Annotated in this window: 48 protein-coding genes, 1 pseudogene and 2 riboswitches (2 of these 51 running past the window's edge); of the genes and pseudogenes, 26 read left to right on the forward strand and 23 right to left on the reverse strand. The window is 68.0% G+C overall.

The window, feature by feature from the left end; translation table 11 throughout:
• Positions 1-777, forward strand: partial view of a dicarboxylate/amino acid:cation symporter gene (locus AC1DER_RS12265; RefSeq protein WP_441817066.1) — the 3' portion only. The gene continues 540 nt to the left of window position 1, outside the view; the window shows 777 of its 1317 coding nt (coding positions 541-1317); its start codon lies off the left edge, out of view; its stop codon occupies positions 775-777.
• 174 nt (positions 778-951) lie between these two features.
• Positions 952-2943 carry a transketolase gene (gene tkt, locus AC1DER_RS12270; RefSeq protein ID WP_441817067.1) on the forward strand — a complete coding sequence of 664 codons (1992 nt, stop codon included), beginning with the start codon at positions 952-954 and terminating at the stop codon, positions 2941-2943.
• A gap of 296 nt (positions 2944-3239) precedes the next feature.
• Here tkt and AC1DER_RS12275 read toward each other — a convergent pair whose 3' ends face one another.
• From AC1DER_RS12275 to AC1DER_RS12305, 7 genes are all read right to left on the reverse strand, one after another.
• A complete protein-coding gene (locus AC1DER_RS12275) occupies positions 3240-5183 on the reverse strand; it encodes an acetyl-CoA hydrolase/transferase C-terminal domain-containing protein (RefSeq protein WP_477247648.1) in 1944 nt (647 codons plus the stop codon).
• A 45-nt stretch (positions 5184-5228) separates the two neighbouring features.
• Complete coding sequence (locus AC1DER_RS12280; RefSeq protein WP_441817069.1) at positions 5229-5381, reverse strand: hypothetical protein; 153 nt, start codon at positions 5379-5381, stop codon at positions 5229-5231.
• Positions 5378-5800 (reverse strand): DUF6691 family protein, encoded by a 423-nt coding sequence (locus AC1DER_RS12285; RefSeq protein WP_477247645.1) that lies wholly within the window; start codon positions 5798-5800, stop codon positions 5378-5380. The genes AC1DER_RS12280 and AC1DER_RS12285 overlap by 4 nt, the downstream gene beginning before the upstream one ends.
• Positions 5797-6222, reverse strand: coding sequence for a YeeE/YedE family protein (locus AC1DER_RS12290; RefSeq protein ID WP_441817071.1), 426 nt, complete (start codon positions 6220-6222; stop codon positions 5797-5799). Before AC1DER_RS12290 ends, AC1DER_RS12285 begins: the two co-directional genes overlap by 4 nt.
• Complete coding sequence (locus AC1DER_RS12295; RefSeq protein WP_441817072.1) at positions 6222-7088, reverse strand: MBL fold metallo-hydrolase; 867 nt, start codon at positions 7086-7088, stop codon at positions 6222-6224. The genes AC1DER_RS12290 and AC1DER_RS12295 overlap by 1 nt, the downstream gene beginning before the upstream one ends.
• 52 nt (positions 7089-7140) lie before the next feature.
• Entirely contained in the window at positions 7141-7959 is an 819-nt protein-coding gene (locus tag AC1DER_RS12300) for a S1/P1 nuclease (protein ID WP_477247643.1), read from the reverse strand.
• Between the two features lie 62 nt (positions 7960-8021).
• On the reverse strand, positions 8022-8645 hold the full coding sequence (locus AC1DER_RS12305) for an OmpW/AlkL family protein (protein ID WP_477247641.1): 624 nt from the start codon (positions 8643-8645) through the stop codon (positions 8022-8024).
• A gap of 189 nt (positions 8646-8834) precedes the next feature.
• On the opposite strand from AC1DER_RS12305, the gene gap reads away from it, so the two are divergent.
• Together gap and AC1DER_RS12315 are read left to right on the forward strand one after the other, a co-directional pair.
• Entirely contained in the window at positions 8835-9839 is a 1005-nt protein-coding gene (gene gap, locus AC1DER_RS12310; protein ID WP_441817075.1) for a type I glyceraldehyde-3-phosphate dehydrogenase, read from the forward strand.
• A gap of 117 nt (positions 9840-9956) precedes the next feature.
• The gene (locus tag AC1DER_RS12315) at positions 9957-10367 is read left to right on the forward strand and encodes a group III truncated hemoglobin (protein WP_477247638.1); all 411 of its coding nucleotides are present in this window, start codon (positions 9957-9959) and stop codon (positions 10365-10367) included.
• On the opposite strand, the gene AC1DER_RS12320 is transcribed toward AC1DER_RS12315, so the two are convergent.
• From AC1DER_RS12320 to AC1DER_RS12340, 5 genes are all read right to left on the reverse strand, one after another.
• A complete protein-coding gene (locus AC1DER_RS12320; protein ID WP_477247636.1) occupies positions 10364-11875 on the reverse strand; it encodes a glycosyltransferase family 39 protein in 1512 nt (503 codons plus the stop codon). The two genes, AC1DER_RS12315 and AC1DER_RS12320, sit on opposite strands and share 4 nt — an antisense overlap.
• Before the next feature lie 108 nt (positions 11876-11983).
• Complete coding sequence (gene metE, locus AC1DER_RS12325) at positions 11984-14260, reverse strand: 5-methyltetrahydropteroyltriglutamate--homocysteine S-methyltransferase (protein ID WP_477358006.1); 2277 nt, start codon at positions 14258-14260, stop codon at positions 11984-11986.
• A 183-nt stretch (positions 14261-14443) separates the two neighbouring features.
• A riboswitch (cobalamin riboswitch) is annotated at positions 14444-14646 on the reverse strand.
• 120 nt (positions 14647-14766) lie between these two features.
• A complete protein-coding gene (locus AC1DER_RS12330; protein WP_441817078.1) occupies positions 14767-15171 on the reverse strand; it encodes an acyl-CoA thioesterase in 405 nt (134 codons plus the stop codon).
• Entirely contained in the window at positions 15158-16168 is a 1011-nt protein-coding gene (locus tag AC1DER_RS12335; protein ID WP_477247631.1) for a ribonucleotide-diphosphate reductase subunit beta, read from the reverse strand. Before AC1DER_RS12335 ends, AC1DER_RS12330 begins: the two co-directional genes overlap by 14 nt.
• A 236-nt stretch (positions 16169-16404) precedes the next feature.
• On the reverse strand, positions 16405-18765 hold the full coding sequence (locus tag AC1DER_RS12340; RefSeq protein WP_477247662.1) for a ribonucleoside-diphosphate reductase subunit alpha: 2361 nt from the start codon (positions 18763-18765) through the stop codon (positions 16405-16407).
• Positions 18766-19133: 368 nt separating this feature from the next.
• Positions 19134-19374, reverse strand: a riboswitch (cobalamin riboswitch).
• A gap of 117 nt (positions 19375-19491) precedes the next feature.
• On the opposite strand from AC1DER_RS12340, the gene AC1DER_RS12345 reads away from it, so the two are divergent.
• From AC1DER_RS12345 to AC1DER_RS12415, 15 genes are all read left to right on the forward strand, one after another.
• Complete coding sequence (locus AC1DER_RS12345) at positions 19492-22152, forward strand: DUF2339 domain-containing protein (protein ID WP_477358009.1); 2661 nt, start codon at positions 19492-19494, stop codon at positions 22150-22152.
• Positions 22149-23570: a DUF3999 domain-containing protein gene (locus AC1DER_RS12350; protein WP_477358012.1), complete on the forward strand. Its 1422-nt coding sequence runs from the start codon at positions 22149-22151 to the stop codon at positions 23568-23570. The genes AC1DER_RS12345 and AC1DER_RS12350 overlap by 4 nt, the downstream gene beginning before the upstream one ends.
• Positions 23571-23673: 103 nt before the next feature.
• Entirely contained in the window at positions 23674-24861 is a 1188-nt protein-coding gene (locus AC1DER_RS12355) for a phosphoglycerate kinase (RefSeq protein ID WP_477358015.1), read from the forward strand.
• A gap of 92 nt (positions 24862-24953) precedes the next feature.
• A complete protein-coding gene (locus tag AC1DER_RS12360) occupies positions 24954-26987 on the forward strand; it encodes a DUF3857 domain-containing transglutaminase family protein (RefSeq protein ID WP_477245892.1) in 2034 nt (677 codons plus the stop codon).
• Positions 26984-29260 (forward strand): tetratricopeptide repeat protein, encoded by a 2277-nt coding sequence (locus tag AC1DER_RS12365; protein ID WP_477245890.1) that lies wholly within the window; start codon positions 26984-26986, stop codon positions 29258-29260. The genes AC1DER_RS12360 and AC1DER_RS12365 overlap by 4 nt, the downstream gene beginning before the upstream one ends.
• Positions 29261-29378: 118 nt before the next feature.
• A complete protein-coding gene (locus AC1DER_RS12370) occupies positions 29379-30017 on the forward strand; it encodes an HAD hydrolase-like protein (protein ID WP_477245887.1) in 639 nt (212 codons plus the stop codon).
• Positions 30018-30206: 189 nt separating this feature from the next.
• Positions 30207-31673 (forward strand): pyruvate kinase, encoded by a 1467-nt coding sequence (pyk, locus tag AC1DER_RS12375; protein ID WP_441817086.1) that lies wholly within the window; start codon positions 30207-30209, stop codon positions 31671-31673.
• Between the two features lie 131 nt (positions 31674-31804).
• Entirely contained in the window at positions 31805-32488 is a 684-nt protein-coding gene (locus tag AC1DER_RS12380; RefSeq protein WP_477245885.1) for a hypothetical protein, read from the forward strand.
• Between the two features lie 163 nt (positions 32489-32651).
• A complete protein-coding gene (locus tag AC1DER_RS12385; protein ID WP_441817088.1) occupies positions 32652-33662 on the forward strand; it encodes a class I fructose-bisphosphate aldolase in 1011 nt (336 codons plus the stop codon).
• A gap of 283 nt (positions 33663-33945) precedes the next feature.
• The gene (gene napE / locus AC1DER_RS12390; protein ID WP_441817089.1) at positions 33946-34107 is read left to right on the forward strand and encodes a periplasmic nitrate reductase, NapE protein; all 162 of its coding nucleotides are present in this window, start codon (positions 33946-33948) and stop codon (positions 34105-34107) included.
• A 1-nt stretch (position 34108) separates the two neighbouring features.
• A complete protein-coding gene (gene napF / locus AC1DER_RS12395) occupies positions 34109-34606 on the forward strand; it encodes a ferredoxin-type protein NapF (RefSeq protein WP_477245882.1) in 498 nt (165 codons plus the stop codon).
• Positions 34603-34911: a chaperone NapD gene (locus AC1DER_RS12400; RefSeq protein ID WP_477245880.1), complete on the forward strand. Its 309-nt coding sequence runs from the start codon at positions 34603-34605 to the stop codon at positions 34909-34911. Before napF ends, AC1DER_RS12400 begins: the two co-directional genes overlap by 4 nt.
• On the forward strand, positions 34908-37400 hold the full coding sequence (gene napA / locus AC1DER_RS12405) for a periplasmic nitrate reductase subunit alpha (RefSeq protein WP_477245878.1): 2493 nt from the start codon (positions 34908-34910) through the stop codon (positions 37398-37400). The genes AC1DER_RS12400 and napA overlap by 4 nt, the downstream gene beginning before the upstream one ends.
• 12 nt (positions 37401-37412) lie before the next feature.
• Positions 37413-38021: a nitrate reductase cytochrome c-type subunit gene (locus AC1DER_RS12410; protein ID WP_477245876.1), complete on the forward strand. Its 609-nt coding sequence runs from the start codon at positions 37413-37415 to the stop codon at positions 38019-38021.
• Entirely contained in the window at positions 38021-38620 is a 600-nt protein-coding gene (locus AC1DER_RS12415) for a NapC/NirT family cytochrome c (protein ID WP_441817094.1), read from the forward strand. The genes AC1DER_RS12410 and AC1DER_RS12415 overlap by 1 nt, the downstream gene beginning before the upstream one ends.
• Positions 38621-38623: 3 nt before the next feature.
• On the opposite strand, the gene AC1DER_RS12420 is transcribed toward AC1DER_RS12415, so the two are convergent.
• Both AC1DER_RS12420 and cysK read right to left on the reverse strand, forming a co-directional pair.
• Positions 38624-39148 carry an O-acetyl-ADP-ribose deacetylase gene (locus AC1DER_RS12420; protein ID WP_477245873.1) on the reverse strand — a complete coding sequence of 175 codons (525 nt, stop codon included), beginning with the start codon at positions 39146-39148 and terminating at the stop codon, positions 38624-38626.
• 36 nt (positions 39149-39184) lie between these two features.
• Positions 39185-40138 carry a cysteine synthase A gene (gene cysK, locus AC1DER_RS12425; protein WP_477245871.1) on the reverse strand — a complete coding sequence of 318 codons (954 nt, stop codon included), beginning with the start codon at positions 40136-40138 and terminating at the stop codon, positions 39185-39187.
• A 283-nt stretch (positions 40139-40421) separates the two neighbouring features.
• Here cysK and AC1DER_RS12430 point away from each other — a divergent pair, with 283 nt between their 5' ends.
• From AC1DER_RS12430 to AC1DER_RS12450, 5 genes and pseudogenes are all read left to right on the forward strand, one after another.
• Positions 40422-41531, forward strand: coding sequence for an efflux RND transporter periplasmic adaptor subunit (locus AC1DER_RS12430; protein WP_441817097.1), 1110 nt, complete (start codon positions 40422-40424; stop codon positions 41529-41531).
• A gap of 3 nt (positions 41532-41534) precedes the next feature.
• Complete coding sequence (locus AC1DER_RS12435; protein WP_477245869.1) at positions 41535-44660, forward strand: efflux RND transporter permease subunit; 3126 nt, start codon at positions 41535-41537, stop codon at positions 44658-44660.
• 56 nt (positions 44661-44716) lie between these two features.
• Positions 44717-44947 (forward strand): annotated as a pseudogene (locus AC1DER_RS12440) (GNAT family N-acetyltransferase); the annotation flags it as partial.
• A 75-nt stretch (positions 44948-45022) separates the two neighbouring features.
• Entirely contained in the window at positions 45023-45961 is a 939-nt protein-coding gene (locus tag AC1DER_RS12445) for a TrmH family RNA methyltransferase (RefSeq protein ID WP_477245867.1), read from the forward strand.
• A gap of 77 nt (positions 45962-46038) precedes the next feature.
• Entirely contained in the window at positions 46039-47148 is a 1110-nt protein-coding gene (locus AC1DER_RS12450) for an alpha/beta fold hydrolase (RefSeq protein WP_477245865.1), read from the forward strand.
• Positions 47149-47157: 9 nt separating this feature from the next.
• Here the strand turns inward: AC1DER_RS12450 and AC1DER_RS12455 are convergent, their stop codons facing one another.
• Positions 47158-48330, reverse strand: coding sequence for a serine hydrolase domain-containing protein (locus AC1DER_RS12455; protein ID WP_477245863.1), 1173 nt, complete (start codon positions 48328-48330; stop codon positions 47158-47160).
• Between the two features lie 199 nt (positions 48331-48529).
• On the opposite strand from AC1DER_RS12455, the gene AC1DER_RS12460 reads away from it, so the two are divergent.
• Complete coding sequence (locus AC1DER_RS12460; RefSeq protein ID WP_477245861.1) at positions 48530-49636, forward strand: NAD(P)-dependent alcohol dehydrogenase; 1107 nt, start codon at positions 48530-48532, stop codon at positions 49634-49636.
• On the opposite strand, the gene pip is transcribed toward AC1DER_RS12460, so the two are convergent.
• The 6 genes from pip to AC1DER_RS12490 form a co-directional block, all read right to left on the reverse strand.
• Complete coding sequence (gene pip / locus AC1DER_RS12465; RefSeq protein WP_441817104.1) at positions 49623-50597, reverse strand: prolyl aminopeptidase; 975 nt, start codon at positions 50595-50597, stop codon at positions 49623-49625. The genes AC1DER_RS12460 and pip overlap by 14 nt on opposite strands.
• A 33-nt stretch (positions 50598-50630) precedes the next feature.
• A complete protein-coding gene (locus AC1DER_RS12470; protein WP_477245859.1) occupies positions 50631-51095 on the reverse strand; it encodes a helix-turn-helix domain-containing protein in 465 nt (154 codons plus the stop codon).
• Positions 51096-51327: 232 nt separating this feature from the next.
• Complete coding sequence (locus AC1DER_RS12475) at positions 51328-52755, reverse strand: M28 family peptidase (RefSeq protein ID WP_477245857.1); 1428 nt, start codon at positions 52753-52755, stop codon at positions 51328-51330.
• A gap of 114 nt (positions 52756-52869) precedes the next feature.
• Positions 52870-53271, reverse strand: a complete 402-nt coding sequence (mscL, locus tag AC1DER_RS12480) for a large conductance mechanosensitive channel protein MscL (protein ID WP_441817107.1) — start codon at positions 53269-53271, stop codon at positions 52870-52872.
• Between the two features lie 57 nt (positions 53272-53328).
• Positions 53329-54066, reverse strand: a complete 738-nt coding sequence (locus tag AC1DER_RS12485; RefSeq protein WP_477245854.1) for a fumarylacetoacetate hydrolase family protein — start codon at positions 54064-54066, stop codon at positions 53329-53331.
• Positions 54067-54083: 17 nt separating this feature from the next.
• Positions 54084-54428, reverse strand: coding sequence for a hypothetical protein (locus AC1DER_RS12490; protein WP_477245852.1), 345 nt, complete (start codon positions 54426-54428; stop codon positions 54084-54086).
• A gap of 111 nt (positions 54429-54539) precedes the next feature.
• Between AC1DER_RS12490 and AC1DER_RS12495 the strand changes: the two genes are divergently transcribed.
• Entirely contained in the window at positions 54540-54887 is a 348-nt protein-coding gene (locus AC1DER_RS12495; RefSeq protein ID WP_477245850.1) for a Rieske (2Fe-2S) protein, read from the forward strand.
• Here the strand turns inward: AC1DER_RS12495 and AC1DER_RS12500 are convergent.
• Both AC1DER_RS12500 and trmB read right to left on the reverse strand, forming a co-directional pair.
• On the reverse strand, positions 54871-56709 hold the full coding sequence (locus tag AC1DER_RS12500) for an SLC13 family permease (protein WP_441817111.1): 1839 nt from the start codon (positions 56707-56709) through the stop codon (positions 54871-54873). The two genes, AC1DER_RS12495 and AC1DER_RS12500, sit on opposite strands and share 17 nt — an antisense overlap.
• Positions 56710-56746: 37 nt before the next feature.
• Positions 56747-56955: the 3' end of a tRNA (guanosine(46)-N7)-methyltransferase TrmB gene (gene trmB, locus AC1DER_RS12505; protein ID WP_477245848.1), read on the reverse strand. It continues 520 nt past the right edge of the window; 209 of the gene's 729 nt are visible here — the last part of the coding sequence; its start codon lies beyond the right edge, outside the window; it ends in the stop codon at positions 56747-56749.

A 56955-nucleotide genomic window follows, 5' to 3' on the forward strand; every position in this document is an offset into this window, starting at 1 on the left:
CTGATGCTCGGCATCGGCCTGGTGCTGACCCGCACCAGGGCCACAGAGACGCTGCAGCGCGCCATCGAGGGCCTGTTCGAGGTGTCGATGACGCTGATCGGCATGGTCATCAAGCTGGCGCCGTACGCGGTGTTCTGCTTCATGTTCAACCTGGCCGTGCTGTTCGGCTGGGAGCTGCTGGGCAGCCTGGGCGCCTACGTCGGCGTGGTCGTGCTGGCGCTGGCGCTGCACATGTTCGTGGTCTATTCGCTGGTGCTGAAGTTCGCCGGCGGCTACTCGCCGAAGAAGTTCTTCAAGGGCGTGCAGGAAGCGATGGTGATGGCGTTCTCCACCGCCTCGTCCAACGCGACCCTGCCGACCGCGTTGCGCGTGGCCGACGAGCAGCTCGGTCTGCCGCGGCGCGTCTCGCGCTTCGTGCTGACCGTGGGCGCCACCGCCAACCAGAACGGCACCGCTCTGTTCGAGGGCGTGACCGTGCTGTTCCTGGCGCAGTTCTTCGGGGTCGAGCTGACCCTGGTGCAACAGGCCACGGTGATGTTCGTCTGCATCCTCGGCGGCATCGGCACGGCCGGCGTGCCGGCCGGCTCGCTGCCGGTGGTGGCGCTGATCTGCGGGATGGTCGGCGTGCCGCCGGAGGGCATCGGCCTGATCCTGGGCGTCGACCGCTTCCTCGACATGTGCCGGACCACCCTGAACGTCACCGGCGACCTGATGCTGGCGACCGTGGTGTCCAAGGGCGAGCCGGCCGAAGTGCCTGCCGAGGCGGCGGCCGCCTAGGCCCGCGGCAGGGGAGCAGGCCCCTTTGCGGCCGCTCCCCGGCCCTGGCTGGCCCGTGGCGGGGCGACAGGGCGGCGTGGCAATGGGACAATGGCGGGCCCGCACGGCCCGGCCTCGACCGCCTGGCCTCTCGCGCGGGCCCCTCCCCGCAGCCGAAGACCCCGCCCCGACGCCATGACGACGCCCAGCCGCCGCGAACTAGCCAACGCCATCCGCTTCCTTGCCATCGATGCAGTGCAGGCCGCAAATTCCGGCCACCCGGGCATGCCGATGGGCATGGCCGACATTGCCGAGGTGCTGTGGAACGACTACCTCAGCCACAACCCGAGCAACCCGAACTGGTTCAACCGCGACCGCTTCGTGTTGTCCAACGGCCACGGTTCGATGCTGCAGTACGCGCTGCTGCACCTGTCCGGCTACGACCTGCCGATCGACGAGCTGAAGAACTTCCGCCAGCTCGATTCGAAGACTCCCGGTCACCCGGAAAACTTCATGACGCCGGGCATCGAGACCACCACCGGTCCGCTCGGCCAGGGCTTCGCCAACGCCGTTGGCATGGCGCTCGCCGAGAAGCTGCTGGCGCAGCGCTTCAACAAGCCCGATCACAAGATCGTCGACAACCGCACCTGGGTGTTCATGGGTGACGGCTGCCTGATGGAAGGCATCTCGCACGAGGCCGCGTCGCTGGCCGGAACCTGGGGCCTGCACAAGCTGGTCGCGTTCTGGGACGACAACAAGATCTCGATCGACGGCAACACCGACGGCTGGTTCACCGACAACACTCCGGCGCGCTTCGAGGCGTACGGCTGGAACGTGGTGCGCGGCGTCAACGGCCAGGACGCCGACGAGATCAAGACGGCGATCGAGACCGCGCTCAAGTCCAACGACAAGCCGACCCTGATCTGCTGCCGCACCACGATTGGTTTTGGCTCGCCGGCAAAGGCAGGCAAGGAGTCCTCCCACGGCGCGCCGCTGGGCAAGGACGAGGTCGCCGCGACCCGCCAGGCGCTGGGCTGGGAGTACGGTGCATTCGAGATTCCCGAGGCGATCTACGACGGTTGGCGCGTGCGCAGCACCGGCGGCCAGCGCGAACAGGAATGGAACCAGTCGTTCGACGCCTACAAGAGCCAGTACCCGGAACTGGCCGCCGAGCTGACGCGTCGCATCAGCGGCGAGCTGCCGGATGGCTTCGTCGAGGCGGCAGACGCCTACATCGCCAAGCTCCAGGCCGAAGGTCCGGTGATCGCCTCGCGCAAGGCGTCGCAGATGGCGATCGAGACCTTCGCGCCGCTGCTGCCGGAACTGATCGGCGGTTCGGCCGACCTCGCCCATTCCAACCTGACCCTGTGGAAGGGCAGCAAGTCGGTCGCGACCGACGACCCCAACGCCAACTACGTCTATTACGGCGTGCGCGAGTTCGCGATGACTGCGATCAGCAACGGCCTGGGCCTGCACGAGTGCTTCATTCCGTACGACGCCACCTTCCTGGTGTTCAGCGACTACGCACGCAACGCCGTGCGCATGAGCGCGCTGATGGGTGCGCACGCGATCCACGTCTATACCCATGATTCGATCGGCCTGGGCGAAGATGGCCCGACCCACCAGCCGATCGAGCACGTTGCATCGCTGCGCTACATCCCCAACAACGATCTGTGGCGTCCGTGCGACGCGGTCGAGTCGGCGGCGTGCTGGAAGGCGGCAATCGTCCGCAACGACGGTCCGAGCTGCCTGGTCTTCTCGCGCCAGAACCTGGCCCATCAGCAGCGCAGTGAGCAGCAGGTGGCCGACATCGCCCGCGGCGGTTATGTGCTGAAGGATTCCAACGGTGCGCCGGAGATCATCCTGATCGCGACCGGTTCGGAAGTCGGTCTGGCGATGGATGCGGCGGCCCAGCTCGGCGACAAGGTGCGCGTGGTGTCGATGCCCTCGACCAACGTGTTCGATCGCCAGGATGCGGAGTACCGCGAGTCGGTGCTGCCGCGTGACTGCCGCAAGCGTGTGGCGATCGAGGCTGGCGTCACCGGCTTCTGGTACAAGTACGTCGGCCTGGACGGTGCGGTGATCGGAATCGACGAGTTCGGCGCGTCGGCGCCGGCAGAGAAGCTGTTCCCGGTGTTCGGGTTCACCGTTGAGAAGGTGGTCGAGGCGGCGCGCGCGCTGGGTTGATCGCTGGTGTCGTTTGGCTGAAATGAAAGAGCTGCCTTGGGGTGGCTCTTTCTTTTTGGGCGCGGTGATGTCTGCGGTGATGTCTTCGGAGGGGTGCCGTCCGCCGGGCCGGGGATCGCTGCGCCCGGCAGACGACATCCTGTCTTTATGCCGGGCGTGGGCCATCCATGGCCCACTGCTCCGCAATCCCCGSCCCGGCGGACGACAGTCAGACGGTTCGTTGCACGGTCTTCGGTCCGCAACAAACCGTCATCCCCGCGAAGGCGGGGACCCATCGCCGTTGCTTCTCTGATGCTTCAGCAGTCGCCGGCCTGCACAAGCGCGAGATTCAACAGGTGCGCCTCGATGCGCGCGCCGAACGTTGAAGGTGCCGCAAGGTCCATGCGTTGCAGCGCCTCGGCATCCGTCGCGCGCGCGGACAGGGCTTGGAACAGCACGCGCAGCTTGCCGCCGCGGGTCGCGGTGCTCGCCTTCAACCAGCCCAGCGCCTTCACCAGGCGCTGTTCGACGGCGGTGAAATCGCTGCCAAGCGGGTAGTCGGGCAGGGCGCCATTGCGCCGGAAGGGTTGCAGCGCGTCGCGCAGCGACGGCGGGGTGTTGGCTGCAGCCCGCGCCGGAAGGACGAAGTCGCCGCGCAGCTTGCCGGCATTGCGGGCAGTGTCGAGCAGTTGCTGCTGGAAGCGTGCATCGGTGATCGCGGCCATTGCCATGATGCAGTCTTCGTCGCTGCGGCCACGTATGTCGGCGATGCCGTACTCGCTGATGTAGATGTCGCGCAGGTGGCGGGGAATGGTGGTGTGGCCGTAGTTCCAGACGATGTTGGAGGTGGTCTTGCCGCCCGACTCGCGGCTGGCGCGCAGCAGCAGCACCGAGCGCGCGTCCGGCAGGGCATGCGCCATCGCCACGAAGTTGTACTGGCCGCCCACTCCGGACACCACGCGTCCGTCATCGAGTGCATCCGACACCGCCGCGCCCAGCGCGGTCGCCATCATGCAGGTGTTGAAGAAACGGGCGTCACGACGCTGGATGCGTTCGAGCGCCTCGTCACCGCCGTACAGTTCGTTGACCTCGCCCACGCGCTTCATGCCGATGCCGCGGCGTGCTTCGTCGGGCAGGTCGCGCAGCCACTGGTAGAAGTCCGGCGAGCCGAGATAGAAGGCGCCGTGCAGGAATTCGCCTTCACGCTCCACGCGTGACCGGTCGGCGTCGCTGGCATCGCCGTCGGCGATGCGCTGCATCAGTTCACGGTCGTCCACGACCTTGCGCGCGATCACGCCGACTTCGACCAGGCGGCGGAAACCTTCGTTGATCATCTCGCTGCAGCCGTACAGGCCCTGCGAGAACGGCGCCAGCGCGAGGTCGTCGGCGTGTGGCGAGGCGAGCGCGCGCAGCACGGCGTGGTAGGCAGGATTGTCGGTGTGGCGCAGCACCAGCGCATGGCACAGGGCGTCGGCGAGTGCGCCGATGCCGATCTGCAGCGTGCCGCCGTCGCGCACGAGGGTGCTGGCGTGGAAGCCGATCGCATAGTCGACATCGGCCACCGGTTGCCGCGGCAGGCCAAAGAGTTTCGGGAACGGGCCGGGCGGCTGCACGATGGCATCGAAGAAACCGGCGTCCACTTCGGCGCCGCCGCCGAGCCAGGGCAGCTCGGGGTCGACCTCGGCGATCAGCAGCGGCCGCGGCAGGCCGCGCGCGACGATCGCGTCGATGGCGTCGAAGGTGAGGTCGGTGTTGCACGACAGCGACACACGCGAGCCGTCGGCCGAGCGCGCGACCTTCTGCACGATGGCATTGACGCCGCGGTCGGCCAGGGCGCGGGCGACGTGGGTGTAGTTGAGGCTGGCGTAGCGCCGTTGCACCTGGGTCGAACCGAGCATCGCGCCGGACTGCAGGTAGAACTCCTCGACCTCCATGTGCGCCGGCAGCGCATTGCGCTTGAGCGCCTGCACATAGGCCAGGCGCGGGAAGTCGCCGCCGAAGTGGCGCTGCGCGAATGGCTTGATGAAACGCGCCTCCAGGCCCTTGCCGCCTCCGGGGGGATCGAGCGAAAGCGCGGTGTACAGATGCAGGGGCCGGGACGGATCGCGTTCAATGCGCGCGTACAGCGCGTTGAGCAGGCGGTGCGGCTTTCCCAGTCCGAGCGGGGCGCCGACGTGCAGCGGGCCGCTGCGCTGGCTGAGCAGGTACTCGACGGCGGCGTCGAGCGAGTCGAGCAGGACGGGGGCGGGGCGTTCATTCATGGCGACAGCCTAGGCGCTGCATGTGTAGGCATCGCCAAGAAGCGTTCAAGGTGCGTCGACGACCCGGATCGAATCGACCTGGCGGACCCAGCGTGCGGGACGCGATTCGCCCGGTGCGACCAGTCGCCACGGGCCGTCTTCGCCGGCATGCGCGGCCGCAACCGCGGCCAGCAGTACGCAAGACAGGAACAGCTTCATGCGCGCGATCTCCCGGCGGCCATTCGGGCCAGCTGCGAGCCTGCCAGCATGACGATGATGAACACAACCGGCTCCAGCGAGCCGTGGGCGAGGTTGGCCAGTGCCGGGCCGGGGCAGTAGCCGGCGATGCCCCAGCCGATGCCGAACAGGCCGCTGCCAATCAGCAGCCGGCGATCGATCGTCGGCGCCGGTGGTGCCGGCAGCGGGGCGCCCGACAACGTGCGACCGCGGCGCCGCGTCCAGGCGAAACCAGGCAGCGCGACAGCGAGTGCGCCGCCCATCACCAGCGCCAGCGACGGGTCCCAGTGCCCGGCCACATCGAGGAAGTTGAGCACCTTGTCCGGGTTCGTCATGCCCGATACCGCCAGGCCCAGGCCGAACAGCGCGCCGGCGATGGCGCCGTGCACGATCGCCTTCATGCGATGCCGCCGATCAGATGGCGCACGACATACACGGTGGCGAACCCGGTGCCCATGAATACCAGCACGGCGAGCAGCGAACGCGTGGACAGTCGCGCCAGTCCGCAGATGCCGTGGCCGCTGGTGCAGCCGTTGCCCAGGCGTGTGCCGAAACCGACCAGCAGGCCGCCGGCAATCAGCCAAGGCAGGGGGAAATCGTGGCGGCCCGGCGTGCCCGACCAGGCGAACCACGCGCCCGCGGCGACCACCAGCGCGATGAGAAACGCCCACCGCCAGTCGCGTCCCGGGTCGCCAGCGACCGCGCTGTTGACGATGCCGCTGATGCCGGCGATGCGGCCGAGCGAAAGCAGCAGCCAGGTGGCGGCGAGGCCGATCAGCGCACCGCCGATCAGGGAGGAAACCGGGGTGAACTGCGTGGGCATCAGAACTGGTCCAGGGGAATCTTGAGGTAGCGCACGCCGTTGTCTTCCGGCGCCGGCAGCGCGCCGGCGCGGATGTTGGCCTGCACCGCGGGCAGGATCAGCGCGGGCATCGCCAGCGTCGCGTCGCGTGCCTCGCGCAGGGCGACGAACGCATCCTCCTGCGTGCCATCGCGAACATGGATGTTGTCGCGCTTCTGCGCGCCGATGGTGGTTTCGCAGGCCACCTCGCGGCCACCCGGGCCATAGTCGTGGCAGACGAACACGCGGGTGTCGTCGGGCAGGGTGTGGAACAGATGCCGGATCGAACGGAACAGCGTGCGCGCATCGCCGCCGGGAAAATCGCATCGCGCCGTGCCGGCATCGGGCATGAACAGCGAATCACCGGTGAACAGCGCATCGCCGATGAGATAGGCATTGCTGTCGCAGGTATGGCCGGGCACCGCGGTCACGCGCGCCTCGAGCGCGCCGACGCCGAACAGCTCGCCATCGACGAACAGATGGTCGAACTGCGAGCCGTCGACCGGGAAATGCTCGCCCAGGTTGAAGATCGGGCGGAAGGTTTCCTGCACGGTGCAGATGCCTTCGCCGATCGCCAGCCGTGCCTGCGGCCACTGCGACTTGAGCCAGTGGCCGCTGCTGAGGTGGTCGGCGTGCGCGTGCGTCTCCAGGATCCACTGCACCTGCAGGTCGTGTTCGCGCACGTAGTCGAGCAGCTGTTGCGCCGCGGTGGTGGCGGTGCGCCCGGATTTGGCGTCGAAGTCCAGGACCGGGTCGATCATCGCCGCGGCACCGCCGGCGGGCTCGTGCACCACGTAGCTCCAGGTGTTGCTGTCGGCGTGGAAGAACGGCCGGACGTGCGGATTCATGGCCTGCCTCGCCTGCCTTGGACCGAGGCGGCAGTGTAGGCCGGCGCCGCTCCTAGCGCTTGCCCAGCGCTGCGTTCAGCGTCACCGCCAGTTCCGCGCCGGCCAGGCGAAGTTGCGCCTCGGCGACCGGGCGCCAGGCCTGCAGGTAGTCCGGGCCCAGCTTCGCGTTGGCCGGATAGAAGCCGGGGCGCCGGACGATCGCGCAGGACGCCTCCGCCCAGGCCACCGATTGCGGCGGCAACGCCTTGCCGGGCGCGAGCGTGGCCGCGGGCATCGCGCGCAGGCGCTGCAGGTAGGCCGGTTCGTCCAGGCCGGTGGCCTTCAACATGCCGCTGTCCCACAGTGAATGCAGGTTGCTGCCACCGCCGGTCGGCGTGGCCTGGTCGAGGTTCAGCTGGAAATCGTTGCCACCCTTGTCGTGGCCGTAGCCGGCGTGCAGCGGCTGGTGGACGTCGCCGACGAAATGGACGACGAACTTCAGCGCCTGCAGACGTTCGGCATGCGGCCGCTTGCGGTCGGCGAGGATCCCTGCCTGTACGCGGATCGCCTCGATCACGCAATCGCCGTTGCGGCAGTGACGCTCGGGCTGGTAGACGCAGCCGTCCTCGGCCATGTTGACGTAGTGCCACTTGCTGGTGCGCTTGCCCAGTTCGGGATCGTGGTCGCGCAGCTCGTCGGCCCAGCTGGCGATGCCGGCCAGGGTCGGTTCGGGCTCGTCGGCCAGCAACTGCGCGACGGCCGCGCGCGAGGCCGGGGTCAGGTCGTCCCAGGCCAGGTCGGCAACCAGGCGATGGCCCAGGCGCCCCCATGCGGCGGCGGGGGCGGGAAGGAGGCCAAGAACAAGCAGGCAGGCAATGAGGGTTCTGATCATGGCGCGCACTTTAGCCGACCGGCGATGACAGTCCTTTGCGCGGCCGGGTGTTCTTGGAGCCTTCAGAACTTCACGACGTAGGCCGCGCCGTAAACCAGCGGGTCGATCGCCACAGTCCCCAGGCTGGCGCCACTGAGTGAGGCATCCGTGTCGATGTCGATCCAGCGCGCATCGATGCGGATCGCGCCGCGCTGCCCGACCGCGAAGTCGACGCCGGCATGCGCGGCAAGGCCCCAGGAGTCGTCGAGCTTGAGCTTGCCGCCGGCGAGCGCGCCCTGCGTGTCCTCGCTGAAGAACGTCGTGTAGTTGATGCCTGCGCCGACGAACGGCGAGACGCGGCCCTGGCCGTTGAAGTGGTACTGCAGCGAGACCGTCGGCGGCAGCTGCCTGGTGCTGCCGACCTTGCCCAGCCCGGCGATGTTGATGTCGTGCTCGAACGGCAATGCGGCCAGGACCTCGATGCCGAGGTTGTCGCGCACAAAGTACTCGAAGGTCACGGACGGCTTGACGTCACTGTCGACCGACACGTCGAGCGTGCCACCGGCGAGGCGACCGTTGTAGGACCTGGGGTCGACGGCGTGGACGCCGAAGCCGAGGGTCCAGTCGCCGGCGGACTGGGCAAGGGCGGGCAGGGCGGCGGCGCCAAGGGCAACCGCCAGGGCGCAGGACAGCAGGGGCTTTTGCATGGGGGGAGAGCCTCGTGGGATGAGGTCTCCAGTGTCGGAAGGGTCCGCCGGACGCGCTTGATCATGATCAAACCAGCGGGCCGGGCGACCGTTGCCTCCCCTTCATCCCGGCCCGAAGTGGCTGCCTGTTAGAATGGGCGTTCCCCGTCCATCTGCCGCGCCGGGCGCGGCCGCAGGAGTTTGCTAGCTATGACCATCAAGGTTGGTATCAACGGCTTCGGCCGCATCGGGCGCAACGTGCTTCGCTCGGCCGTGCAGAACTTCAATGGCGAGATCGAGATCGTCGCCATCAACGACCTGCTGGAGCCGGACTACCTGGCCTACATGCTCAGCTACGACTCCGTGCACGGCCGCTTCAAGGGCGACGTGAAGGTCGAGGGCAACACCCTGCTGGTCAACGGCAAGAAGATCCGCCTGACCCAGGAGCGCGATCCGGCGAACCTGAAGTGGGACGAAGTCGGCGCCGACGTCGTCATCGAATCCACCGGCCTGTTCCTCGACAAGACCACCGCGCAGAAGCATCTCGATGCCGGCGCGAAGAAGGTCGTGCTGTCGGCCCCGTCGAAGGACGACACGCCGATGTTCGTCTACGGCGTGAACCACACCAAGTACAACGGCGAAGCGATCGTCTCCAACGCTTCGTGCACGACCAACTGCCTGGCGCCGATCGCCAAGGTGATCAACGACAAGTGGGGCATCAAGCGCGGCCTGATGACCACCGTGCACGCCGCCACCGCGACGCAGAAGACCGTCGACGGTCCGTCCAACAAGGACTGGCGCGGTGGCCGCGGCATCCTCGAGAACATCATTCCGTCCAGCACCGGCGCGGCCAAGGCCGTGGGCGTGGTGATCCCGGAGCTCAACAAGAAGCTCACCGGCATGGCCTTCCGCGTGCCGACCTCGGACGTGTCGGTCGTCGACCTGACGGTCGAGCTCGACAAGCCGGCAACCTACGCCGAGATCTGCGCGGAAATGAAGGCGCAGTCGGAAGGCGCGCTCAAGGGCATCCTGGGCTACACCGAAGACAAGGTCGTCGCCACCGATTTCCGCGGCGACACGCGCACTTCGATCTTCGATGCCGAGGCCGGCATCGCGCTGGACAGCACGTTCGTCAAGCTGGTCAGCTGGTACGACAACGAGTGGGGCTACTCGAACAAGTGCCTCGAGATGGTCAAGGTTGTCGCCGGCAAGTAAGCCGCGTACCTGGGCATCACGGAAGAGGCCGGCACTTGCCGGCCTTTTTCGTGGCCGCCGGCGGGCAATGTCGAAACGACCTTGATTTCAGCCGCCAGGCCCCCAACTCGAAGACCAATGAATGATCTTCCACCGCTTGATGAGCAGCAGCTGGCGACCCTGGTGGACCGCTTCTACGAGCAGGTCCGGCAACACCCGCAGCTGGGTCCGGTGTTCAACGCTGCCATCGACGACTGGCCCGAGCACAAGCGCCTGCTGACCGCGTTCTGGTCGTCGGTGCTGCTGGGCACCCGCAGCTACCGCGGCCAGCCGATGGCTGCGCATCGACCGCATCCCATACGTCCCGAGCATTTCGACCTGTGGCTGGCGCTGTGGCGCCAGACCGCCGAAGCCGTGCTTGCTCCCGGTCACGCTGCCGTTGCCTGCGAACACGCCGAGAAGATCGGCTACAGCCTTCGCTACGGCCTCGGCCTGCAGGAACGCAAGGGCGCGATCGCGCTCGGCGTACCGATTGCCGGAAACGACTAACCGAACTTCTGCATCTTCGGCCACGCCTGCGCCCACGGAACGCGCAGGTTGCGACAGACGAAGATGTCCGGATGCTCTTCGGTCTCTTCGTTCGGCACGCCGTAACTATTGCGGACACGACCGGCCAGCACGCAATCGGCCGGCGTGTCTGCGATGTCTTCCGGCGAGTCGCCGAGCACGATCACGGTCGTCGGCGGCGTCGACCCGTAACCCTTGTACCAGTAGGAATTGACCGGGCTGATCGCCACCGGCAGGCCCCACTTCGGCCCGTACAGATTGATCGCGCCGGCCTCGCCGTAATTGTTGGTGAACACCGCCGTGTGCGCGCGCTCGGCCGCCGGCAATGCGTTGTAGATGCGCGCGACTTCGACGACCAGCTCCGGCCAGCCGATCTGCTCGGCGAAGTTGTCGTGTGCGGCGCGACTGATGCGCCAACCCATCGAGTTCACCGGGGAAAACTGCAAGCCAATCAGCCCGCTGGCCATCGCCATCAGCACCACCCACACGGTCAGGAGCGCGGTTCCCGTGAAGGCGTAGCCGGCACGCAGGGGGCCTTGCCGGTGCAGGAACTGTTCGATGGCGACGCAGCCTGCCGCCAGCAGCATCGGATAGGCCGGTGCCAGGTAGTAAGCGCGGCCTTGGACGAGCGCGAACAGCAGCAGGGGCACCGCGTACATCCACGCGACCACCGCGTAGCGCCGGCCGGCCTTCGACAGGATCAACCAGGCCAGGCCCGCCAGCCAGACCGGCAGCGCCATCAGGCCGGCGTTGCCGTATAGCTGTTCGATCAGGAAGTCGCGGGTGCGGCCGATGCGCACGTCGCGGGCATGGATGCTCTGCAGGAAGTCCAGCGAGATGAAACCGTGCTGCCATTGCCACAGCGCATTGGGCAGGAACAGCAACAGCGACACTGCCGCGCCGATCCACAACCAGCGGCTGCGCAGGTGCGCGCGCAACGGCGTCGCCACCGTCGCGACCACGATGCCGGCGACGAAGAACACCATCGTGTACTTGGTCAGCATGCCTAGACCGATGACGGCGCCGATCGCGAGCCACCAGCGCGGATTGCCGCTGTTGACCAGGCGCAGCACCAGCCAGGCCAGCAGTACCCACCACAGATAGTCGATGCTGACGTACTGCATCAGGCCGCCGGCGACCATCGAGAACGGCGTCAGTGCGGTGAACAGTGCCGCCACGATCTGCGTGGCGCGCGTGCCGCCCATCTCGCGCGCGATCAGGCCGGCAAGAACGGCGGCGATGCTGTGCGCCAGCGCCGCGAACATGCGGAAGCCAGTCAGGGAATCGCCGAACAGCTCCAGCGATATCCGTGCAAGCGCCGGCGTCAGCGGCGGGTAGGCGACGTAGCCCCAGGCCAGGCTGCGCGCGTCGTCGAGCAATGCCAGCTCGTCACGATGGAAGCCGTAGTGCTGGTTGCTGTAGAGCCGCAGGACGAACAGCGCGATCGCGATCAGGGCCAGCCAGAGGACGTGGCTGCGGGGCAGACGCATGGGCATGGCAGGGCGATTCCCGTCAGGATGACGGCTATTTAGTCCTGCGCCCGGCCAGGATGCAACGGAGGCCGCCCGCCCGGTGTTGCCGGACGGGCGGCTCCGCCGTCAGGCCGCGGCGAGGGCCAGGCGCAACTCCCGTGTGGCCTGCACCATCGCGCTCAGCGCCCGGCGTACCTCCGGCCAGCCGCGCGTCTTCAGGCCGCAGTCCGGATTGACCCAGAGCTGGGCGGCGGGGATCACCGCCAGGGCCTTGTCCAGCAGTTCGCCGATCTCCTGCGGCGACGGCACGCGTGGGGCATGGATGTCGTAGACGCCCGGGTCGATGCCGTTGGGATAGCGGAAGCGCGCGAAGGCATCGAGCAGTTCCATCCGCGAACGCGAGGTCTCGATCGAGATCACGTCGGCATCGAGCGCGGCGACCGCGTCGATGATGTCGTTGAACTCGGCGTAGCACATGTGGGTGTGGATCTGCGTGGTGTCGGCGACGCCGCCGGCAGCGAGCCGGAACGCATCCACCGCCCATTCCAGGTAGTGCGGCCAGTCCTGGCGACGCAGCGGCAGGCCTTCGCGCAGGGCCGGCTCGTCGACCTGGATGATCGCGATGCCCGCCGCTTCCAGGTCATGGACTTCGTCGCGCAGGGCCAGGGCGATCTGCCGGCAGGTTTCGGCGCGCGGCTGGTCGTCGCGAACGAACGACCACTGCAGGATGGTCACCGGCCCGGTCAGCATGCCCTTGACCGGAAACTGCGTGCGCGACTGGGCATAGGCGGTCCACTCCACCGTCATCGCGCGCGGCCGGCTGACATCGCCGAACAGCACCGGCGGTTTCACGCAGCGCGATCCGTAGCTCTGCACCCAGCCGTGCGAGGTGAAGGCGAAGCCATCGAGCTGCTCGCCGAAGTACTCGACCATGTCGTTGCGTTCGAACTCGCCGTGCACCAGCACGTCCAGGCCGATGGCCTCCTGCTCGCGCAGGCAGTTGTCGATCTCGCGCTCGAGGAACTGGCGGTAGCCGGCGCTGTCGAGCTGGCCCGACTTATGGTCGGCGCGGGCTTTGCGCACCAGCGACAGTTGCGGGAACGAACCGATCGTCGTGGTCGGCAGCTGCGGCAGCGACAGGCGCTGCTGCTGAAGCTGCGCGCGTTGCGGGTAGGGCGAGGCGCGCCGGCTCATTGCGGGATCGAGCGCGGTCATGCGGGCGCGGACACCGGCATCGCGCAGTTGCGGTTCGCTGCGATGCGCGGTGCGCGCTGCCTGTGCCGTTGCAATGGCGGTCGCTGCGTCCGTGTGGCCGGCAAGGGCGTCGGCGACCAGGCGCAGTTCTTCCAGTTTCTGCCGGGCGAAGGCCATGCCACCGCGCAGCAACGGTGGCAGCTTGCGCTCGAGCTGCAGATCGATCGGCACGTGCAACAGCGAGCACGATGGCGCCAGCCAGCGCACGCGTGCACCGCCGCTCCGTGCCTGCGCCGATGCCGCATCCAGATCGGCGCGCCACACATTGCGGCCGTCGACCACGCCCAGGCTGAGCGCGATTTGCTCCGGCAATGCGGCCAGTGCGCGTTCGAGCTGCGCGGGCGCGCGGACCAGATCGAGATGCAGCGCCTGCACCGGCAGCGAGGCGACCAGCGGCAGGTTGTCGCCGAGGTCGCCGAAGTAGGTGGCGAGCAGGATCTGCGGCACGTCGGCTGCGGCCAGCGCTGCAAAGGCGCGACGGTAGGCTTCCCGGTCGGCCTCGCCCAGGTCCAGCACCAGGCAGGGCTCATCGATCTGCACCCACGATGCCCCGGCTGCCTTCAACTGCTGCAGCAGCTGCACGTAGGCAGGCAGCAACGCATCGAGCAGGTCCAGCGGGCAGCCGCCATCGACGCGCTTGCCGAGCTTGAGGAACGACACCGGGCCGAGCAGGACGGGACGCGCCTGCAGCCCGAGGGCCTGGGCTTCGCGCAGCTCGGCCAGTGGCTTGTCGCTGCGGAGGCGGAACGCCTGATCCGCTTCGAACTGCGGCACCAGGTAGTGATAGTTGCTGTCGAACCACTTGGTCATCTCCAGCGCGTGGAGATCGTGATTGCCGTCCTGCAGGCCGCGGGCGAGGGCGAAGTAGCCGGCCAGCGGGTCGGCCTCGAACACGCCGCGGTGCGAGGCCGGTATCGCATCGAACGCAATGGCCGTGTCGAGTACGTGGTCGTACAGGGAGAAGTCGTTGCACGGCACGACGTCTACGCCGGCCTCGCGCGCCAGTTGCCAGTGGCGGGCACGCAGATCGCGTGCGGTTTCGTGGAGGCTGCTGGCGGGCGTCTGGCCTTTCCAGAACGTTTCGAGGGCTTGCTTGAGCTCGCGTCGCGCGCCGATGCGCGGGAAGCCGAGATGGGTTACCTGGATCATGGTGATGTACCTGCGATGCGTTATGCATGACGCAGGGCAACGAAGGAGGGCACGGCCGCGCGCCGACGCCACGGACGGCGCCGGAAGAGACCTGCCTTCGACCTTCGCCCCCGCGGGCGAACCGGCCACGCGGCATGTGCCGTGTGGTCCGGGGTCGGACGGAGGGCGGACCCTCCGGTCATGGCAGGTCTTCGGGCTCGTGGGCGCGAGGACGGGACCACCGCGCCAGTGCATCGACGCATCCGCCTCACCTACTGGCCATCGCTTCCCGGGCAGGGCCCAGTGCATGGATGGCGGTCGTTCCCATATACCGCTGCGGGGCAGCTCCGGAATTGGACTGGGTCCGTACCGGATTCCCTCTGGCGCCGCCGGTTGCCCGGCGGTACTTGTCACATCGCTCCATCTTTATGAAGCGATGATCACCACGACGCCGCTACGTTAGCCCTGCGCGGTGCGGGCGTCAACGCGTGCGGTGATGGCGTCATGCGGTCATGCGTTCATGCGGTTCATGCCGCCAGCGCCGGCACCGGCGTCGGCTGGCCATGCGCATCCAGCGCGACCATGGTGAAGCGCCCGCGCGTGGCCAGCCGGGTATCTCCGGTCATCAGGTCTTCGCGGTACATGTCGACCTCGACCTGCAGTGAACTGCGGCCGGTGCCGACCACGCGCGCGACCAGCTCGACCAGCGCGCCCTTGGGCACCGCGACGTGGAAATCGATCTGCTCCGAGCGCGCGGTGACTACGGTGCTGCGCGCATAGCGCGAAGCTGCGACGAAGGCGGCCTTGTCCATCCATGCCAGCGCCTGGCCGCCAAACAGCGTGCCGAGGTGATTGGTGTGGTCGGGGAACACTATTTCGGTCATGCGCGCTTCGATCGGCGGCGAGGCGACGGTGCCATCAGAACGCGGCATCGAAGGCGACCTCGCCCTGCACGCCAACCTGGTACGCCGAGACGCGGCGCTCGAAGAAGTTGGTCACTTCCTGCACGTCCTGCAGGTCCATGAAGGCGAACGGATTGGTCGCGCCGAAATGGCGCGGCATGCCCAGCTGCGCCAGGCGCTGGTCGGCGCAGTACTGCAGGTACTGGCGCATGTCCTTCGGCGACAGGCCGGCGACGCCACCGGACAGCACGTCCTGGGCGAACTGCATCTCGCACTCCACCGCCTCTTCCAGCATCTGCACGACCTGGCGCTGCAGTGCGTCGTCGAAGAGTTCCGGCTGCTCGCTGCGTGCGGTGCGGATCACCTCGAAGGCGAACGCCATGTGGCAGCTTTCGTCACGGAACACCCAGTTGGTGCCCGCGGCCAGGCCATGCAGCAGGCCGCGCGAGCGCAGGTAGTAGACGTAGGCAAAGGCGGCAAAGAAGAACAGGCCCTCGATGCAGCAGGCGAAGCAGATCAGGTTGAGCAGGAACTGGCGGCGCTGCTGCGTCGTCTCGATGCGGCGGATGTCCTGGATCGAATCGATCCACTTGAAGCAGAACTCGGCCTTGGCGCGGATCGAGGGGATGTTCTGCACCGCGTCGAAGGCTTTCGCGCGTGCGACCGGGTCGGGCAGGTAGGTGTCGAGCAGGGTCAGGTAGAACTGCACGTGCAGTGCTTCCTCGTAAAGCTGCCGCGACAGGTACATGCGCGCCTCGGGCGCGTTGATGTGCTGGTAGAGGTTCAGCACCAGGTTGTTGGCGACGATGCTGTCGCCGGTGGCGAAGAACGCCACCAGCCGCTCGATCAGGTGGCGTTCGGCCGGCCCCAGCTTGTGCTTGAGGTCGTTGACGTCGAGCGAGAAGTCGACCTCCTCGACGGTCCAGGTGTTGCGGATCGCGTCGCGGTACATCTCGTAGAACTGCGGGTAGCGCATCGGCCGCAGGGTGAGGTCGAAGCCGGGGTCGAGCAGGCGCGTGTCGGACATGGTGTTGCCTCGGTGGACCTTGCCCTTCAGGGGCGGGCGACGCTGCGTTCCGCGGGGGAGGGAGGCAGTTCGCGCGTCGCACGCCGGCTGAAGGGAAGGTGTTCTGCTGGGCAGCGGCGAATTGCCGCCACCCGAAGTTCGTCATCCCCGCGAAGGCGGGGACCCAGTGACTCGCCGCCGGTGCAGCAGAGCGACGTCGATGGGTTCCCGCCTTCGCGGGAATGACGAGTCATGGGCTACTGGCAGGCTTCGCAGCTCTCGGGGTTCTCGAGCGAGCACGCCACCGCTTCGACTGCCGTGTACTCGGGCTTGGCCACTTCGGCGACGCCGCTGACGGTGGCCTTGGCGATCTTCGTCGCCGGCCGCGAACGCAGGTAATAGGTGGTCTTGAGCCCTTTCTTCCATGCGTACATGTACATCGACGACAGCTGGCCGATGTTCGGGCTCTCGATGAACAGGTTCAGCGACTGGCTCTGGTCGATGAAGGCGCCGCGATCGGCCGCCATGTCGATCAGCGAGCGCATCGGCAGTTCCCACGCGGTGCGGTAGACCGCACGCAGCGACTCGGGAATCTCCTTGATGCCCTGGATCGAACCTTCGGCCATCTTGATGCGGTCGCGCAGCTCCGGCGTCCACAGGCCGAGCGTCTTCAGCTCCTCGGCCAGGTAGCGGTTGACAACGAGGAAGTCGCCCGACAGCGTCTCGCGCTTGAACAGGTTCGATATCTGCGGCTCGATGCACTCGTAGCAACCGGCGATCGAGGCGATGGTGGCGGTCGGCGCGATCGCGATCAGCAGCGAGTTGCGCAGGCCGTGCTCGGCGATGCGTGCGCGCAGGCCGTCCCAGCCGTGGGCGTCGGACGGCGCCACGCCCCAGGCCTCGAACTGCAGCTCGCCCTGCGAAGCGCGGGTGTCGGCGAACGACGGGTGGCGGCCACGTTCCATCGCCAGTTCGTTGGAGGCCGACAGTGCGTGGAAGTAGACCGCCTCGGCGATCTGTTTCGACAGCGCCCGCGCCTGGTCCGAATCGAACGGCATGCGCAGCTTGAAGAACACGTCCTGCAGGCCCATCACGCCAAGGCCCACCGGACGCCACTTCAGGTTGGCGCGGCGCGCGGTTTCGATCGGGTAGAAGTTCAGGTCGATGACGCGGTCGAGCTGGCGTACAGCGAGCCGCACCGTCTCGGCCAGCTTGTCGAAATCGAAGCGGCCGTCTTCGCCGTGCACCGGTCCTTCGGCGAAGAGCTCGACATGGTGCGAGAGGTTGATCGAGCCCAGGTTGCAGACCGCGGTCTCGTCCTGCGAGGTGACTTCCAGGATTTCGGTGCACAGGTTCGACAGGTGCACCACGTTGCCTTCGCGCAGGGTCTGGTTGCAGGCGCGGTTGGACTTGTCCTTGAAGTTCATCCAGCCGTTGCCGGTCTGCGCCAGCGTCCGCACCATGCGGCTGTAGAGCTCGCGCGCCTTGACCTGGCGCGTCGCCAGGCCGGCGACTTCGGCGGCGTGGTAGGCGCGATCGAACGTCTCGCCCCACAGGTCGGTCAGCTGCGGCACCTTGGCCGGATCGAACAGCGACCAGTCGCCATCGGCCTCCACGCGGCGCATGAACTCGTCCGGGATCCAGTTGGCCAGGTTGAGGTTGTGCGTGCGCCGGGCTTCGTCGCCGGTGTTGTCGCGCAGCTCGAGGAACTCCTCGACGTCGGCGTGCCACGGCTCCAGGTATACGCAGGCCGCGCCCTTGCGCTTGCCGCCCTGATTGACGGCGGCGACCGAGGCATCGAGCGTCTTCAGCCACGGCACGATGCCGTTGCTCAGGCCATTGGTGGAACGGATCAGCGAACCGCGCGAACGGATGCGGGTGTAGCTCAGGCCGATGCCGCCACTGAACTTGCTCAGTTTGGCCACGTCCATGTAGCGCTTGTAGATGCTCTCCAGCGAGTCTTCCGGCGAGTCGAGCAGGAAGCAGCTCGACAGCTGCTCGTGCGTCGTGCCCGAGTTGAACAGCGTCGGCGAACTCGGGATGTAGTCCAGCTGTGCCATGCGCCGGTACAACGCCAGCGCGTCGCTGACATTCTCGCTGAGCGCGCAGGCAATGCGCAGGAAGAACTGCTGCGGAGTCTCGATGACGGTCCGCGCCGTCGGGTGGCGCAGCAGGTAGCGGTCGTACAGCGTGCGCAGGCCGAAGTAGTCGAAGCGCTGGTTCAGCGCCGGGTCGATGGCGTCATTGAGCTTGCGCGCGTTGGCCTGGACGAAGGTCAGCAGGCGCTCGTTGATCAGGCCCAGCTCATGGCCGCGGTGCACCGACTGCGAGAACGCATGGATCTCGATGCCGGCGACTTCCTTCTCGATCACACCGGCGAGCAGGCGCGCGGCGAGGCGGCCGTACTCGGGTTCCTCGGCGGTCAGCAGCGCGGCGGTGCGGATCGACAGCTCGTCCAGTTCGCGCGTGGTTGCACCGTCGTACAGGCCGGAGATGGTGCGGGTGGCCACGCGCATTGGATCGACCGAGAACAGGCCGTCGCAGTTGCGCGTCACCGCGCGCACGATCTTGTTGAGGTCGACCGGATCGCGGCGGCCGTTGCGCTTGGTCACCGTCATGGTGAGGTTCGCGGCCGGCGGGGTCAGGGCGAAGCCGGCGGACTCGCCCTGCGCGGTCGTGGCGGAGGCGGTCGTGGCGGCCGCGGTCGTGACGAGCGTGGCCTTCGGCTGGGCGGCAGCCTTGCTGGCGGCGGGCGCGTCGGTGGTGGTGGTCATGCTGTTGGCTCCGGTGCGTGGGCGCACGGCTCGTCGTCCTTCCCTCGAAGGGCGGCGTGGCGCGGGTCGCGGGACTCGGAGATTGCGGTTGCGGCGTCGCGCAGGCCGAGACCGGCCTGGAGTGGCGCATGCGTTCTTCGACAGCAACGGCGCCACCGTGCGACACCGACCGTCTTCCCTCCGAAGACTCGCTGGCCGGTCACCGCGCGGTGTGCAACGCGCGGCTGTCGGCAGGTCTTCGGGCTCTGGACGCGAGGACCGGGCGTTTGCCGCTGGTGACCTCACCTACTGACCGTCGCTTCCCAGGCCTTGGGCCCAGTGCCATGACGGCGTTCGTTTCCACTACCGCTGCGGGGCAGCGCCGGACTTGGCCGCTCGCTGTTCGAGCGTGGCCGCACCGGACTTCCCTTTTAAGCCGACCGCTAGGCCGGCACCGACGGACACAACATAGTGGGGTCGAGCTGGTTGGTCAACACATAATGTTGTGCGCCACGATCCGAACGCAAAAGCTGAACCGCACACCTGCGCTTGCGGTAATGTGAGCCCAGATCCACAACAGGGGGCCCATGGATGGCTGGTGGAATAGGAATTCTCGTGCTGCTGGTGTTGTCGGTGCCGGTCCTGCTGATCGTCGCGCTGACGATGATCGGGACGCTCAAGGCGCGCGTCGCCGTCCTCGAGGCGCAGGTCGCGCAATTGCGCTCGCCGCCGGTCGCCCGCGAACAGGCAGAGGGGCCGACGTTGCAGGAATGGATGCGCGCCCAGGCGCCATCGGCTGCCGCGGCCACACCGCCTCCGCTCGAACGTCCCGCCGCGCCTGCGTCGGCGCCACCGGCGCCGACGCCGCCGCTGCCGGCCGCCGCGCGCGAACGAGCCACGCCGCAGTACGCGCGCGCGCCGCGCGAACCGGCGCGACCGGACATGGTCGACCTGGCCACGCGTGCAGTTCGCAGGTGGTTCACCGAAGGCAACATGCCGGTCAAGGTCGGCGTGCTGGTGTTCTTCGCCGGTATCGCCTCGTTGCTGAAGTACGCCTCCGACCAGGGCTGGATGCGCATGCCGGTCGAACTGCGCCTGGCCGGCATTGCCGCCTCGGCGCTCGCGGCGCTCGTATTCGGTTGGCGCCAGCGCGAGGCCAGGCGCAGCTTCGCGCTGAGCCTGCAGGGCGGCGCGATCGGCGTGCTGTTGCTGGTGATCTTCGCGGCCTTCCGCTTCTACCAGCTGCTACCGGCCGGCGCCGCGTTCGGCCTGAGCGTGGTGCTGGTGGCCGGCGCCGGTGTGCTGGCGGTTCGCCAGAACGCGATCGCGCTCGCGGTGCTCGGCATCCTGGCCGGCTTCCTCGCGCCGATCTGGCTGTCGACCGGCAGCGGCAACCACGTCGCGCTGTTCGGCTACTACGCCATGCTCAACCTGGCCATCTTCGCGATTGCCTGGATGCGTCCGTGGCGCGCGCTGAACCTGCTGGGTTTCGTCTTCACCTTCGGTGTCGGCACGGTCTGGGGCGCGATGAGCTACAAGCCCGAGCACTTCGCGAGCACCGAACCGTTCCTGTTGCTGTTCTTCTTCTGCTACCTGCTCGTGCCGATCCTCTACGCGCAGCAACGGCCTGATGGCAAGCGCGACCGCATCGATGGCTGCCTGGTGTTTGGCACGCCGCTCGTGGCCTTCGCGTTGCAGGCCGCGCTGCTCGAAGGCGAGCGCATGCAGCTGGCCCTGTGCGCGCTGGCGCTGGCGGTGGTGTATGCGGCGCTGTCGTGGTGGCTGCGCCGGCGCGAACGCTTCGTCACGCTGGCGACGTCGCACGCGTTGCTTGCCGTCGGGTTTGCCACGCTGGCCGTGCCGTTGGCACTGTCGGCGCAGGCCACCGCCTGCGTGTTCGCGCTCGAGGGTGCGGCGCTGGTGTGGCTGGGATCGCACCAGCAACGCCGTTTGCCGCAAGTGACAGGGCTGCTGTTGCAGCTGCTCGCCGCGGGCGCCTTCACCATCGGCCTTGCCGACAACCCGGCCGCCGCGACGCCGGTGCTCAACGCGGCCTGCATGGGCGCATTGCTGATCGCGATCGCCGGTTTCGCCAGCGCGTGGAGCTATCGCCGCGTCGCCGCCGACCCGCCGGCGCTGGTCTATTACCTGTGGGGCCTTGGCTGGTGGTTCGGCAACGGGCTGCACGAGATCGACCGCTTCGTCACGACGCAGGAATGGCCCGACGCGATCCTGATGTTCGTGGCGGTGACGGGCTGGATCGTGGCCGAAGTCCATCGGCGCAACCCGGCACGCGCGCTGGCATGGACGGTGGTGGCGAGCATGGCCGCGGCGGTGCTGCTGGCGCTCGCGCAGGACGCCGCGCATGGCCATCCCTTTGCCGGCCTCGGCGGGGTGGCGTGGCTGCTGTTCGCACTGACCGGCTGGCGCAGCCTGCGTTGCCTTCGCGACCATGCCGACGGTAATGGCGAACCCGGCATGGCCCATGCGCTGTGGTTGTGGGCGTGGGCGCTCGCCGCGGGCCTGTGCCTGCACCAGTTGGCCAGCGACGCCGGCTGGGGCGAGGGTTGGCAGATCGCCGCGCTCGGCTTGCCCGGCTGGTGCATTGCCGCGCTGGTGCAGTGGCGTCCGCAGTGGATCGCAATGCCCCTGGCGAGTCACTTCGAACAGTGGCGCAGGCCGTTGCAGTGGACGTTCGTGCTCGCACTGGCGTTCGCCGCCGCAATCGCGCTGACCATCGCCGGCAACAGCGCGCCGTTGCCGTGGGTGCCGCTGCTCAACCCGCTGGACATGGCGCAACTGGCCGAGGTCGGGCTGGTCGCCGCATGGCTCACTTCGCCGCTGGTCTCCGACGAGTTGCGTGAACGTCGCATCCCGCTGCTGGCCGCGGCCGGCTTCGCCCTGATCACGGTGATTACGCTGCGTACGGTTCACCATCTCGGCGGCGTGGCCTGGGACGGCTCGATGTTCTCGACCAGCCTGGTACAGACCAGCCTGACCATCGTGTGGAGCGTGCTCGGCGTGTTCGGCTGGATATTGGGTTCCCGCCGCGGCCAGCGCGACCTGTGGCGGGCCGGCGCGGTGCTGATGGCGGTGGTGCTGGTCAAGCTGATCCTGGTCGACCGTTCGCACCTGGGCACGATGCTCGGGATCGCCTCGTTCATCGCCTACGGCCTGCTGTGCACGCTGGTCGGTTATTTCGCGCCCGCACCGCCGCGTGCGCTGCGCACGGAGTTCGACGTCAGCCCATGAAACTCGCCCGCATTGTCCGCCTGCTGTCTGCCTGCATGGTTTCGGCCAGCCTGTTCCTTGCCGCGCCCGCCGGTGCCAGCGAAGACTTCGCGCAGCAATGGCCGCTCAAGCTGAGCCGCGACGATGGCGGCGCCTATCGCGTGACCCTGGATGCGTCGGTGTATCGGCAGTTGCATAGCGCGGACCTGCGCGACTTCGAAGTGCGCAACCACGAAGGCGCTGCCGTGCCGTCGGCGTTGTTCGCGCCGGAGCAGCCACTGGTGCAGGCACCGGCGCGGATCGCGTTGCCGTGGTTCACGTTGCCGGCCACGCCCGCCAATGGTCCGGCCGGAGGTTGGGAGCTGGTCGGTGCGATCGATGGCGAGGGCCGGCTGCGCGGCGTTGAAGCGCGCGTGACCGGTACCACCGCGGCCGCATTGCCGCAGAACGTGCTGCTGGTCGACGCCAGCCAGGTGCGCGAGGCGATCTCGGCGCTGGAGCTGCACTGGCAGCCGACATCGGCACTCGACCTGGGCTTTCGCGTCGAAGGCAGCGACGACCTCGACCAGTGGCAGCCGTTGCCCACGCGCGGCCGACTGGTCGATCTGCAGCGCGAAGGGCGGCGCCTGTTGCAGCGGCGCATCGAGCTGCCGGCAGGGCGACACGTGCGTTATCTGCGCCTGACGCCAGACCGCGGCGACCAGCCGATCGCGATCACCGCGATCAGCGCCGAGCTGGCTGGCGTTACGGTGGCATCCGCGCCGCAGTGGCAGCAACTGCGTGGACGCCATGTCGAGTCGTCCGGGCGCGACACGTTCGAATTCAATCTCGAAGGCAGATTCCCGGTGCAGCAGGTCGACGTGGCGCTGCCGGGCAATCACGCCGTCGAGTGGCGGCTGGAAAGCCGCGATGACAACGATGGCCCCTGGCGCCTGCGCGCCGGCCCGTGGACGGCCTGGCAGGTCGATTCGGCCGGGCGCGGCAGCCGCTCCGGCGCGCGGGCACTGGATCAGATCGTCCGCGACCGCTATTGGCGCCTGAGCGCGAACACGCCGGTCGGCGGCGAACCGGCGTTGCGCCTGGGCTACCGGCCCGAAGTGGTGGTCTTCCTCGCGCAGGGGGCCGCGCCTTACGCGCTGGTCGCCGGCAGTGCCCGTGCGCGCCGCGCCGATTCGCCGTTGCCGCAACTGGTGGAAGCCATGCGCGGTCAGCGTGGAGAGGGCTGGCAACCGGCGCCGGCCTATCTCGGTGCATCGCAGGTCCTGGCAGGCGACGCGGCGTTCGCGGCCAGGCGCGACTGGACCTCGTGGCTGCTGTGGGCGGTGCTGGTGCTGGGCGCGCTGGTCGTCAGCGCGTTTGCGCTGAGCCTGCTGCGCCAACCCAGGCCGGCGGCCGGGCAGGGCGCGGCTCACGATTCCGAAACTCCGGGCGGGGCCTAGCGGGGCGCGCACCGCGGTGCTTGCCGCGGCGGCGCGGCGGTTTCATTCCGGCACCGGGGCCGCGACAATACGCGGCTACGCAATCACCCGGAGCGCCGCCCCCATGTCCATCGTCCGCATGTCCGACCTCGACCTCGCCGGCAAGCGCGTGCTGATCCGGGAGGATCTCAACGTTCCGATCGAGCATGTCGATGGGATGCCCGCTCGCATCACCTCCGAGCAGCGCATCACCGCGGCGGTGCCGACGATGAAGCTGGCACTGGAGAAGGGCGCGGCGGTGATGGTCACCTCGCACCTGGGCCGGCCGAAGGAAGGCGTGTGGAGCGAGGCCGATTCGCTGGCCCCGGTCGCAAAGCGCCTCTCGGAGCTGCTCGGGATTGAGGTGCCGCTGGTCAAGGACTGGGTCGACGGCGTCGATGTTGCCCCGGGCCAGCTGGTGCTGCTGGAGAACTGCCGCATGAACGTCGGCGAGGGCAAGGACGACGAGGCGCTGTCGAAGAAGTACGCAGCGCTGTGCGACGTCTACGTCATGGACGCCTTCGGCACCGCCCATCGCGCCCAGGCGTCCACGCACGGCGCGATCCGCTTCGCCAGGGTCGCCGCGGGTGGTCCGCTGCTGATGGCCGAACTCGATGCACTGGCCAAGGCGCTCGACAACCCGGCGCGGCCGCTGCTGGCGATCGTCGCCGGCTCCAAGGTCTCGACCAAGCTCGAACTGCTGGCGTCGCTGGTCAGCAAGGTCGACCAGCTCATCGTCGGCGGCGGCATCGCCAACACCTTCATCGCCGCGATGGGCCACGGCGTAGGCAAGTCGCTGGTCGAGAACGACCTGGTCGACACCGCGAAGAAGATCATGGCCGATGCCAGGGCGCGTGGCGCCGACATCCCGGTGCCGACCGACGTCGTGGTCGCACCGGCCTTCGCTGCCGATGCCCCGGCCACGGTCAAGGCGGTCGACGCGGTCGGCGCCGACGACATGATCCTCGACATCGGCCCGGACACCGCCGCGCGCTACGCCGAACTGATCAAGGCCGCCGGCACCGTGGTCTGGAACGGCCCGGTCGGCGTGTTCGAGTTCGACGCCTTCGGCAAGGGCACCGAAACCCTGGCGCGCGCAATCGCCGCCAGCAAGGCGTTCTCGATCGCCGGCGGTGGCGACACCCTGGCCGCGGTCGACAAGTACGGCATCGAGCAGGACGTGTCCTACATCTCCACCGGCGGCGGCGCCTTCCTCGAGTTCCTCGAAGGCAAGGAACTGCCGGCCGTCACCGCGCTCGAGGCGCGGGGCTGACCGCGCGGGCCTGACTGCGCGGGGTTGCCCCCTTCCTCCATCCGCCTCCTGTTCCATTAGTATTCGACGCAGGGGAAAACTGGGGGCGGTGGATGCGTATCGCATGGGTGGTGCTGGCCTGGCTGCTGGCCGGTTCGGTGTGCGCGGGTGAAGTGGAATACCAGCGCGGTGAATACCGCTTCAAGGTGGCCGACGCGCCAGCGTTCGTGCAGCGTCACGACGTGCCGGCGCGCTGGGACGCAGCCGCGCCCGGCGCCAGCGGTGCGCCATGGCGCTTCTGGCTGTACGACGTGCAGATCGACCACCGCAAGGGGCACGACGGGTTCTACGTCGATTACGTCTATGAGGCCAAGGCGGCATCGCTGCTCGGTGAAGCCGGCCGTTTCCAGATCCAGTTCAACCCGGGCTACCAGCAACTGACCATCCATCGCGTCGAACTGCGCCGTGGCGGCAAGTGGCAGCCGCGGCTGGCGCCGGAGCGGATCTCGCTGGCGCGGCGGGAAAGCGAGTTCGAGCAGGACCTGGCCGACGGCGAGGTCACCGCGCTGATCGTGCTCGACGACGTCCGCGTCGACGACGTGGTCCGCATCAACTACACCATCACCGGCAGCAATCCGGTGCTGGCCGGCAACACGGTCGACGCGATGAGTTTCGGCTGGCGCAGTCCGGTGCTTGATGCGCGCCTGCGCGCGGTCTACGACGGCGGCAGCGCACTCAACGTGCACCGCGAGAACAATGCTCCCGAAGGCGTCATCGCCCAGATCGATGGCCGGACCGAGGCGTTGTTCGTGCGGCACGGCATCCCGGCCTATGTCGACGAGGACAACTACCCGATCTGGTACCAGCCCTACCCGGTAGCCTCGGTGGCGCTCAAGCGCAACTGGAGCGACGTGGTGACCTGGGCGCTGCCGCTGTATCCGCGCGCCGTCCTGCCGGCCGACCTGGAAACGAAGATCGCTCAGTGGCGCAAGCTCGGCGATCCCTACGCGCAGGTGAAGGCGGCTTTGCGCACCGTGCAGGAGCAGGTGCGCTACTTCGGAGTCGAGATGGGCGAGAACTCGCACCGTCCGTCGCCGCCGGCCGACACCTGGACGCGCCGTTACGGCGACTGCAAGGACAAGGCCTACCTGCTGGTGACCGTGCTGGAGCGACTGGGCATCGACGCGTCGCCGGCGCTGGTGTCGACCACGCGTGGGCGCCGTATCGCCGACCTCACCCCGGCCGCATCGCTGTTCAATCATGTGATCGTGCGCGCCAGGGTCGGCGCCGACGTGCTCTGGATCGACCCGACCCTGACGGCCCAGGGCGGCGATCCTCGCGACAGCGACCAGAGCCAGTACGGCGTGGCGTTGCCGGTCGCCGCCGGCGTCACCGCGCCGCAGCCGATCGCTGCGCCCGCGAAAGCCGACGTCCAGATCGTGGTCAACGAGCATTTCGTGCCGAGCGTCGACGGTCGCGAAGTCATGCTGGACGTCGAGACCACCTACCAGGGTCGCACCGCCAACAATGCCCGTCGCCAGTTCGCCGGCCAGCGCATCGAGGAGGTGTCGCGACGCTATTCCGACTATTACCGCCAGCGCTTCGGCGAACTCACGGTGACCTCGCCGGCCGTGGTCCGCGATGATCTCGATCGCAACCGGATCACACTGGTGGAACGCTACCGCCTGGCTAATCCGTTCGACAACGAGGGCGGCGGCAAGGCGCTGAATGTCTATGCCGAGACGTTGTCGGCGCAGAGCGCGCTACCGCCGTCGATGTCGCGCAACGGCCCCTTGTACTTTGGCCAGCCGGTGCGGCTGCGCCATGAGATGCATGTCGACGTGCCCAAGGGCTGGAAGCCGTCGTTCCAGAACGAGGCCGCCAGTTATGCCTCGCCGGGGTTTGCCTATCGACGCGACATCAAGATCGACGATGGGCACGTCAACCTGACGTACGACATGAACGTGCTCACCAACGACATCAGCGCCGAGCAGGTCCCCGCGCACGTCGCCGAGTTGCGCAAGCTGCGCGACGACCTGTCGGCGCGCCTGCGCTTCCAGTTGCCGCTGGCGCAGCAGGCCGAGGATCGCGACCTGCGCCTGAAGTCCCTGCTCAAGTCCGTGATCGAGGAGACGCAGACGCCATGACCCGCCGACTTTCCCTGCACGTCACCTTGCAGCTTGCGCTTCTCGCGCTGGCTGCGCCCGCCGCCGCGGCTGGACCGGCGACGCCTGACTTCGACGCGGCCCAGGCCTGGCAGCAGTTCCTCGCCCGCGGCGAGTTCGAGCCGGCGACGAAGGCGTTCGACCTGATGGACACCGTTTCCTACGACGGTGAACACGTGGACGCGGCCGCCTGCACGCAACACCGCGACGTGGTCGCCAGTTCCGTCGCCGCCGCGCCGATCAGCATCGTAGTGCGGCGCATCGCTTACATGTGCGCGCAGGCCACCGGTGACGATGCTGCCGCCGAGCGCGAGATGACGGCATTGGCTGCGCTGTCGCGGTACGCCCTGGGCCAGGCGGGCGACCCCGGCACCAGCAAGCCGATCCGCGTGCTGGGAGCGTCCGATGCCACCGCGCTGGTGATGGCCAGCGGCATGGACGTGCTGTCGGTGACCTACGACTCGCCGCGGCCGGAACGCTATTTCCCGCTGGTGATCGTCGGCTGGGACGCCGAGGCCAAGGTTGAGCGCCACCTGACCTTCGACTACATCGACACCATGTACCAGATCTCCCGCAGCGAACCCGGCTACGGGTTTCCGGTGCTGCGCAACGGGCTGGTCGTCAACATGATCGACGGCGCCAGCAACGAGCCGTCCGCGCGCGATGTCACCGCCGTGCGCAAGTCGCGCGAGACCGACGACATCGATGAAAAACTGGAGGTCCTGCGCCCGGCCGCACGCGACGGTGGCCTGCGCTCGGCCTTCGAATGGGCCCAGGTGTGCGGCACCGCACCCACGACGGCGTGCGGCGAAGGCTTTGTCGATGCGCTGCTGCCGCGCGCCGAGCAGAAGCAGGCGCTGTCGATGGTGTTGCTCGCCTATGCGCACCTGCAGGGCCTGGGCGTGGCGCGCGACGAGGCCACGGCGTGGACGCTGCTGGATGCGGCCGATCGTCGCTGGCCCAACTACGGCGCCACCGCCGAGTTCACCCGCTTGTGGCTGCGGATGCACGAGGATCCCATTCCCGACGACGCCATGCCGCCTGCGCTGCAGAAGCGGCTGGATCGCGCCGCCGCGGAGGGCAACCGCTTCGCCCGTCGCGAGGCGCTGCGGCGCAAGGTGCTGTCGAAGGCCAAGCCGAAGCTGGACGCGGACGAGCTGGCGTTCCTCGCCGAACCGGCCGAGAACGGCAACGGCGCCGGCTTCGCGCTGCTCGCCGACTACTACGACCGCGAAGGCCAGCCGCAGCTGGAGCGGCAGTGGCAGGAGAAGTCGGCCGACGCCGGTACTGCGATGGCGCAGGCGACGTACGGTTCGGCCCTGATCTTTGGCGACGGCGCGCGCGACGCAGTGCGTGGCGAGCAGTACGTGGTGCTGGCTGCGCACGGCGGCGTGGTCTGGGCCATGCGCCACCGCGCCGAGCTCAGTCTTCGCGAAGGACAGTGGGCGCAGGCGGAAAAGTGGCTGTTGCCGGCTGCCTACATGGGCGACTTCGATGCCTTGTTCGATATCGCCGACCTGTATGCCCGGGACGAGCCGGGCCTCCAGGGCAATGCGGCCGATGCGGTGCGGATCCTCAAGGCGCTGGCCGACGGCAGCCAGGCCGGACGGGCGCGGGCGAGCCTGGCCGACATGGCCCTGGCCGGTCGCGGCATGAAGAAGGATCCGCAGCAGGCCCTGCAATGGCTGTTGCCTGTGGCCGAGAAGGGCGACCTGTACGCCCAGGCCCGTCTGGGCATGAGTTACCTGTGGGGCGACTTCGGCAAGGTCGACGAAGCCAAGGCGATGCGCTGGCTGAAAGCGCCGCTGGCCGCCAGGCAGCCGTGGGCCAGCACCTTCTACGGCAGCTGGCTCTTCCACCACAAGGGCAGCGCGCAGACGCGTGCGCAGGCGATCGTCCTGTGGCAGCAGGGCGCCGACGGCGGCATGACCAACGCGTACAACGAACTGGCATGGGCGGCCTGCACGTCGCCGTATCCGGACACGTTCAATCCGGCGATGGGCATGCAGGCCGTGGCGAAAATGGCCGAGCCGACCACCCTCGACCTGCCCGAACTCGACACGGTCGCTGCCTGTCACGCCGCTGCCGGCGATTTCAAGCGCGCGGTCGAGCTGCAGGCGCTGGCGCTGGAGCGCGCCGACGCGATGGCCGTCAAGTTGCCGGACTACAAGGAGATGGCCGACGGCTTCCGCGAGCGCCTGGCGCTGTACCGCGCCGATCGCCACTACGTGCAGGACGAGAAGAAGGCGCTGTAGGAAGCGCGAGTCGCCAAACCCGCGCCTTGTCCGGACCGGGTGCGTCGGGTCCAATGGCGGGCGGGTGGCTGCGGATGGCGCAGTTGCCCGTCCTCTCCCGACGGAAGTACCACGCATCATGGCAACCCTGTTTTTCGACATGGACGGCACGCTGATCGACTCGGCGGTCGGCATCACCCGTTGCGTCGAGTACGCGCTGACCCGCATGGGCCTGGCGGTTCCGCCACAACCGGAACTGCGGCGCTGGATTGGCCCGGCACTGCGCACCAGTTTCGGACCGCTGCTGGACGATCCGCAGCAGGTCGAGCAGGCCGTGCTGCATTACCGCGACCGCTTCGAAAGCCACGGCTGGGCCGAGCATGAGGTCTATGCCGGCATCGGCGAGACCATCGAAGCCCTGCACGCGGCCGGCCATCGCCTGGCCGTGGTCACCGCCAAGAACGAACCGCACGCGCGCAAGATCGCCGCCCACCTGCCGTTCGGCCATCGCTTCGACGACATCGTCGGCGCGACCCTGGATGGCCGCATCAGCCACAAGGACCAGCTGATCGGCGAGGCGCTGCGGCGCTTCGACGTGGCTGCCGGCGAGTGCTGGATGATCGGCGACCGGCGCATGGACATCGAAGGCGCGCGCCACCACGGCATGCGCAATGTCGGCGTGCTGTGGGGCTTTGGTGGCGAGAGCGAGCTGCGCGAGGCGGGGGCGTTGCACCTGGCCGATGCGCCGCGCGACTTGCAGGGGCTGCTGGTGGCCTGAAGGCGGCGGGGAGAGGGTTCGCGTCACCGCTGGTCTGCTTTTGCCCGGGTGATTGCAGACCACTTGGCCACATCCCCCACGGTATGGATGGCCCGCATCGCAATTGCATGCGTATTCAATTCGAATGAACGCACAGCTGTGCTAGCGTCGCCCGAATCAACGGAAACGCACCAGGCGAAGCAGCAATCGATGACGACCACACAGCGCCGCACCAAGATCCTCGCCACCCTCGGCCCGGCCACTGATCCGCCGGGCGTGCTCGATGCACTGCTCACCGCCGGCGTCGACGTGGTCCGGTTGAACTTCTCGCACGGCGATCCGTCCTCGCAGGTGGCCCGCGCCGAAGCCGTTCGCGAAGCCGCCAAGCGGGTCGGCGTCGAAGTGGGCATCCTCGCCGACCTGCCTGGTCCGAAGATCCGCATCGAGCGTTTCGCCGAGGGCAAGGTGCTGCTCAAGGCAGGCGACCGTTTCGACCTGGTGGCCAGCGCCAATCCGCCGCCGGGCAACCTGCGCGAAGTCGGCGTCAGCTACCTTGGCCTGCCCGATGACGTCCGCCCCGGCGACGTGCTGCTGCTCGACGACGGCCTGCTGCAGTTGCGCGTCGGTGCGATCGAGGGCGAGCGCATCATCACCACCGTCCTCAACGACGGTGCGCTGTCCGACCGCAAGGGTCTCAACAAGCAGGGCGGTGGCCTTTCGCTGGGCGCACTGACCGAACGCGACAAGGAGCTGATCCTGGTCGCGGCCGAACTCGGTGCCGACTTCATCGCGGTGTCGTTCTGCCGCAACGCCGAAGACATGAACGAGGCGCGTCGCATCGCCCGCGCCGCCGGCTGCGATGCCGCGCTGGTGTCGAAGATCGAGCGCGCCGAAGCGATCGAGAACCTGTCGGAGATCGTCGACGCCAGCGACGTGGTCATGGTCGCGCGCGGTGACCTGGGCGTGGAGATCGGTGATGCCGAACTGCCGGGCCTGCAGAAGAAGATCATCCGCGAGGCACTGGAGCGCAACCGCGTGGTGATCACCGCCACGCAGATGCTGCAGTCGATGGTCGACAGCCCGATCCCGACCCGCGCCGAAGTGCTCGACGTCGCCAACGCCGTGATCGACGGCACCGACGCGGTGATGCTGTCGCAGGAATCGGCTGCCGGCCGCTACCCGGTCAAGGCGGTCGAGGCGATGGCGCGCATCTGCCTGGGCGCCGAGCGCCAGTTCAATCGCGACACCGATTTCGAAGCCGCGCCGCGCAACCTCGAGCGTGCCGACCAGGCGATCGCCATGGCGACGATGTTCCTGTCCGAGCACATCGGCGTGCGCGCGATCGTGGCCATGACCGAATCCGGCGGCACCGCGCGCTTCCTCTCGCGCTTCCGCTCGCAGGTGCCGATTTTCGCGATGTCGCGCCATGACGGCGCGCGCCGGCGCATGACGATGATGCGCGACGTCGTCGCCTATGACTTCGACAGCCGTGGCCTGACCTCGCGCGATGCCGCCCGCAGCGCGATCAAGGCGCTGTTCAAGCAGGACCGGCTCAGTGTCGGCGACCGCGTCATATTCACCAGTGGCGACCACATGGAGCAGCACGGCGCGACCAACACGCTGCGCCTGTTGCAGGTCGGCGCCGACGGCACCGCCGAGGGCCTGGGCGAGCTCTAGTCCGCGTTCGTTGCAGGCGCCGGCTCGTCGGCGCCTGCCAGCTGGGAGACGGTGGCGCGAAGGCGGCGTGATGGCCGCCGATTCATGGCCGGCGCGTTGGCGATAGCAATCCCTCCCCACAGGGAAGTGCCGTGCCAACAGCCAGAGCCGGGCTTGCCACGATGGCATTGTTTGCCGCCTGCATGGCGTTGTCTGCCTGCACCACCGTCGGCATGCACACGCAGGAGCGCTTCACCACCCGGTACGGTCCGCCGGTGCAGCTGCGCGTGTGCGTGCTGCGCACGGCCGATGTCAGCCAGCAGCGTGTCGACAAGCTCATCGCCGACGTCAACCAGGAATTCGCGCCGTACGGCATCGAGGTGGTGGTGCCCTGGGTGCGGTCGTGGACGCGTGCCGGCTTCGCCCATCGCAGCCTGTTCGATGACGTCATCTCGCACGAACTCGAAGCGCCCTGCGATCGCCTGGTCGCATTCGTCGACCGCAATGCCGGCGATTTCCTCTGGGGCCTGCTGATGCCGGAAGTGCTGGGGAGCGTCGACGACCCGACCCACACCCGCGGCTACGTGGTCGCCACCCAGGTGTCGCTCAACCAGGTGTTCACGCCGCCGGGCAAGGCCACCGTGCACGAGTTCTACCACCTGCTCGGGTGCCCGCACGCAGGCGAGCTGACGGCCTGCTATGCGCAGATCGCCGCGCTCAAGCGCAGCATCGATCCGGCCGCGGATTTCTTCCCGGGCGTGGACGAGTACGGCCAGCCGCTGAAGACCCGCGACGCTGCCAATCGCGCCATGCACCAGGCGATCGCCGGGCAGTGATGCGGGTCAGTGATGCCGGTGCAGCCGCGGGCCGCCCAAAGTGGTATTGGATCGGAGGGTGCCGGCGACGCAAGTTATTGATTCGTGGTCGACTTGGCCGGGCGGAGGCGGGCGGCTGCCGCTATAATGCCGGGCTTCCCACCCCGCTCCCGCAGGACGTCCAATGAGCATCGAACAGCTTGCCGAAACCGCCCAGGCCATGGTGGCCCCGGGCAAGGGCATCATCGCCATCGATGAGTCCACCAGCACCATTGCCAAGCGCTTCGCCGGCGTCGGCATCGAGAACACCGAAGAGAACCGCCGCGCCTACCGCGAACTCCTGCTGGCCACGCCCAAGCTGAGCGATTACATCTCCGGTGCGATCCTGTTCGACGAGACCATCCGTCAGTCGACCAGGAGCGGCGTTCCGTTTGCCAAGTACATGTCCGACAACGGCATGATCCCGGGCATCAAGGTCGACAAGGGCACCTACGCGCTGGCCGGTTTCCCGGGCGAAGTGGTGACCGAGGGACTGGACGGTCTGCGTGCGCGCCTGGAGGAGTACTACAAGCTCGGCGCGCGTTTCGCCAAGTGGCGCGCGGTGATCAACATCAGCGACGATTCGCCGTCGGGCACCTGCATCGACACCAATGCGCACGCGCTGGCGCGCTATGCGGCGCTGTGCCAGGAGCAGGGCCTGGTGCCGATGGTCGAGCCGGAAGTGATCATGGACGGTTCGCACGACATCGAGACCTGCTTCGAGGTCACCGAGGTCACGCTGCGTTCGCTGTTCGCTTCGCTGTACGAGCACAACGTGATGCTCGAGGGCACCATCCTCAAGGCATCCATGGTCCTGCCGGGCACCACCAGCGGCGAGAAAGCCAGTGTCGAGGACGTCGCCGCGGCCACGCTGCAGTGCCTGAAGTCGACCGTGCCGGCGACGCTGCCGGGCATCGTGTTCCTGTCCGGTGGCCAGGCCGACGAGGACGCGACCGCGCACCTCAACGCGATGAACCAGATGGGCCCCAATCCGTGGCCGCTGTCGTTCTCCTACGGTCGTGCGATGCAGCAGGCAGCGCTGAAGCTGTGGTCGCAGGACCTGGTCAACAACTTCGCCAAGGCCCAGCAGACGGTGTACGAGCGCGCTCGCGACAACGGCCTGGCTGCGCTTGGGCAGTGGAAGCAGGCTGCGTAAGCGTCCTTCCGAATCAGCACAAGAGCCGGCCTTGCGCCGGCTTTTTTGTTTGTGGGCCGAAAACGCCCATCCGGGAACCGCCACGCCGACCACGCCGCCCATCCGAAAGCCGACATTGCGCGCAACGCTTCGTTAACACGACGCGTTAACACCCCGTGGCGTACCACTGACGCCGGCCTTGAGCTGGTGTCGTGCGGTCTGGTTTGAGCTGGATCAAGGTAGCGGTTGGGGTGGGGCGTCATCCTCCCTGCGGACGGAACGGATCTTCGGACGGAGCCAGCCAATGGGCCAGCCAGACGACACGGTCATCAGGCGCCGCGAGCGGATCGCGTTCCTGCTGCTCACTGCGGTCGTATTCCCGCTGCTGACGGTGATGTTCGTCGGTGGCTACGGTTTCGTGGTCTGGATCTGGCAGATGTTCGCCGGTCCGCCGAGCGGTCACTGACGTGTCCGCCGTTCCCGATCGTTCGCGTCGCGCGCTGTTGCTTGGACGGCAGGCCGCACGCACGCCGTTGCGGCCGCCATGGGCCCTGGCCGAATCCGAATTCGTTGATGCCTGTACCGGTTGTGGCGCCTGCGTCGAGCGCTGCCCCGAGCAGGTGCTGGTGCGTGGCGCAGGGGCTTACGCGGTGTTCGATCCGCGCCTGGGCGAGTGCACGTTCTGCGGCGACTGTGTCGATGCGTGTGCGCCGAATGCGCTCGACCGCGACGTCGCCGCCATGCCATGGCACACGCTCGCGGTGGCCGGCGATGCCTGCCTGCCGCGGCATGGCGTGGTCTGTTCGAGTTGTCGCGATGCCTGCCCGGAGCGGGCGATCGCGTTCCCGCTGTCGACTTCCGTGCCGACGCCCGTCGTCGACGCCGCGCGCTGCAATGGCTGCGGGGCGTGCGTGGGTGTATGCCCGGTCGAGGCGATGGCCATCAGCCATCTGGAGCAGGCATGAGCAGCGACAGCGCAGCCAACGACGTGCATATCGCCAGTTTCGTTGTTCAGCATCGCAGCGAAGCCGCGTCGGCGCTGGCCACCTGGATCGCCGCCAGCGACGACATGGAGCTGGCGCGCAGCGAGGGCACGCGCAGCATCGTGCTGTGCGAATGCGCCGACCAGTACGGCCTGCTCGATCGAATCGAGGCGCTGCGCGCCGTGCCAGGCGTGCTCAATGTCCTGCTGGTCTATCACCACGCCGAACCGGGCGAGGCGCTCGATATGCCCATGCCCACGCAACCAGTCACCGGAGCCGCGCCATGACCACCCGCCGCGAGTTCATCCGCAACAGCGCAGTCACCACCGCCGCGGCCGCCGCCGGCATGTCGTTGCCCGGCGGCGCGGCCAACATCGTCACCGAAGGCGACCTGACCGCGCTGAAGTGGGACAAGGCGCCATGCCGCTTCTGCGGCACCGGCTGTGGCGTCAACGTCGCCGTCAAGGGCGGTCGCGTGGTCGCCACCCACGGCGATGTCCATGCCGAGGTCAACCGCGGCATCAACTGCATCAAGGGCTATTTCCTGTCGAAGATCATGTACGGCAGCGATCGCCTGACCAAGCCGCTGCTGCGCAAGAAGGACGGCGTCTACGCGAAGGAAGGCGACTTCGTCGAAGTCGAATGGGACGAGGCCTTCGACGTCATGGCCGCGCAGTTCAAGCGCGTGCTCAAGGCCAAGGGCGGCGACGCGATCGGCATGTTCGGTTCCGGCCAGTGGACGATCTTCGAGGGCTACGCCGCCAACAAGCTGATGAAGGCCGGTTTCCGCAGCAATCACATCGATCCCAACGCGCGCCATTGCATGGCCTCGGCGGTGATGGGCTTCATGCGCACCTTCGGCATGGACGAGCCGATGGGCTGCTACGACGACTTCGAGGCGGCCGACGCATTCGTGCTGTGGGGTTCGAACATGGCCGAGATGCACCCGATCCTGTGGACGCGGGTGACCGATCGCCGCCTGACCAACCCCAACGTCAAGGTCGCCGTGCTGTCCACCTTCGAGCACCGCAGCTTCGAGCTGGCCGACATCCCGATCGTGTTCAAGCCGCAGACCGACCTGGTCATCCTCAACTACATCGCCAACCACATCATCAAGAGCGGCAAGGTCAACAAGGACTTCGTCGACAAGCACACCAGCTTCAAGCAGGGCAACGACGACATCGGCTACGGGCTGCGCCCGGAACACCCGCTGGAGATGAAGGCGAAGAACGCCAAGGATGCCGGCGGCGGCAAGGTGATCGACTTCGACCAGTTCGCCGCGTTCGTGGCCCCGTACACGCTGGAGAAGACGGTCGAGATGACCGGCGTGGAGGCCGGCTGGCTGCAGAAGCTGGCCGAGCTGTACGCCGACCCGAAGATCAAGGTCACCTCGTTCTGGACCATGGGCTTCAACCAGCACACGCGCGGCGTGTGGGCCAACAACATGGTCTACAACCTGCACCTGCTGACCGGCAAGATCGCCACGCCCGGCAACAGCCCGTTCTCGCTGACCGGTCAGCCTTCGGCCTGCGGAACAGCGCGCGAGGTCGGCACGTTCAGCCATCGCTTGCCGGCCGACATGGTGGTGACCAATCCCGAGCACCGCAAGCACGCCGAGGAGATCTGGAAGATCCCGCACGGCATCATCAAGGCCAAGCCGGGCTACCACGCCGTCGAGCAGAACCGTGCGCTCAAGGACGGCAAGCTCAACGCCTACTGGGTCCAGGTCAACAACAACATGCAGGCGGCGGCCAACCTGCGCGAGGAAGGCTGGCCGGGCTACCGCAACCCGGAAAACTTCATCGTCGTGTCCGACGCCTATCCCACCGTGACCGCGCAGGCCGCCGACCTCGTGCTGCCGGCGGCGATGTGGGTGGAGAAGGAGGGCGCCTATGGCAACGCCGAGCGTCGCACCCAGTTCTGGCACCAGTTGGTGAATGCGCCGGCGCAGGCGCGATCGGACCTGTGGCAGCTGATGGAATTCTCCAAGCGCTTCACCACCGACGAGTGCTGGCCGGCCGATCTGCTGGCCGCCAATCCCGGGTTCAAGGGCAAGACGCTGTACGACGTGCTGTTCCGCAACGGCAACGTCGACAAGTTCCCGCTGGCCGACATCGAGAAGGGCTACGCCAACGACGAGTCCACTCACTTTGGCTTCTACGTGCAGAAGGGCCTGTTCGAGGAGTACGCCACGTTCGGCCGCGGTCATGGCCACGACCTGGCGCCGTTCGACGACTATCACCGCACGCGCGGGCTGCGCTGGCCGGTGGTCGATGGCAAGGAGACGCGCTGGCGCTACCGCGAGGGCGCGGACCCCTACGTCAAGGCCGGCACCGGCTACCAGTTCTACGGCAATCCCGACGGGCGCGCGGTGATCTGGGCGTTGCCGTACGAGCCGCCGGCCGAGTCGCCGGACAAGGAATACGACATGTGGCTGGTCACCGGGCGCGTGCTCGAGCACTGGCATTCGGGTTCGATGACGATGCGCGTGCCGGAGCTGTACCGCAGCTTCCCCAGCGCGGTGATCTTCATGAACCCCGACGACGCCAAGGCGCGCGGGCTCAAGCGCGGCGACGACGTTCGCGTGGTGTCGCGGCGCGGCGAGATGCGTACCCGCGTGGAGACGCGTGGCCGCAACCGGATGCCGCCCGGGGTGGTGTTCGTGCCGTGGTTCGATGCCGGGCAACTGATCAACAAGGTCACGCTCGACGCCACCGATCCGATCTCCAAGCAGACCGACTTCAAGAAGTGCGCGGTCAAGGTCCTGGGCGCCTAGGAGGGAATGGCCATGCGCAACAAGCCTTTGTTGATCGCTGCCGGAATGACTGTCGCGGTGATGGCGATCATATTCTTCGCCGGCTGGCTGTTCGGGCGGATGGTCGCCCGGCATGACCGCGCCGGCGAAGCGCAGGTGGCGGCAGCGCCGGCGCAGCCGGCCGAGTCGGCCGGATCGGTAATGGGCCGTACCGGTTCGCGCCAGCTGGACGCATTGCGTCGCGGCGTGCCCGTGGACCAGGAGGCGGTGCCGGTGCCGATGGCGCGGGTGGAGAATGTCGACCGAAAGCGCGAGCGTGCCTACCCGATGCAGCCGCCGACAATCCCGCACGCCATCGACGGTTACCAGATCGACAAGAACAGCAATCGCTGCATGCTCTGCCATGCCCGCGCCAACGCCGAGAAGTTCCAGGCGCCGCCGGTCAGCGTGACCCACTACATGGACCGCGACGACCAGTTCCTGGCATCGATCTCGTCGCGACGCTACTTCTGCAACCAGTGCCACGTCGTCCAGACCGACGCGCCGGAGCTGGTGGGCAACACCTTCGAGGACATCGACAAGGTGCTGGCGGCCGCCGAATCCGGCCAGGCCGGCGCCACCTCCGCCCGGGAGAGCAAGTGATGCTGCGGCGCTGGCTGGAAGCGCTCAGGCCCTACTGGCGCACGCTGCGCTCACCCAGCGTGCACTACAGCCTGGGCTTCCTGGTGGCGGCGGGATTCGTCGCCGGGATCATGTTCTGGGGCGGCTTCAACACCGCCCTGGAAGCGACCAACACCGAGAAGTTCTGCACCGGCTGCCACGAGATGCACGACAACGTGTTCCAGGAGCTGAAGACGACCATCCACTACAGCAACCGTTCCGGCGTGCGCGCAACCTGCCCGGACTGCCACGTGCCGCATCAATGGACCGACAAGATCGCGCGCAAGATGCAGGCGTCGAAGGAGGTGTGGGGAAAGGTGTTCGGCACGATAGATACGCGCGAGAAATTCCTCGATCACCGCCTCGAGCTGGCGATGCACGAATGGGCGCGCCTGAAGGCCAACGACTCGCTGGAGTGCCGCAATTGCCACGACTACGACTCGATGGACCTGACCCGGCAGGGATCGCGCGCATCGCAGATCCACAAGCGCTGGCTCGGCACGGGCGAGAAGACCTGCATCGATTGCCACAAGGGCGTGGCGCATCACCTGCCGGACATGGCCGGCATCCCGCAGGGTTGAGCGTCAGATCGAGTCCAGCATCGCGCGATAGCGCTGTGCCATCTCGTTGCCGAAGCAGGCGAACGTGACCGCGACCGGTTGCTTGTGCGCGGCCTGCCACTGATCCACCGCCGACACCGCCAGCGGCACCGCCAGTTCCGGCGGATAGCCGTACACGCCGCAACTGATCGCGGGGAACGTGATCGACTCGGCGCCGTGCTGCATCGCCAGCTCCAGGCTGTTGCGATAGCAGGCGGCGAGCAATGCCGGCTCGCCGGCGTTGCCGCCGTGCCAGACCGGGCCGACGGTGTGGATCACGTGGCGCGCGGGAAGGCGATGGCCAGCGGTGATGCGCGCCTCGCCGGTCGGGCAGCGCACGCCGGGCCGGACCTGCGGCAGCGCCCGGCACTCCTCGAGCAGGCCCGGGCCGGCAGCACGATGGATCGCGCCGTCGACACCGCCGCCTCCCAGCAGCGCTTCATTGGCGGCGTTGACGATGGCGTCGACCGCCAGGATCGTGATGTCGCCTTCGAACACGCGCATGGTCATGGCTGAGCGCCTCCACCGGGCCGTGAGGGCGGCGGCCTACAACGCCGCCAGCCACTCGTCGTCGGAGCCCTCGTTCACGCCTTCGAACAGGAACGTGCTGAGGTAACGCTCGCCGGTGTCGGGCAGCATCGCCAGGATCACCGCGCCCTTGTCGGCATTGCGCGCCACTTCCAGCGCCGCCGCCACGGTGGCGCCGGCGGAGATGCCGACGAAGATGCCTTCCTCGCTGGCCAGGCGTCGCGCGGTATCGCGCGCAAGCACGTCGTCGATGGGCAGGATCGCATCGGCCACATCGCGGTTGAGCACCTCGGGAACGAAGTCCGGCGTCCAGCCCTGGATCTTGTGCGGCTGCCATTCCTTGCCCGAGAGCAGCGCCGCACCCGCCGGCTCGCAGGCGGTCACGCGCACTTCCGGGCGGGCGACCTTGAGCACTTCGCCGACCCCGGTGAGGGTGCCGCCGGTGCCCCAGCCGGTGACGAAATGATCGAGCCGGCGCCCGGCGAAGTCGCGCAGGATCTCGGCCGCGGTGGTCTGGCGGTGGTAGGCCGGGTTGGCCGGGTTCTGGAACTGGCGGGCGAGGAACCAGCCGTGCTGCCTGGCCAGCTCTTCGGCGCGACGGACCATGCCGCTGCCGCGTTCGGCCGCCGGGGTCAGGATGACCTTGGCGCCGAAGGCGCGCATCAGCTTGCGCCGTTCCATCGAGAAAGTTTCCGACATGGTCGCGACGAACTTGTAGCCGCGGGCCGCGCAGACCATCGCCAGTGCCACGCCGGTGTTGCCCGACGTGGCTTCGACCACGGTGTCGCCCGGCTTGAGCAGGCCGCGCGCTTCGGCATCGAGGATGATCGCCAGGGCGAGGCGGTCCTTGACCGATCCGCCGGGATTGAACGCTTCGACCTTCGCGTACAGGGTCACGTGGGCCGGCGCCAGGCGGTGCAGGCGTACGACCGGGGTGTGGCCGATTGTGTCGAGGATGCTGTCGTGGATCATTTTCGACTCCTGGCAGGGGTGGGAAGTCGTGCGGGCCGCCGCTGGACGGGGCCGGGAGCCCAGGCAGCCATGGGAGCCATGGGAGCCCTGGGTCGCCGATGTGTGATCGCCGGCGCAGAGTGCCACAGTCGCGCTGGCCGTTGCAGACCGCCTGGCGCGGCCACGAAGCGCGGCCAGGGCTGTGCCCAGTGTGTTGTCAACCAATGGCCTACGCAGACGTTAACCCTGGACCGCTAGAATCCAATGGTTTGGGCACACCGGTGCCCCATGTTCAGAGAGCCGCATGCGACTTACCCCGGGTTTCCAGGCCAGCTGTCTGCTGGTTTTCGCCTTCGCGCTGGCCGCGTGCGGCAGCAATGACGCCAAGCAGCACGACGGCGGCGGCGATCGGCCGATCCCGGTCACCACCCAGCAGGTGAGCATGCAGCCGTGGAGCGACACCGTGATGGCCCTCGGCAACGTCAAGGCGCGCGAGTCGATCACCGTCACGGCCAAGGTCAGCGAGACCGTCGAACAGGTGCACTTCAACAGCGGCGACAGCGTGGCCGCCGGCGCGCCGCTGATCACCCTGACCGGGCGCCAGCAACAGGCCGCCCTGGCCCAGGCCGAAGCCGCGGCCAATGAATCCGAGCAGCTGTACAAGCGCCAGACCGAACTGGACACACAGCAGCTCATCGCACGCTCGACCCTCGACACCCAGCGCGCCGCCCGCGACGTCGCCCGCGCCCGCGTCGCGCAGATGCGCGCCGACATCGGCGACCGCGTGATCCGCGCCCCGTTCAGCGGCGTGCTCGGCATCCGCCAGGTCAGCCCGGGCGCGCTGGTCACCCCCGGCACGCCGATCGCCACGCTCGACGACACCGCGCGCGTCTACGTCGACTTCCCGGTGCAGGAGGCCTTGCTGGCCAGCCTCGCCGTCGGCCAGAACGTCAGCGGCACCAGCACCGCCTACCCGGGCCGTCATTTCGAAGGCGTGGTGAGCACGGTCGATGCGCGCGTCGACGAGGCCACCCGCGCCGTCACTGTCCGCGCCGACTTCGCCAACGACGGCCGCGAACTGCGTCCGGGCATGCTGCTGCAGATGACGCTCGTGCGGCCGGAGCGGCAGGCACTGCTGGTGCCGGAGATCTCGATCGTGCAGGTCGGCACCGACAGCTTCGTCTACCGGGTCAAGGCCGACGCGTCGGTCGAACGCGCCGACGTCAAGGTCGGCAGCCGCCGCGACGGAAAGGCCGAGGTCGTGCAGGGGCTGAAGGTTGGCGACCGCATCGTCGTCGACGGCACCGGCAAGTTGCGCATCGGCAGCAAGATCTCCGACATCAGCACCGACACCGGAGCAGACAGAAAATCCGGGCAGACGGCCGAGCTGGTCACGCCTGCCAGCCGGGGCTGAGCCATGAACCTGTCCGATCTGTCCATCCGCCGTCCCGTGTTCGCCACGGTGATGAGCCTGCTGCTCATCGTGCTCGGCGTGATGGCGTTCTCGCGCCTGACATTGCGCGAACTGCCGGCGATCGACCCGCCGATCGTGTCGGTCGACGTCAACTACCCCGGCGCCTCGGCGGCGGTGGTGGAAACCCGCATCACCCAGATCCTCGAGGACGCGCTGGCCGGCATCGAGGGCATCGAGACCATCGAGTCGCGCAGCATCAACGGCCGCGCTTCCATCAGCATCGAGTTCACCCTGTCGCGCGAGATCGAGGCGGCCGCCAACGACGTGCGCGATGCCGTCAGCCGCGTCAGCAACCGCATGCCCGACGAAGCCGACCCGCCGCAGATCGAGAAGGTCGAGGCCGACGCCGATCCGATCCTCTGGCTCAACATGAGCTCGACGAAGATGGACACGCTGCAGCTGTCCGACTACGCCGAGCGCTACGTGGTCGACCGGCTGTCATCGGTCGACGGCGTCGCCCAGGTGCGCATCGGCGGCCAGCAGCGCTACGCGATGCGCGTGTGGATCGATCGCGACGCGCTCGCCGCGCGCGGCATCACCGTCAACGATGTCGAGAACGCGCTGCAGGCCGAGAACGTCGAGCTGCCGGCCGGCCGCATCGAGTCCAATTCCCGCGACTTCACCCTGCGCGTGGCGCGCAGCTACCAGAAGCCCGAGGACTTCGCCCAGATCCCGCTGGCCAAGGGCGCCGACGGCTACGTCGTGCGACTGGGCGACGTGGCCAGGATCGAACTGGCCTCGGCCGAGCGCCGCGCCTACTACCGTAGCAACGGCGAACCCAACATCGGCCTTGGCATCGTCAAGACCTCCACCGCCAACAGCCTCGATGTCGCCCGCGCCGTTCGCGCCGAGGCCGAGCAGGTGCAGAAGACGCTGCCGCAGGGCACCAGCATCTTCGTCGCCTTCGACACCACGGTGTTCATCGAATCGGCGGTCGAGCGCGTCTACCACACCCTGGCGGAAGCCATCATCCTGGTGCTGCTGGTGATCTGGCTGTTCCTGGGCAGCATCCGCGCGGCGCTGATTCCGGCCGTGACGGTGCCGGTGTGCCTGATCGCCGCGTTCATACCGCTGTATCTGTTCGGCTTCTCGATCAACCTGCTGACCCTGCTGGCGCTGGTGCTGTGCATCGGCCTGGTGGTCGACGATGCGATCGTGGTGCTGGAGAACATCCAGCGCCGCATCGACCTGGGCGAACCGCGCCTGGTCGCGGCCAAGCGCGGCACCAAGCAGGTCGCTTTTGCGGTGATCGCGACCACCGCGGTGCTGGTGGCGGTGTTCCTGCCGGTCGGCTTCATGGAAGGCAACACCGGCCGCCTGTTCCGCGAACTGTCGGTGGCGCTGGCCGGCGCTGTGGCCTTGTCGGCCTTCGTCGCCCTGACGCTGACGCCGATGATGTCGTCCAAGCTGGTGCGGCCGCACAACCAGGAGAAATCCAACTTTGTAAACCGCTGGGTCAATGCGCGCCTGGACGGCATCGGCAAGCGCTACCGGCGTTTCCTCGACCACAGCGTGGACCACCCGTGGGTATTCGGCGGCGTGATGGTTCTGGCGATCGTGATGAGCCTGGTGCTGTTCAAACTGGTGCCGTCGGAACTGGCGCCGCCCGAAGACCGCGGCTTCTTTTCGATCAGCGTGCTGGGCCCGGAAGGCGCCGGCTTCGACTACACGGTCGCGCAGGTCCAGCAGGTCGAGAAGATCGTCGCCGCGCACACCGGCAAGGACGGCGTGATCCAGCGGTACAACCCGCGCGTGCCGGGCGGCTTCGGCGCGAGCGAGGAGATGCACACCGGCCGCGTCTCGGTGTTCCTCAAGGACTGGAAAGAGCGGAGTGTCGATACCGCGGACGTTGCCAAGCAATTGCAGGGTGAGCTCGCCGGCCTGCCGGGCGTTCGGGCGATGCCGCAGGTCAGTGGCGGGCTGGTGCGAAGCCGCGGCCAGCCGATCAGTATCGTGCTCGGCGGCCCCGAATACGCCGAGCTGGCGCAGTGGCGCGACAAGCTGCTGGCGAAGATGGAACAGAACCCGGGCTTCTTCTCCACCGACTCGGACTACAAGGAAACGCGCCCGCAGATGCGCGTGGAGATCGACCGCCAGCGCGCCGCCGACCTCGGCGTGCCGGTGACCGACATCGGCCATGCCCTGGAGACGATGATGGGCAGCCGTCGCGTCACCACCTTCGTGCAGAACGGCGAGGAGTACGACGTCATCGTCCAGTCCGACCGCGAGCTGCGCGCGTCGCCGGCCGACCTGGAAGCGATCCAGGTGCGGGCACGCGATGGCGCGCTGATCCCGCTGTCTAACCTGGTGACGCTGCGCGAGCTGGCCGAGCCGGGCAGCCTCAACCGCTTCAACCGCCTGCGCGCGATCACCATCAGTGCCGGCCTGACGCCGGGCTACCGCATGGGCGAAGCCATGCAGTGGCTGGAAAAGACAGTGCAGGAAGAACTGCCCGACCACGCCCAGATCGACTGGAAGGGCGAGTCGCGCGAGTACCTCAAGGCCGGCGGCGCAGTGCTGCTGACCTTCACCCTGGCGCTGCTGATCGTCTACCTGGTGCTGGCGGCGCAGTTCGAGAGCTTCATCCATCCGTTCGTGATCATGCTGACGGTGCCGCTGGGCGTGCTCGGTGCATTGATCGGCCTGGCGTTGACGGGTGGCACGCTCAATCTGTTCAGCCAGATCGGCATCGTGATGCTGGTGGGCCTGGCGGCGAAGAACGGCATCCTGATCGTCGAGTTCGCCAACCAGTTGCGCGATGAAGGTCGCAGCATCCACCAGGCGATCGTCGAGGCCTCGGCAGTGCGCCTGCGCCCGATCCTGATGACGTCCATCGCCACCGTGGTGGGTGCGGTGCCGCTGGTGGTGGCGGGCGGTCCGGGTTCGGCCAGCCGCGCGACGATCGGTATCGTGGTGATCTTCGGCGTGTCGTTCTCGACGCTGCTGTCGCTGTTCGTGGTGCCGGCGTTCTACGTGCTGCTGGCCAGGTACACGAAGTCGCCCGAAGCGGTGTCGCAGGAACTGGAGAAGCTGGAGGCACAGACGCCTTCGGTCGGCGGGCACGCCTGACCGGCCGCAAAGCGGCCAGGGAGAGGGGCGCCGCAGCGATCGGTTACCCTTGCCTCATGCCCAACCTGCTCCGCCAGCACGACCTCCAAGAAGTGCGCCTGGCCGGCGACGGCTTCGCGTTGCGGCCATGGCGCCCGGATGACCTCGATGACCTGCTGGCGCACGCAAACGACGAGCGCGTCGTGCGTGGCCTCAGCGACCGGTTCCCGCATCCATACACGCGCGTGGACGGCGAACGGTTCCTCGCCGGCCAGGTCGTCGACCTGACCGACCCGGTGTTCGCGATCGCTCGACAGCAACCCCGCGTCGACCTGCGCGTGTTCGCGAAGGTGCAGCCGCCAAGATGAGAAGGAACACGACAGATGCGACATGATCCCCCCGGCAAGCCGCCGCGCGGCCCGCGCCAACCTCCGACCGGTCAGCCCTGGGGGCGTCCGCCGCGTGAGCGCAGCCAGACGCCCTCCGATCGTCCGCCGCGTGCACCGCGCGCGCCTTACGGGTCGCACGCGCCGCGTCCGGCCGAGGCCGCGCACGAAGCCGACCACGACCTGGGCCCGTCGGCGCGCGAGCGTCGCAGCGCCGAGCTGCGCCTGTACGGACTCAATGCCGTGCGCGCGGTGTTCGCCCGGCGTCCGCAGGCGATCCGCAAGGTCTATCTGGCCGAAGCGCGCATTCCGGCCCTGCAGCCGATGCTGAAGTGGTGTGTCGCCAACCGCGTCGGCTACCGCGTGGTCGATGAGGAAGACCTGCACAAGCTCGCCGCCAGTGCGCATCACGAAGGCGTCGTCGCCGATGTCCTGCGCGAGGAGCCGATGGCGCTGTCGAACTGGCTGCGCGAACTTCCGGCCGGACCGCAATGCGCGATCTGGCTCGATGGCGTCGGCAACCCGCACAACTTCGGCGCGATCCTGCGCTCGGCCGCGCACTTCGGTGTCAGCGCGATCCTGCTGCCGAAGCACTCGACGTTGACGCTCTCCGGGGCGGCCGCGCGCGTCGCCGAGGGCGGCGCCGAAATCGTGCCGATGGTCCGCCTGGGCCGCACCGACAACGCCATCGCGCAGCTGCGCAGTGTCGGCTTCACCCTCGCCGCGACCGTGGTGCACGGTGGCGGCGACCTGTTCACCGCGCCGTTGCCGCAGCGCGTGATCTACGTGCTCGGCGCCGAAGGCGAGGGCATGGATCGGGAACTGGCCGCGGCCTGCGACCTGCGCCTGTCGATCCCCGGCACGGGCGCGGTGGAAAGCCTCAACGTCGCCTCCGCGGCGGCCGTGCTGCTGGCGAGCTGGCGCGCACGCCGCTGAATTGCAACCATCGCGCCGTCGAACGTATCCATTGGCTCAAGGCCGGCGGCGTCTGCCGGTCTTTCCAAGGAGAGTTCATGCTCAAGCGATCGATTGCGTTGATGGCCCTGCTGGCCTCGTCCCTGTCCCTCCACGCCGGGGAATGCCCGGACCGTTCGTCGTACCAGCCGTCGCGCGAGATCATCGCCGACATGCAGAAGATCGTCGCCCCCAACGGCGTGCAGGAGTCCTACAAGACCCGCATCGGCGGCATCGAGCAGTGGCTCGATGTGCGCGGCCAGGACCGCGACAACCCGATGATCCTGTTCGTGCACGGCGGCCCGGCCTCGCCGATCACGCCGACCGCCTGGCAGTTCCAGCGGCCGATGGAGGAATACTTCACGGTGGTCAACTGGGACCAGCGCGGCGCCGGCAAGACCTTCAACGAGACCACGCCGCCGGAGTCGATCAGCGACACCATCCATATCCAGCGTTACGTCGACGACGCCATCGAGGTCGCCGAGTACCTGCGCCAGCGTTATCACAAGAAGAAGCTGATCCTGGTCGGCCACAGCTGGGGCACGATCGTCGGCATGAACGCCGCGCTCAAGCGTCCGGACCTGTTCCATGCCTACGTCGGCATCGGCCAGGCCATCAACGTTCGCGACAACGAGCGCATCAGCTACGACTACGGCGTCCAGCAGGCCCGGGCGCACAAGAACGAAGAGGCGCTGCGCGAGCTGGCCTCGATCGCGCCGTATCCCGGCAACCAGCCGATCACCCGCGAGCGGATCATCATCGCGCGCAAGTGGCCGCAGTTCTACGGCGGCCTCACCGCGTATCGCGACGATTCGATGTACTTCTATCGCGGTCCGCGGCTGTCACCGGACTACAGCGACCTCGACCGCTGCGCGATCGATGATGGCAATGTCTTCACTCTCGGCCGGATCCTGCCGGAGTTCGTCGACGTCGACTTCAAGGGCGTGCACGAGTTCCCGATCCCGGTGGTGATGTTCATGGGCCGCCACGACTACACCACGCCGTCGCAGCCGACCGAAGCGTGGCTGCGCCAGGTCAAGGCGCCCTACAAGCAGGGCGTCTGGTTCGAGCGCTCGGCGCACATGATCCCGTGGGAAGAACCGGGCAAGACCCTCACCAGCCTGCTGCAGTACGTGCGGCCGCTGGCGACCGGCGAAGCCACGCCGTAAGCGTGGCCGTCAACGTGCCTGCGGTGCGCTCCGACGCGCCGCTAGCACCTTGCCGATGAACTGGTCGAGCGCGTCGCCGCGGTCGATCCAGCGCACGACGATCAGCAGGTCGTTGTCGCGATCGATGTAGACGATGTTCTGGCCGTTGCCGCGGAAGGTGACGCTGCTGGCCGGCGCCGACGGCAGCGCCTTGCGGCCGGTGTTGAGGAACCAGTTGCAGTAGCCGTACTGGTCGTTGTCGCTGCCCGGCGTGCGCGCCTTTGCGATCCACTCGGGCGAGACCAGCTGGCGGTCCTGCCAGCGGCCGTCGCGCAGGAACAGATAGCCGAAGCGGGCCAGATCCCAGCTGTCGATGAACATGCCGCCGCCCCAGTGCCCGCCGCCGGACACCGACTGCAGCTTCTCGCCGTCCAGTTCGATCCAGGAATTGCGGTAGCCGTGCCAGCGCCAGCGGCTGCTCGCGCCGATCGGATCCATGATCCGCTCGCGCAGCACCTGCGGCAGTGGCTGGCGCCACACCTGCAGCGCCGCCAGCGCCAGCACGTTCACGCGCACGTCGTTGTACATGTAGTGGCTGCCGGGAACGTGGCGCGCGCGCTGCGGCCACTGCTCCGGCGGCCCGGATGGCCGGTCGGCCCAGTCGGGCTTGCCCCACAGCGTGCCTTCCCAGTCGCTGGTCTGGCGCAGCAGGTGCTCCCAGGTGATCGGCGCATTGTGTTGGGATGCGAACAGGTCGACATCGCGCGGCATGTAGCCGGCGACGCGGTCGTTGGTGTCGCCGATCCGCCCGTCCTGCCAGGCCAGTCCGACCACCGTGCCGAGGAAGGTCTTGGTGACGCTGTGGCTCATGTCGAGGCTGTGGGTGTCGCCGAACTCGGCGATCACACGGCCGCCACTGACGATCACCCCGTTCATTGCGGCGCGCTCGGACGTGGGCCCGAGCAGCCCGCCAAAGGCCGGCTCCTTGCTGCCGAAACTCTGCGCCAGCGATTGCGCCTGGTCGCGTGGCTCCGGCGCCTCGTGTGCCTGGGCGAAGGCAATGGCCTGCTGCAGTCGCTGCGGATCGAAGCCGGCCTGCGCAGGCGTCACCCGCTCCCAGTCGCCACGCGGCGGATAGTAGGTCGTCGTGCTGCCTTCGCCGGCAGCGGCGACGAACGACACAAGGACCAACAGCAGGGTCAATGCGTGCTGGCGAAGGGGAAGATGGGCTGGCTTGGCAGGCATGGGTCCGGCGGGGTCGCTCGGGAAGTTGCCGCAGGATAGCGGAGGCCGTGGGCCTCGACGCTGCGGCCGGTCACGCCGAATTAACTTTTTCAGTGCAATCGTCCGCTGGCGCCGGAGTGCGCCGGCTCGCGGCAGCACCCGATGCGGAGGGGACAACATGAGACTCAAGCGCGTGGCAGGATTCGGTGCCGTCGTGGTGGTGCTCGCGATGCTGGCCTTCGCGGTGGCCTGGTGGCGCTCGGACAACGTGTGCAGCGGCCCGGCGGTGGCGTTGACGCAGCCGATGAAAGCCGTCACCTACTGCGACTACGGCACCGCCGATGCGCTGCATTACGGTGACATCGAAAAACCGGTGCCGGCCAACGACGAGGTGCTGGTGCGCGTGCGCGCCGCGGCGGCCAATCCACTGGACTGGCACTACCTGCGCGGCACGCCTTACCTGATGCGCATGGGCACCGGCTTGCGCCGACCGAAAGAGATCCGCCTGGGCGTCGACTTTGCCGGCACGGTCGAAGCGGTCGGCAAGGGCGTGACGCGTTTCAAACCCGGCGACGAAGTGCTCGGCGGTCGCACCGGCGCGTTTGCCCAGTACGTCACGGTCAAGCAGGATCGCGCCATCGTCGCCAAGCCTGCCAATCTCAGTTTCGAGCAGGCCGCCGGCGTCGGCGTCGCCGCCGTGACCGCGCTGCAAGGGCTTCGCGATGGCGGCAAGCTGCGGGCCGGCCAGACGGTGCTGATCAATGGCGCCTCCGGTGGCGTCGGCACCTATGCGGTGCAGATCGCCAAGACCTTCGGCGCCAACGTGACCGGCGTGTGCAGCACGCGCAACGTCGAGCTGGTGCGCTCGCTCGGCGCCGATACGGTCATCGACTACAAGACCACCGACTACACCCAGGGCACGCAGAAGTACGACGTCATTCTCGACAACGTCGGCAACCGTTCGCTGGCCGAGAACCGGCGCGTGCTCAAGCCCGACGGCAGGTATGTGCTGATCGGTGGCGGCGGGCCCGACAACGGCCGCTGGATCGGGCCGATGATCAAGCCCATTGGCGCGGCGGTAACCTCGTGGTTCGTGTCGCAGCACATGGGCATGGTGCTGGCCGAGCTCAACCAGAAGGACCTCAACGAACTGGCCCGGTTGATGGCCGACGGCAAGGTCACGCCGGTGATCGACCGCACCTACCCGCTGGAAGAGCTGCCCGATGCGATCCGCTATCTCGAATCCAGTCGCGCCCGCGGCAAGGTGATCATCACCGTGCCGTAACCGAAGTGGCGGCCTCGCCCGATGCCATGGCGTCGGTGGCCGTCACCAGCGCATCGACGATCGCCGGGTCGGCCGCGCTGTGGCCGGCCAGCACGATCCGCAGCTGCGCCTGTGGCCAGGCCGCGGCCAGATCGCAGGCGGCGCGCACCGGGCAGATGATGTCGTAGCGTCCGTGCACGATCGTCGCCGGAATGTGGCGGATGCGGTCGATGTCGCGCAACAGCTGGTCGTGCTCGAGAAACATCGCGTGGCGGAAGTAGTGCGCTTCCGCGCGCGCCACCGCCAGCGCCACCTGCGGGTCGGCGAAATTCCCCGGTTCGTCCGGATCGTGCACGAGCGTGGTGCTGCCGCCTTCCCAATGGCCCCATGCGTGCGCGGCGGCCAGTCGCGTCGCCTCGTCGTCGCTGTCGAGCCGACGCCAGTACGCCTCGATCATGTCGCCACGCTCTGACTCGGGGATGTGCGCCAGGTAGTGCGACCAGCGCTCCGGGAAGATCTGCGATGCGCCGCCATCGAGCTCGTTGAACCAGCGCAGCTCGTAGGAGCGGCCCAGGAAGATGCCGCGCAGCACCAGCCCGGTCACGCGGTCCGGGTGCGACTGCGCGTAGGCCAGCGCCAGCGTCGAACCCCACGAACCGCCGAACACCGCCCAGCGCTCGATCCCCAGGTGCTCGCGGATCTTCTCGATGTCGGCCACCAGGTGCCAGGTGGTGTTGTCGCGCAGTTCCGCATGCGGTGTCGACTTGCCCGCGCCGCGCTGGTCGAACAGGACGATGCGGTACCTGGCCGGATCGAAGAAGCGCCGGTGGTACGGCGACACGCCCGCGCCGGGCCCGCCGTGCAGGAACACCACTGGAATTCCGTCGCGATTGCCGCACTCCTCGACGTGGAGCTCGTGCAATTCGTCGACGGCAAGGCGGAAGCAGCGATAGGGCTCGATCTGCGGATACTGGTCGCGCACGGTTCGGTTCCATGGTGTCGGCGCGTTGCAGTTTTACATGCCGCCCAACGCCTGTGCGACGAACGCCCGTCCCAGCGTCTGGCTCGGGTACTCGCCGAAGAGTTCGAGGTATTCCGAAGCCATTCGACCGCCGTGCGCGTAGCCGAAGCGCGACGAGACCGTGGCCACCGTGGCGCCGTGCGGGTCGGCATGCGCGAGCGCGTCGTGCAGCATCTGCAGCCTGCGCAGGCGCAGGTACTGGCTGGGCCCGACATCGAACTGCTCGTTGATGATCGTGCGCATCGTGCGCTCGCTGACCCCGGCCGCGCGGCACAGGTCGGACAGGTGCAGCGGCCAGTGCTGCAGGTCGATCAGTTCGAGCACCCGGGCAACGGTGTCGGTCCGCGATGCCCGCGGCCTGCCGCGGGCGGCGGGCGCGCGCGGAGCGGGGTAGGCGGAAGCATACGCAGCGGCGTCGGCTGCATTGCGCGAAGCGGCGTGGAGCGATGGAGTTCCCATGGAGACCCTCCCGGTTGCTTGATCTGACTGCGCCCACAGCAGGGGTTCGGACCCGCGGAGTCTGCTCCGTCGGGTATCCGGCCGTCATTAGCCCAGCGAGTCCAAAGCAGGCGCTGTGCACGGCAAAGTGGCGCTTTCCGCCATTCATCCGACAGCCGGTGCACGCCCTCTACATCAATCCGACGCCGCCTTTACGCAATTCCGACCTGGCGGCGTCGGCTTGGATCAGCCATTACTTCGCGGGAGCCGCCTCGGTCCTGGGGGCGCTGCCGAAGCCGCCCTCGGCCGAGGCCGCTAGATAGGCGAACACCGCATACGCAGCGACGTTCTGCGCCAGCGCCTTCGGATCGATCTTGTCGAAGGTGTCGTCAGGGGTGTGGTGCAGGTCGAAGTAGTCGCTGCCGTCCTGCGCCAGGCGTCCCCAGGCCAGGCCCTTCTCGGCGAACGGGCCGATGTCCGGACCCGGGCCACCCTGGCCGGGCACGTGTTCGATTCCCAGCGGCGCCAGCGCCTGCGCGATCTGCTCGTCGGCCTGCTTGGCGTAGTCCGGGGCCGAGCTCGAATAGGCATAGATGCGGCCGGCGCCAAAGTCGCTCTCGGCACCGATCTGGTGGCGCGACAGTTCGGCGACATGCGCGTTCGCATACGCCTTGCCGCCATGCAGGCCCTGCTCCTCATTGGCGAAGGCCACCACGCGGATGGTGCGCGCCGGGCGATGCTTGAGGTTGCCGATGAGCTTGCCGGCTGCCATGGTCAGGCCGACGCCGGCGCCGTCGTCGATCGCACCGGTGCCCAGGTCCCACGAATCCAGGTGGCCGCCGATCACCACCACTTCGTTGGGCTTGCTGCTGCCGCGGATCTCGCCGATGACATTGTGCGAGGTGTACTGGCCGTCCCAGCCGCAATCGAGCGCGACGTTGACCTTGACCGCGCCGAGCGCGAGCAGGCGTGCCAGCTGGTCGGCGTCGGGCACCGACAGCGCCGCCGACGGAATCGGCGTCAGGCCATCGTCGAAGCGGGTGATGCCGGTGTGCGGGTTGCGGTGCGAATCGGTACCGGCCGAACGCATCAGGTAGGCGGCCGCACCGGCGCGGATCGCCGCCGACGGACCCTTGCTGCGCACGCGCGAACCGGGACCGTAGCCGGCGCCGTCGCGGGCGCGTTCCATCTTGTAGTCGATGAAGGCGATCTTGCCGGCGAGCGAGCCCGGTGCGGCGGCTTCCAGCGCCGCCAGGTCGGCGAAGCGCACGACTTCGCCCTCGACCGTGCCGGCAGGGCTTCCGCCCAGCGCGGTCAGGTGCAGGGGCTGCGCGTTGGCGCCAACCACGTTCGCGCGCTCGCTGCGGCGCTCCCACTTCGGGAAAGTCACCGGCTCGGTCCAGACCTTGTCGAAGCCGAGCTCCTTGAACTTGGCCACCGCCCAGGCGACCGCGCGCGCATCGGCTTCGCTGCCGGCCATGCGCGGACCGACTTCGGTGGTCAGCGATTCGGTGATGCGGTAGCCCAGGTCGCTGGCCAGCGCGGTTTCGCGCAGCTGTGCCGCGGTGGCGATGGCCTTGTCGGGGATGCGCGTCGTCGGCTGCGCGGCGTTGACGTCGCCGCTGGACAGCACCGCGGCGGAAAGCAGGGTGGCAATGGCCACGGACAACGTTGCACGCATCAGCAAGGACTCCCCGAAGTCGAAACCGCGAGCGTAGCAACTCGCCGGTTCGCAGGGGGGGTGCCTATGGTCACGCCCGCTGTGCGCGCATTGGCGGAAGCCGCCAATCGTCCCTCACTTCTTCAACGAATCCCGGATCTCGCGCAGCAGCAGCACGTCTTCGGGCACGGCCGGCGCCGCCGCCGGGGCGCGCACGCGGTTGTAGGCCTTGAGCACCAGGAAGATCACCAGCGCGATCAGCAGGAAGTCGATCACGGTCTGGATGACCAGGCCGTACTTGATGGCCAGCTCGGCGGCCACTTCCTTGCCGGCCGAGTCGAGCTGCGCCGGTTTGATGATGTACTTCCAGTCGGTGACGCTGGCGCCCTTGGTGACGGCGCCTATGGCCGGCATCACGATGCCGTCGACCAGCGCGGTCACGATCTTGCCGAACGCCGCGCCGATCACCACGCCGACGGCGAGGTCGATGACGTTGCCGCGCGAAATGAATTCCTTGAACTCGCTGATCATTCCCATGGCTGCACTGTCTCCGTGATTGCCTGAGGGTTTGCTGGCGCAAGCCCTGGCGAACGACTATACCGGCGCGGCGTCTGCGGTCTGTGCAGCGAGGATGCGGCCGGAGTGTTCGATGACGCCTTCGAGCACGGCGTGGAAGCGGTCGCCCGGTTGCAAGGGACCGACGCCGGCGGGCGTGCCCATGAACACCAGGTCGCCAGCGCGCAGCGCGTACAGCTTCGACAGTTCGTGCAGGATTTCCGGCACGGTCCAGATCAGGTCGGCGAGCGAGCCGGCCTGGCGGGTGTCGCCATTGATCTGCAGCGTGAGCTTGCGCGGGCCGAGTTCACCGACCTGCGCGGCCGGCACGATGGCGCTGATCGGCGCGGCATGGTCGAACGCCTTGCCGGTGTCCCAGGGCAGGCCCTTGGCCTTGGCCGCGCCCTGCAGGTCGCGCCGGGTCAGGTCGAGACCGACCGCATAGCCATAGACCAGGGCGCCGGCATCGGCCGCATCGAGCACGCCCGCGGGGGCGTCGCGGCCGATCGCCACGACCAGCTCGACTTCGTGGTGCAGGTCGCGGGTGCCGGGCGGGTAGGGCACGTCGGCGTCGAGCGCGATGGCGTCGGCGGGCTTGAGGAAGAACACCGGGTTGCCGCGATCGGCCGCGGAGGCGGGCACGGCGGCGCCCATCTCGCGGGCGTGGTCGGCGAAGTTGCGGCCGACACAGTAGATACGGTGGACGGGGAAGAACCGGTCCGCGGCGCCATGCACCGGAACACGGGGTTGCGGCAGCGCCGCGATCACGTCGCTCATTCGATCACGCCAGCCGGTTACGGTGCGGTGCGCCTGGAGCGGCCGCGGTCGGCCTCGAGCACCTGGCCTTCCAGCACCTGGCCTTCCACCACGCGCGGGTCGACCACGCGGTACTCGGCCTCGACGATCCGGGCATCGCGGGCGGCGGCATTGCCGCGTCCCTTCCACAGCTTGTAGACCACGCCGGCAGCGATCATCGCCGCGCCGAGGACGACGCTGAACATCACCAGCACCAGCAGCAGGCCCAGACCGACCACGCCGAGCGCGAAGCGCAGCAGGCGGTGACGCGGCTTGCGCGGCTCGAAAGCGGAGCGCACACGCTGGAACTGGGCGGAGTCGAAACGGAAGGTCTGGGCGAACATCGGCGACGTCGTGACACAATGCGGCAACAAGCCGGGCAACGGAGTATCGGGCCAGGGTTGGGCGAAGGTGTGAGAACTTCGTTAAGCATTCAGCACGAGGCCCCCGCCGCGATGTCACCCCTGCTGCCACTGGAACGTCTGCCGGACGGGGCTTTCGCCGAGGTCGAGGCGGTCATAGACGGCGACGCCGAGTCACTGATTATTTATCGTGACGGCGATCACGTGCGTGCGTGGCTCAATATCTGCCCGCACGCCGGCCGGCGCCTGGACTGGGCGCCCGGTCAGTTCCTCAAGAGCAAGGACGGCCTGCTGGTCTGCGCGGCGCACGGGGCGAGCTTCGAGCTGCGCGGCGGCGAGTGCGTGGCCGGTCCGTGCCGGGGCGAGGCGCTGCGCGCCGTGAACGTGTCGGTGCGCGATGACGCGGTGTGGCTCGACGGCAACCTCAGTACAGCAGGTTGATCATCGCCACGATCACCACCGTATAGATCAGCGACAACGGTGCGCCGATCTTCCACAGTTCCTTGGCGGTGTACCCCGCCGGGCCGGTGATCATCGAGACCACCGGGTTCGACGCGGTCATGAAGTTGTTCGACGCCGACAGCGCCACGATCAGCGCGAACGCCACCGGGTTGCCGCCCGCGGCCAGCGCCAGGTTGATCGCCAGTGGCACGGTGACGATGGTGGCCCCGACGTGGCTGATCACCAGCGAGAACAATGTGGTGAACAGGCCGACCAGTATTTCCAGCAGCCACACCGGCGTGCCGGTCGGCAACCGCTCGATCGTGTGCCCGGCCACCCAGGCCGCCGCGCCGCTGGAGTCCATCGCCCAGCCCAGCGGGATCAGGCAGGCCATCAGGAACACCGTCTTCCAGTTGATCGCGGCGTAGGCCTCGTCGATGTTGAGCACGCCGGCAATCAGCATGCCGGCCACGCCGGTCATCAGCGCGATCGACACCGGCAGGCGCGAGGACAGCGCCAGCAACATGGAGATGGCGAAGATCGCCATGGCGATCTTGAACTTGTGCGGGCGCTGCTCGCCCTTGGGGTAGTCGGTGACCACCACCAGGTCCTTGCTCTCGGCCGCCTGCGCCAGGTCGGTCCAGATGCTGTGGAAGACCAGCATGTCGCCGGCGCGCAAGGCCACGTCGCGCACGTTCTCGCGCAGCACCGCCTTGTCGCGGTTGATCGCCAGCAGGCTCAGGCCCATCTGCTTGCGCAACTGCAGGTCGCGGCCGTTCTTGCCGATGAACTTCGAGGTTGCCGGCACCACCGCTTCGGAGATGCCGGCGCGACTGGGGTTGAACAGGTCGCCGAAATTCTTCAGGCGCGAGGACAGGCGCAGGAAGTGGTTCTGGGCGAAGTCGCTGACCTGCTGGCGCGGGCCCATCGCGCCGAGCACGCTGCCGACCCAGATGCGCGTGTCGGCCGGCGGCGCCAGGCGCGACTCGCTGTCGCTCTTGAGGGCCAGCAGCAGCGGCGCGTTGTGCAGTGCCTCCGCTTCGCCCAGCGACATGCCGACCAGGGGGCTGTCGGCGGTGACGGTGAGTTCGTAGACATCGCCGTCGATGCCGTAGGCCTTGGCGAAGTAGCTCTGCGTGCGTGCCGGCGTCGCGCCCTTGCCGTCCTCGTCGCGCAGGCGCTTGTCGCCGAAGAAGTGGAAGTACGCCAGCGACGCGCCCAGCAACGCCAGGCCGATCGGCAGCGGCGCGAACATCTTCAGCGGTTCGATCGTGGCCGCGCCCGAGGGCAGGTTGCTGTTGGCGGCGATCAGCAGGTCGTTGAGCAGGATCAGTGGCGAATTGCCGACCATGGTCAGCGCGCCGCCCATCACGATCGCGCAGGCGATCGGCAGCAGCAGGCGTGGCAGGGTCAGGCCGGTGCGCGAGGACAGGCGCGCGGCGACGGGCATGTAAAGCGCCATCACCGACGGGTTCTGCATGATCGACGAGTTGAGGCCAGCGACGGCGCTGGTCAGCAGCAGCAGTCGCTGCTCGACGCCGTGCGCGCGTCGCAGCAGCCAGCCGGCGAGGCGGTTGAGCGCGCCGGTGCGGTCCAGGCCGGCGCCGAGGATCATGGTTGCGATGATGCTGATCACCGCGTTGCCGGAGAAGCCGTTGAACAGTTCGTCCGGTTCGACCAGTCCCGACAGGCCCAGCAGCACCAGCACGACCAGGGCCACCACGTCGGCGCGGATGCGCTCGAACAGGAACATGACCATCGTGAAGCCCACCAGCCCGAGCACGAGCTTCATGTCGGTGGTGAGCGTCAGCGCGGTATCCATGCCGGGGCGTTAGCGACTCATGCGTTTAGGGAACGCGTTACTGGACGCGGTCGTAGAGGAGGTCCCACACGCCGTGGCCGAGTTTCTGGCCGCGGGTCTCGAAATGGGTCTGCGGTCGCCACTGCGGACGGTCCACGCTGCCGCGCGGACCAGCGCGGTTGCTCAGGCCGGGCGTCGCATCGAGCACATCCCACATCTGCTCGGCATAGTCCTGCCAATCGGTAGCCAGGTGCAAGCGTCCGCCTT

The sequence above is a fragment of the Lysobacter sp. 05T417 genome (assembly GCF_056396405.1).

Excerpts from the sequence above, each read along its gene's own strand:
- tkt (WP_441817067.1), top strand. The coding sequence starts at position 952 with ATGACGACGCCCAGCCGCCGCGAACTAGCCAACGCCATCCGCTTCCTT.
- AC1DER_RS12275 (WP_477247648.1), bottom strand. The coding sequence starts at position 5,183 with ATGAATGAACGCCCCGCCCCCGTCCTGCTCGACTCGCTCGACGCCGCC.
- AC1DER_RS12280 (WP_441817069.1), bottom strand. The coding sequence starts at position 5,381 with ATGAAGCTGTTCCTGTCTTGCGTACTGCTGGCCGCGGTTGCGGCCGCG.
- AC1DER_RS12285 (WP_477247645.1), bottom strand. The coding sequence starts at position 5,800 with ATGAAGGCGATCGTGCACGGCGCCATCGCCGGCGCGCTGTTCGGCCTG.
- AC1DER_RS12290 (WP_441817071.1), bottom strand. The coding sequence starts at position 6,222 with ATGCCCACGCAGTTCACCCCGGTTTCCTCCCTGATCGGCGGTGCGCTG.
- AC1DER_RS12295 (WP_441817072.1), bottom strand. The coding sequence starts at position 7,088 with ATGAATCCGCACGTCCGGCCGTTCTTCCACGCCGACAGCAACACCTGG.
- AC1DER_RS12300 (WP_477247643.1), bottom strand. The coding sequence starts at position 7,959 with ATGATCAGAACCCTCATTGCCTGCCTGCTTGTTCTTGGCCTCCTTCCC.
- AC1DER_RS12305 (WP_477247641.1), bottom strand. The coding sequence starts at position 8,645 with ATGCAAAAGCCCCTGCTGTCCTGCGCCCTGGCGGTTGCCCTTGGCGCC.
- gap (WP_441817075.1), top strand. The coding sequence starts at position 8,835 with ATGACCATCAAGGTTGGTATCAACGGCTTCGGCCGCATCGGGCGCAAC.
- AC1DER_RS12315 (WP_477247638.1), top strand. The coding sequence starts at position 9,957 with ATGAATGATCTTCCACCGCTTGATGAGCAGCAGCTGGCGACCCTGGTG.
- AC1DER_RS12320 (WP_477247636.1), bottom strand. The coding sequence starts at position 11,875 with ATGCGTCTGCCCCGCAGCCACGTCCTCTGGCTGGCCCTGATCGCGATC.
- metE (WP_477358006.1), bottom strand. The coding sequence starts at position 14,260 with ATGATCCAGGTAACCCATCTCGGCTTCCCGCGCATCGGCGCGCGACGC.
- AC1DER_RS12330 (WP_441817078.1), bottom strand. The coding sequence starts at position 15,171 with ATGCCGCGTTCTGATGGCACCGTCGCCTCGCCGCCGATCGAAGCGCGC.
- AC1DER_RS12335 (WP_477247631.1), bottom strand. The coding sequence starts at position 16,168 with ATGTCCGACACGCGCCTGCTCGACCCCGGCTTCGACCTCACCCTGCGG.
- AC1DER_RS12340 (WP_477247662.1), bottom strand. The coding sequence starts at position 18,765 with ATGACGGTGACCAAGCGCAACGGCCGCCGCGATCCGGTCGACCTCAAC.
- AC1DER_RS12345 (WP_477358009.1), top strand. The coding sequence starts at position 19,492 with ATGGCTGGTGGAATAGGAATTCTCGTGCTGCTGGTGTTGTCGGTGCCG.
- AC1DER_RS12350 (WP_477358012.1), top strand. The coding sequence starts at position 22,149 with ATGAAACTCGCCCGCATTGTCCGCCTGCTGTCTGCCTGCATGGTTTCG.
- AC1DER_RS12355 (WP_477358015.1), top strand. The coding sequence starts at position 23,674 with ATGTCCATCGTCCGCATGTCCGACCTCGACCTCGCCGGCAAGCGCGTG.
- AC1DER_RS12360 (WP_477245892.1), top strand. The coding sequence starts at position 24,954 with ATGCGTATCGCATGGGTGGTGCTGGCCTGGCTGCTGGCCGGTTCGGTG.
- AC1DER_RS12365 (WP_477245890.1), top strand. The coding sequence starts at position 26,984 with ATGACCCGCCGACTTTCCCTGCACGTCACCTTGCAGCTTGCGCTTCTC.
- AC1DER_RS12370 (WP_477245887.1), top strand. The coding sequence starts at position 29,379 with ATGGCAACCCTGTTTTTCGACATGGACGGCACGCTGATCGACTCGGCG.
- pyk (WP_441817086.1), top strand. The coding sequence starts at position 30,207 with ATGACGACCACACAGCGCCGCACCAAGATCCTCGCCACCCTCGGCCCG.
- AC1DER_RS12385 (WP_441817088.1), top strand. The coding sequence starts at position 32,652 with ATGAGCATCGAACAGCTTGCCGAAACCGCCCAGGCCATGGTGGCCCCG.
- napE (WP_441817089.1), top strand. The coding sequence starts at position 33,946 with ATGGGCCAGCCAGACGACACGGTCATCAGGCGCCGCGAGCGGATCGCG.
- AC1DER_RS12400 (WP_477245880.1), top strand. The coding sequence starts at position 34,603 with ATGAGCAGCGACAGCGCAGCCAACGACGTGCATATCGCCAGTTTCGTT.
- napA (WP_477245878.1), top strand. The coding sequence starts at position 34,908 with ATGACCACCCGCCGCGAGTTCATCCGCAACAGCGCAGTCACCACCGCC.
- AC1DER_RS12410 (WP_477245876.1), top strand. The coding sequence starts at position 37,413 with ATGCGCAACAAGCCTTTGTTGATCGCTGCCGGAATGACTGTCGCGGTG.
- AC1DER_RS12415 (WP_441817094.1), top strand. The coding sequence starts at position 38,021 with ATGCTGCGGCGCTGGCTGGAAGCGCTCAGGCCCTACTGGCGCACGCTG.
- AC1DER_RS12420 (WP_477245873.1), bottom strand. The coding sequence starts at position 39,148 with ATGACCATGCGCGTGTTCGAAGGCGACATCACGATCCTGGCGGTCGAC.
- cysK (WP_477245871.1), bottom strand. The coding sequence starts at position 40,138 with ATGATCCACGACAGCATCCTCGACACAATCGGCCACACCCCGGTCGTA.
- AC1DER_RS12430 (WP_441817097.1), top strand. The coding sequence starts at position 40,422 with ATGCGACTTACCCCGGGTTTCCAGGCCAGCTGTCTGCTGGTTTTCGCC.
- AC1DER_RS12435 (WP_477245869.1), top strand. The coding sequence starts at position 41,535 with ATGAACCTGTCCGATCTGTCCATCCGCCGTCCCGTGTTCGCCACGGTG.
- AC1DER_RS12445 (WP_477245867.1), top strand. The coding sequence starts at position 45,023 with ATGCGACATGATCCCCCCGGCAAGCCGCCGCGCGGCCCGCGCCAACCT.
- AC1DER_RS12450 (WP_477245865.1), top strand. The coding sequence starts at position 46,039 with ATGCTCAAGCGATCGATTGCGTTGATGGCCCTGCTGGCCTCGTCCCTG.
- AC1DER_RS12460 (WP_477245861.1), top strand. The coding sequence starts at position 48,530 with ATGAGACTCAAGCGCGTGGCAGGATTCGGTGCCGTCGTGGTGGTGCTC.
- AC1DER_RS12470 (WP_477245859.1), bottom strand. The coding sequence starts at position 51,095 with ATGGGAACTCCATCGCTCCACGCCGCTTCGCGCAATGCAGCCGACGCC.
- AC1DER_RS12475 (WP_477245857.1), bottom strand. The coding sequence starts at position 52,755 with ATGCGTGCAACGTTGTCCGTGGCCATTGCCACCCTGCTTTCCGCCGCG.
- mscL (WP_441817107.1), bottom strand. The coding sequence starts at position 53,271 with ATGGGAATGATCAGCGAGTTCAAGGAATTCATTTCGCGCGGCAACGTC.
- AC1DER_RS12485 (WP_477245854.1), bottom strand. The coding sequence starts at position 54,066 with ATGAGCGACGTGATCGCGGCGCTGCCGCAACCCCGTGTTCCGGTGCAT.
- AC1DER_RS12490 (WP_477245852.1), bottom strand. The coding sequence starts at position 54,428 with ATGTTCGCCCAGACCTTCCGTTTCGACTCCGCCCAGTTCCAGCGTGTG.
- AC1DER_RS12495 (WP_477245850.1), top strand. The coding sequence starts at position 54,540 with ATGTCACCCCTGCTGCCACTGGAACGTCTGCCGGACGGGGCTTTCGCC.
- AC1DER_RS12500 (WP_441817111.1), bottom strand. The coding sequence starts at position 56,709 with ATGGATACCGCGCTGACGCTCACCACCGACATGAAGCTCGTGCTCGGG.